60 protein-coding genes and 1 other RNA gene (1 of these 61 running past the window's edge) are annotated in these 56,624 nt (G+C 61.0%); 28 read left to right on the top strand and 33 right to left on the bottom strand.

Annotated features, from left to right (window positions below; genetic code table 11):
- The 12 genes in view from murB to mraZ are tightly spaced (at most 8 nt apart) and all read right to left on the bottom strand, a layout consistent with a single transcriptional unit that may run on beyond the window.
- Nucleotides 1–396 carry the beginning of a UDP-N-acetylmuramate dehydrogenase gene (gene murB, locus HKN06_14275; GenBank protein ID NNF62478.1) on the bottom strand. The gene continues 495 nt to the left of window position 1, outside the view, so the window shows 396 of its 891 coding nt (coding positions 1–396); the start codon lies at nucleotides 394–396; the stop codon falls past the left edge of the window.
- A gap of 2 nt (nucleotides 397–398) precedes the next feature.
- Nucleotides 399–1,805 carry a UDP-N-acetylmuramate--L-alanine ligase gene (gene murC / locus HKN06_14270; protein NNF62477.1) on the bottom strand — a complete coding sequence of 469 codons (1,407 nt, stop codon included), beginning with the start codon at nucleotides 1,803–1,805 and terminating at the stop codon, nucleotides 399–401.
- 8 nt (nucleotides 1,806–1,813) lie between these two features.
- Nucleotides 1,814–2,899 (bottom strand): undecaprenyldiphospho-muramoylpentapeptide beta-N-acetylglucosaminyltransferase, encoded by a 1,086-nt coding sequence (gene murG / locus HKN06_14265; protein NNF62476.1) that lies wholly within the window; start codon nucleotides 2,897–2,899, stop codon nucleotides 1,814–1,816.
- The gene (gene ftsW / locus HKN06_14260) at nucleotides 2,896–4,080 is read right to left on the bottom strand and encodes a putative lipid II flippase FtsW (GenBank protein NNF62475.1); all 1,185 of its coding nucleotides are present in this window, start codon (nucleotides 4,078–4,080) and stop codon (nucleotides 2,896–2,898) included. Before ftsW ends, murG begins: the two co-directional genes overlap by 4 nt.
- Nucleotides 4,077–5,429: a UDP-N-acetylmuramoyl-L-alanine--D-glutamate ligase gene (locus tag HKN06_14255; GenBank protein ID NNF62474.1), complete on the bottom strand. Its 1,353-nt coding sequence runs from the start codon at nucleotides 5,427–5,429 to the stop codon at nucleotides 4,077–4,079. The genes ftsW and HKN06_14255 overlap by 4 nt, the downstream gene beginning before the upstream one ends.
- Entirely contained in the window at nucleotides 5,426–6,508 is a 1,083-nt protein-coding gene (locus HKN06_14250) for a phospho-N-acetylmuramoyl-pentapeptide-transferase (protein ID NNF62473.1), read from the bottom strand. Before HKN06_14250 ends, HKN06_14255 begins: the two co-directional genes overlap by 4 nt.
- A gap of 3 nt (nucleotides 6,509–6,511) precedes the next feature.
- Nucleotides 6,512–7,879 carry a UDP-N-acetylmuramoyl-tripeptide--D-alanyl-D-alanine ligase gene (locus HKN06_14245; GenBank protein ID NNF62472.1) on the bottom strand — a complete coding sequence of 456 codons (1,368 nt, stop codon included), beginning with the start codon at nucleotides 7,877–7,879 and terminating at the stop codon, nucleotides 6,512–6,514.
- Entirely contained in the window at nucleotides 7,876–9,372 is a 1,497-nt protein-coding gene (locus tag HKN06_14240) for a UDP-N-acetylmuramoyl-L-alanyl-D-glutamate--2,6-diaminopimelate ligase (protein NNF62471.1), read from the bottom strand. The genes HKN06_14245 and HKN06_14240 overlap by 4 nt, the downstream gene beginning before the upstream one ends.
- Nucleotides 9,369–11,102 carry a penicillin-binding protein 2 gene (locus HKN06_14235; protein NNF62470.1) on the bottom strand — a complete coding sequence of 578 codons (1,734 nt, stop codon included), beginning with the start codon at nucleotides 11,100–11,102 and terminating at the stop codon, nucleotides 9,369–9,371. Before HKN06_14235 ends, HKN06_14240 begins: the two co-directional genes overlap by 4 nt.
- A complete protein-coding gene (gene ftsL / locus HKN06_14230; protein ID NNF62469.1) occupies nucleotides 11,099–11,374 on the bottom strand; it encodes a cell division protein FtsL in 276 nt (91 codons plus the stop codon). The genes HKN06_14235 and ftsL overlap by 4 nt, the downstream gene beginning before the upstream one ends.
- 5 nt (nucleotides 11,375–11,379) lie before the next feature.
- Nucleotides 11,380–12,303 (bottom strand): 16S rRNA (cytosine(1402)-N(4))-methyltransferase RsmH, encoded by a 924-nt coding sequence (rsmH, locus tag HKN06_14225; protein ID NNF62468.1) that lies wholly within the window; start codon nucleotides 12,301–12,303, stop codon nucleotides 11,380–11,382.
- 8 nt (nucleotides 12,304–12,311) lie between these two features.
- Complete coding sequence (mraZ, locus tag HKN06_14220) at nucleotides 12,312–12,767, bottom strand: division/cell wall cluster transcriptional repressor MraZ (protein NNF62467.1); 456 nt, start codon at nucleotides 12,765–12,767, stop codon at nucleotides 12,312–12,314.
- 418 nt (nucleotides 12,768–13,185) lie between these two features.
- Between mraZ and HKN06_14215 the strand changes: the two genes are divergently transcribed.
- Nucleotides 13,186–13,635 (top strand): hypothetical protein, encoded by a 450-nt coding sequence (locus HKN06_14215; protein ID NNF62466.1) that lies wholly within the window; start codon nucleotides 13,186–13,188, stop codon nucleotides 13,633–13,635.
- Between the two features lie 86 nt (nucleotides 13,636–13,721).
- Nucleotides 13,722–14,066: RNase P RNA component class A (gene rnpB / locus HKN06_14210), an RNA gene on the top strand.
- A gap of 90 nt (nucleotides 14,067–14,156) precedes the next feature.
- Here rnpB and rsmI read toward each other — a convergent pair.
- Entirely contained in the window at nucleotides 14,157–14,954 is a 798-nt protein-coding gene (gene rsmI / locus HKN06_14205; GenBank protein NNF62465.1) for a 16S rRNA (cytidine(1402)-2'-O)-methyltransferase, read from the bottom strand.
- A gap of 89 nt (nucleotides 14,955–15,043) precedes the next feature.
- Between rsmI and HKN06_14200 the strand changes: the two genes are divergently transcribed.
- The 3 genes from HKN06_14200 to HKN06_14190 are packed head-to-tail and all read left to right on the top strand — an operon-like array spanning nucleotide 15,044 to nucleotide 17,902.
- On the top strand, nucleotides 15,044–16,954 hold the full coding sequence (locus HKN06_14200) for a penicillin-binding protein activator (protein ID NNF62464.1): 1,911 nt from the start codon (nucleotides 15,044–15,046) through the stop codon (nucleotides 16,952–16,954).
- Nucleotides 16,915–17,319, top strand: coding sequence for a YraN family protein (locus tag HKN06_14195; protein ID NNF62463.1), 405 nt, complete (start codon nucleotides 16,915–16,917; stop codon nucleotides 17,317–17,319). Before HKN06_14200 ends, HKN06_14195 begins: the two co-directional genes overlap by 40 nt.
- Nucleotides 17,306–17,902, top strand: a complete 597-nt coding sequence (locus tag HKN06_14190) for a phosphoheptose isomerase (GenBank protein NNF62462.1) — start codon at nucleotides 17,306–17,308, stop codon at nucleotides 17,900–17,902. The genes HKN06_14195 and HKN06_14190 overlap by 14 nt, the downstream gene beginning before the upstream one ends.
- A gap of 1 nt (nucleotide 17,903) precedes the next feature.
- On the opposite strand, the gene HKN06_14185 is transcribed toward HKN06_14190, so the two are convergent.
- The 7 genes from HKN06_14185 to HKN06_14155 form a co-directional block, all read right to left on the bottom strand.
- Entirely contained in the window at nucleotides 17,904–18,317 is a 414-nt protein-coding gene (locus HKN06_14185) for a ClpXP protease specificity-enhancing factor (GenBank protein ID NNF62461.1), read from the bottom strand.
- Nucleotides 18,317–18,952 (bottom strand): stringent starvation protein A, encoded by a 636-nt coding sequence (locus HKN06_14180; protein NNF62460.1) that lies wholly within the window; start codon nucleotides 18,950–18,952, stop codon nucleotides 18,317–18,319. The genes HKN06_14185 and HKN06_14180 overlap by 1 nt, the downstream gene beginning before the upstream one ends.
- A gap of 47 nt (nucleotides 18,953–18,999) precedes the next feature.
- The gene (locus HKN06_14175; protein NNF62459.1) at nucleotides 19,000–19,743 is read right to left on the bottom strand and encodes a cytochrome c1; all 744 of its coding nucleotides are present in this window, start codon (nucleotides 19,741–19,743) and stop codon (nucleotides 19,000–19,002) included.
- Complete coding sequence (locus HKN06_14170; GenBank protein ID NNF62458.1) at nucleotides 19,736–21,001, bottom strand: cytochrome bc complex cytochrome b subunit; 1,266 nt, start codon at nucleotides 20,999–21,001, stop codon at nucleotides 19,736–19,738. Before HKN06_14170 ends, HKN06_14175 begins: the two co-directional genes overlap by 8 nt.
- On the bottom strand, nucleotides 21,001–21,600 hold the full coding sequence (petA, locus tag HKN06_14165) for a ubiquinol-cytochrome c reductase iron-sulfur subunit (protein NNF62457.1): 600 nt from the start codon (nucleotides 21,598–21,600) through the stop codon (nucleotides 21,001–21,003). The genes HKN06_14170 and petA overlap by 1 nt, the downstream gene beginning before the upstream one ends.
- A 67-nt stretch (nucleotides 21,601–21,667) precedes the next feature.
- Nucleotides 21,668–22,927 carry a UDP-N-acetylglucosamine 1-carboxyvinyltransferase gene (murA, locus tag HKN06_14160; GenBank protein ID NNF62456.1) on the bottom strand — a complete coding sequence of 420 codons (1,260 nt, stop codon included), beginning with the start codon at nucleotides 22,925–22,927 and terminating at the stop codon, nucleotides 21,668–21,670.
- 1 nt (nucleotide 22,928) lies between these two features.
- A complete protein-coding gene (locus HKN06_14155; GenBank protein ID NNF62455.1) occupies nucleotides 22,929–23,156 on the bottom strand; it encodes a BolA/IbaG family iron-sulfur metabolism protein in 228 nt (75 codons plus the stop codon).
- 118 nt (nucleotides 23,157–23,274) lie between these two features.
- On the opposite strand from HKN06_14155, the gene HKN06_14150 reads away from it, so the two are divergent.
- From HKN06_14150 to mgtE, 13 genes are all read left to right on the top strand, one after another.
- Entirely contained in the window at nucleotides 23,275–24,243 is a 969-nt protein-coding gene (locus tag HKN06_14150; protein NNF62454.1) for a calcium/sodium antiporter, read from the top strand.
- 23 nt (nucleotides 24,244–24,266) lie between these two features.
- Nucleotides 24,267–25,241, top strand: coding sequence for a KpsF/GutQ family sugar-phosphate isomerase (locus HKN06_14145; GenBank protein ID NNF62453.1), 975 nt, complete (start codon nucleotides 24,267–24,269; stop codon nucleotides 25,239–25,241).
- A 10-nt stretch (nucleotides 25,242–25,251) separates the two neighbouring features.
- Entirely contained in the window at nucleotides 25,252–25,761 is a 510-nt protein-coding gene (locus tag HKN06_14140) for an HAD-IIIA family hydrolase (GenBank protein NNF62452.1), read from the top strand.
- Complete coding sequence (gene lptC / locus HKN06_14135) at nucleotides 25,758–26,312, top strand: LPS export ABC transporter periplasmic protein LptC (GenBank protein NNF62451.1); 555 nt, start codon at nucleotides 25,758–25,760, stop codon at nucleotides 26,310–26,312. The genes HKN06_14140 and lptC overlap by 4 nt, the downstream gene beginning before the upstream one ends.
- Nucleotides 26,293–27,030, top strand: coding sequence for a hypothetical protein (locus tag HKN06_14130; GenBank protein NNF62450.1), 738 nt, complete (start codon nucleotides 26,293–26,295; stop codon nucleotides 27,028–27,030). The genes lptC and HKN06_14130 overlap by 20 nt, the downstream gene beginning before the upstream one ends.
- Nucleotides 27,027–27,752, top strand: a complete 726-nt coding sequence (gene lptB / locus HKN06_14125) for an LPS export ABC transporter ATP-binding protein (protein NNF62449.1) — start codon at nucleotides 27,027–27,029, stop codon at nucleotides 27,750–27,752. Before HKN06_14130 ends, lptB begins: the two co-directional genes overlap by 4 nt.
- Before the next feature lie 49 nt (nucleotides 27,753–27,801).
- Nucleotides 27,802–29,217 carry an RNA polymerase factor sigma-54 gene (locus tag HKN06_14120; protein ID NNF62448.1) on the top strand — a complete coding sequence of 472 codons (1,416 nt, stop codon included), beginning with the start codon at nucleotides 27,802–27,804 and terminating at the stop codon, nucleotides 29,215–29,217.
- Between the two features lie 12 nt (nucleotides 29,218–29,229).
- Complete coding sequence (raiA, locus tag HKN06_14115) at nucleotides 29,230–29,550, top strand: ribosome-associated translation inhibitor RaiA (GenBank protein ID NNF62447.1); 321 nt, start codon at nucleotides 29,230–29,232, stop codon at nucleotides 29,548–29,550.
- Nucleotides 29,525–30,064 (top strand): PTS transporter subunit EIIA, encoded by a 540-nt coding sequence (locus HKN06_14110; protein NNF62446.1) that lies wholly within the window; start codon nucleotides 29,525–29,527, stop codon nucleotides 30,062–30,064. Before raiA ends, HKN06_14110 begins: the two co-directional genes overlap by 26 nt.
- Nucleotides 30,045–30,905, top strand: coding sequence for an RNase adapter RapZ (rapZ, locus tag HKN06_14105; protein ID NNF62445.1), 861 nt, complete (start codon nucleotides 30,045–30,047; stop codon nucleotides 30,903–30,905). Before HKN06_14110 ends, rapZ begins: the two co-directional genes overlap by 20 nt.
- 93 nt (nucleotides 30,906–30,998) lie before the next feature.
- Entirely contained in the window at nucleotides 30,999–31,286 is a 288-nt protein-coding gene (locus HKN06_14100) for an HPr family phosphocarrier protein (protein ID NNF62444.1), read from the top strand.
- Nucleotides 31,287–31,290: 4 nt separating this feature from the next.
- Nucleotides 31,291–33,018, top strand: coding sequence for a phosphoenolpyruvate--protein phosphotransferase (gene ptsP, locus HKN06_14095; GenBank protein NNF62443.1), 1,728 nt, complete (start codon nucleotides 31,291–31,293; stop codon nucleotides 33,016–33,018).
- Nucleotides 33,019–33,115: 97 nt separating this feature from the next.
- Nucleotides 33,116–34,471, top strand: coding sequence for a magnesium transporter (gene mgtE / locus HKN06_14090; protein NNF62442.1), 1,356 nt, complete (start codon nucleotides 33,116–33,118; stop codon nucleotides 34,469–34,471).
- Here the strand turns inward: mgtE and HKN06_14085 are convergent.
- On the bottom strand, nucleotides 34,433–35,662 hold the full coding sequence (locus HKN06_14085; GenBank protein NNF62441.1) for a patatin-like phospholipase family protein: 1,230 nt from the start codon (nucleotides 35,660–35,662) through the stop codon (nucleotides 34,433–34,435). The two genes, mgtE and HKN06_14085, sit on opposite strands and share 39 nt — an antisense overlap.
- 129 nt (nucleotides 35,663–35,791) lie before the next feature.
- On the opposite strand from HKN06_14085, the gene HKN06_14080 reads away from it, so the two are divergent.
- The 3 genes from HKN06_14080 to HKN06_14070 are packed head-to-tail and all read left to right on the top strand — an operon-like array spanning nucleotide 35,792 to nucleotide 37,125.
- Nucleotides 35,792–36,337 (top strand): peroxiredoxin, encoded by a 546-nt coding sequence (locus HKN06_14080; protein NNF62440.1) that lies wholly within the window; start codon nucleotides 35,792–35,794, stop codon nucleotides 36,335–36,337.
- Nucleotides 36,337–36,831 (top strand): transcription elongation factor GreB, encoded by a 495-nt coding sequence (locus HKN06_14075; GenBank protein NNF62439.1) that lies wholly within the window; start codon nucleotides 36,337–36,339, stop codon nucleotides 36,829–36,831. Before HKN06_14080 ends, HKN06_14075 begins: the two co-directional genes overlap by 1 nt.
- A gap of 33 nt (nucleotides 36,832–36,864) precedes the next feature.
- Nucleotides 36,865–37,125 (top strand): DUF5062 family protein, encoded by a 261-nt coding sequence (locus tag HKN06_14070; GenBank protein NNF62438.1) that lies wholly within the window; start codon nucleotides 36,865–36,867, stop codon nucleotides 37,123–37,125.
- Nucleotides 37,126–37,204: 79 nt separating this feature from the next.
- Here the strand turns inward: HKN06_14070 and HKN06_14065 are convergent, their stop codons facing one another.
- The 10 genes from HKN06_14065 to HKN06_14020 all read right to left on the bottom strand — a co-directional run bounded on the left by HKN06_14065 (nucleotide 37,205) and on the right by HKN06_14020 (nucleotide 48,953).
- Nucleotides 37,205–38,425, bottom strand: coding sequence for a VWA domain-containing protein (locus tag HKN06_14065; GenBank protein ID NNF62437.1), 1,221 nt, complete (start codon nucleotides 38,423–38,425; stop codon nucleotides 37,205–37,207).
- Nucleotides 38,415–39,266: a MoxR family ATPase gene (locus HKN06_14060; GenBank protein ID NNF62436.1), complete on the bottom strand. Its 852-nt coding sequence runs from the start codon at nucleotides 39,264–39,266 to the stop codon at nucleotides 38,415–38,417. Before HKN06_14060 ends, HKN06_14065 begins: the two co-directional genes overlap by 11 nt.
- 152 nt (nucleotides 39,267–39,418) lie before the next feature.
- Entirely contained in the window at nucleotides 39,419–39,661 is a 243-nt protein-coding gene (locus HKN06_14055; GenBank protein NNF62435.1) for a hypothetical protein, read from the bottom strand.
- Nucleotides 39,662–39,769: 108 nt separating this feature from the next.
- The gene (locus tag HKN06_14050; protein NNF62434.1) at nucleotides 39,770–39,952 is read right to left on the bottom strand and encodes a hypothetical protein; all 183 of its coding nucleotides are present in this window, start codon (nucleotides 39,950–39,952) and stop codon (nucleotides 39,770–39,772) included.
- A gap of 2 nt (nucleotides 39,953–39,954) precedes the next feature.
- Complete coding sequence (locus tag HKN06_14045; GenBank protein ID NNF62433.1) at nucleotides 39,955–42,336, bottom strand: penicillin acylase family protein; 2,382 nt, start codon at nucleotides 42,334–42,336, stop codon at nucleotides 39,955–39,957.
- A 25-nt stretch (nucleotides 42,337–42,361) separates the two neighbouring features.
- Nucleotides 42,362–43,795, bottom strand: coding sequence for a pyruvate kinase (gene pyk / locus HKN06_14040; protein ID NNF62432.1), 1,434 nt, complete (start codon nucleotides 43,793–43,795; stop codon nucleotides 42,362–42,364).
- A 225-nt stretch (nucleotides 43,796–44,020) separates the two neighbouring features.
- Complete coding sequence (locus HKN06_14035) at nucleotides 44,021–45,184, bottom strand: phosphoglycerate kinase (protein ID NNF62431.1); 1,164 nt, start codon at nucleotides 45,182–45,184, stop codon at nucleotides 44,021–44,023.
- A gap of 19 nt (nucleotides 45,185–45,203) precedes the next feature.
- Nucleotides 45,204–46,211: a type I glyceraldehyde-3-phosphate dehydrogenase gene (gene gap, locus HKN06_14030; GenBank protein NNF62430.1), complete on the bottom strand. Its 1,008-nt coding sequence runs from the start codon at nucleotides 46,209–46,211 to the stop codon at nucleotides 45,204–45,206.
- Nucleotides 46,212–46,221: 10 nt separating this feature from the next.
- A complete protein-coding gene (gene tkt / locus HKN06_14025; protein ID NNF62429.1) occupies nucleotides 46,222–48,240 on the bottom strand; it encodes a transketolase in 2,019 nt (672 codons plus the stop codon).
- A gap of 158 nt (nucleotides 48,241–48,398) precedes the next feature.
- Nucleotides 48,399–48,953, bottom strand: coding sequence for a thioredoxin family protein (locus HKN06_14020; protein ID NNF62428.1), 555 nt, complete (start codon nucleotides 48,951–48,953; stop codon nucleotides 48,399–48,401).
- Between the two features lie 71 nt (nucleotides 48,954–49,024).
- Here HKN06_14020 and HKN06_14015 point away from each other — a divergent pair, with 71 nt between their 5' ends.
- From HKN06_14015 to HKN06_14000, 4 genes are all read left to right on the top strand, one after another.
- A complete protein-coding gene (locus HKN06_14015; GenBank protein NNF62427.1) occupies nucleotides 49,025–50,209 on the top strand; it encodes a methionine adenosyltransferase in 1,185 nt (394 codons plus the stop codon).
- A gap of 43 nt (nucleotides 50,210–50,252) precedes the next feature.
- Entirely contained in the window at nucleotides 50,253–51,668 is a 1,416-nt protein-coding gene (locus tag HKN06_14010) for an adenosylhomocysteinase (GenBank protein NNF62426.1), read from the top strand.
- 149 nt (nucleotides 51,669–51,817) lie between these two features.
- A complete protein-coding gene (locus HKN06_14005; protein ID NNF62425.1) occupies nucleotides 51,818–52,573 on the top strand; it encodes a 3',5'-cyclic-AMP phosphodiesterase in 756 nt (251 codons plus the stop codon).
- A complete protein-coding gene (locus HKN06_14000; GenBank protein NNF62424.1) occupies nucleotides 52,566–53,468 on the top strand; it encodes a TraB/GumN family protein in 903 nt (300 codons plus the stop codon). The genes HKN06_14005 and HKN06_14000 overlap by 8 nt, the downstream gene beginning before the upstream one ends.
- Nucleotides 53,469–53,475: 7 nt before the next feature.
- Here the strand turns inward: HKN06_14000 and HKN06_13995 are convergent, their stop codons facing one another.
- Nucleotides 53,476–53,640, bottom strand: coding sequence for a rubredoxin (locus HKN06_13995; GenBank protein ID NNF62423.1), 165 nt, complete (start codon nucleotides 53,638–53,640; stop codon nucleotides 53,476–53,478).
- Between the two features lie 71 nt (nucleotides 53,641–53,711).
- Here HKN06_13995 and HKN06_13990 point away from each other — a divergent pair, with 71 nt between their 5' ends.
- The 3 genes from HKN06_13990 to hemL are packed head-to-tail and all read left to right on the top strand — an operon-like array spanning nucleotide 53,712 to nucleotide 56,449.
- Nucleotides 53,712–54,512 carry a hydroxymethylpyrimidine/phosphomethylpyrimidine kinase gene (locus tag HKN06_13990; protein ID NNF62422.1) on the top strand — a complete coding sequence of 267 codons (801 nt, stop codon included), beginning with the start codon at nucleotides 53,712–53,714 and terminating at the stop codon, nucleotides 54,510–54,512.
- Nucleotides 54,509–55,156 (top strand): thiamine phosphate synthase, encoded by a 648-nt coding sequence (locus HKN06_13985; protein NNF62421.1) that lies wholly within the window; start codon nucleotides 54,509–54,511, stop codon nucleotides 55,154–55,156. Before HKN06_13990 ends, HKN06_13985 begins: the two co-directional genes overlap by 4 nt.
- 9 nt (nucleotides 55,157–55,165) lie before the next feature.
- Entirely contained in the window at nucleotides 55,166–56,449 is a 1,284-nt protein-coding gene (hemL, locus tag HKN06_13980) for a glutamate-1-semialdehyde 2,1-aminomutase (GenBank protein NNF62420.1), read from the top strand.
- Here hemL and HKN06_13975 read toward each other — a convergent pair.
- The coding region (locus tag HKN06_13975) for a hypothetical protein (GenBank protein NNF62419.1) at nucleotides 56,446–56,624 on the bottom strand (179 nt) is incomplete at its 5' end. The two genes, hemL and HKN06_13975, sit on opposite strands and share 4 nt — an antisense overlap.

Genomic DNA, 56,624 nt, shown 5'->3' with positions numbered 1-56,624 from the left:
CATTGCCAGCGCGCCGCCGATGGTGCCGGGAATGCCGGCGAAAAATTCAGCCGGACCCAGCCCCCAGCGTGCACAGCGACGCGCCAGCTTGGCGCAGGCGACACCGGACTCGGCATAAACAATGCTGTCGCCAAGCCGCGTGATGCTGTCGATCACTCCATGAGTACTGATTACAGCGCCGCGTAAACCGCCGTCGCGTACCAGCAGGTTGCTGCCCAGCCCGACCCAGTAAACATCGATACCGGGCGGCAGCGTGGCCATGAAAGTCTGCAGGTCCTCGAGATCGGCGGGTCGGTACCACAGATCAGCAGGGCCACCGACGCGCCATGACGTATGTTTCGCCATCGGCTCATCGTGGCGCCTGTCGCCGCGTAGTTCGGAATGGGTGCGCGGCATGTTCATCCGTCCGACCCCGCCGCCTTTATTCCGAGCTGATCGGGCAGCGACGCTGCCACTGCGCCTATATTGCCGGCGCCGAGCATCAACAGCAGATCACCATCGCGCAGTACCCGCTGCAACACCTGCGGCAGCCGCTGCACATCTTCGACAAAGACCGGCTCGACTCGACCGCGTGAGCGCACCGCACGTGCCATTGCCCGCCCGTCAGCACCGCTAATCGGTTCTTCGCCGGCGGCATAGACTTCGGTCAGCAACAACGCATCCGCGGTACACAGCACCTGGGCGAAGTCGTCGAGCAAATCGCGCGTCCGGCTGTAGCGGTGCGGCTGGAATGCCACTACCAGACGGCGTTCCGGCCAGCCCTGGCGCGCCGCCTCGATGGTCGCGGCAATCTCTGTCGGATGGTGGCCATAGTCGTCGACTACCAGCACCTTGCCGGCAGCCGTTCGCGGTTCGCCGATTACCTGGAAACGACGACCGATACCGGCAAAACGTGCCAGCGCCCGCTGCACGGCGCCGTCATCCACACCCAGCTCACGCGCCACCGCCACGGCAGCGAGTGCATTGAGCGCATTGTGACGGCCGGGCAGGTTAAGTGTGATCTCGAGCGGCTGGTAACCGACGCTCGACACCTCGAAGCTGGTGGTAATACGATCGCGGCGAAGCCCGGTGCCACGCACATCGGCGCCCTCTTCGAAGCCATAGCTGACTATGGGCCGCGAAATTGAGCCGAGTATGTCGTGGACACCGGGATCGTCCGCACACACAACCGCCAGGCCGTAGAAGGGAAGATTGTGCAGAAAATCAACAAATGCCGTACGCAGCCGCTGCACGTCACCACGATAGCTTTCCAGGTGATCGGCATCGACATTGGTCACAACCGCAATCATGGGCTGCAGATGCAGGAACGACGCGTCGCTCTCGTCTGCTTCGGCAACGAGATAGCGGCCGCTGCCCAGCCGCGCATTGCTGCCGGCGCTTTCCAGCCGCCCGCCAATGACAAAAGTCGGGTCCTCGCCACCTTCGGCGAGCACGGATGCGATGAGACTCGTCGTGGTTGTCTTGCCATGGGTACCGGCCACCGCAATGCCGTACCTGAAGCGCATCAGCTCCGCCAGCATCTCTGCGCGCGGCACTACCGGGATACGTGCATCATGCGCGGCGACAACTTCTGCGTTGTCGGCGGCGACGGCGCTGGAGACAACCACAACATCCGCACCACTGACGTTTGACTTGTCGTGGCCGGTAAAGATTCGCGCACCCAGATCAGCCAGGTGCCGGGTTACCGCGCCGTCGCGCAGGTCGGATCCCTGCACGGCATAGCCAAGATTCAGCAGCACTTCGGCAATCCCGCCCATGCCGACGCCGCCGATACCGACAAAGTGAATGGTGTGGATTCGACGCATCCGGTCGGTCATGACCGCGCCCTCCCGGCGACCTGCAGGCAGGCCTGCACCACGCTTTCAGTGGCATCTGGCTGCGCCACCCGGCGCGCCGCCTCGGCCATATCGAGCAGCCGCTGGCGATCGCTGAGCAATTTTTCCAGCGCGGTAGCCAGCAGCTCCGGAGTCAACTCCGACTGCGCGACGATCATGCCGGCCCCGGCTGCCTCCAGGTAACGCGCGTTGAGCGTCTGGTGATCGTCGATCGACAGCGGGTACGGCACCAGCAGGGCACCAACACCGGCAGCGGCCAGTTCGGCAATCGTCAGTGCGCCGGCGCGGCAAACCACCAGATCAGCCCAGCCATAGGCGGCAGGCATGTCCTCGATGAACTCACTCAGCCGAACGTCAATGCCGTACTGGGCATAAGCCTTTTCGGCAACGTTGTGGGTTCGCGCACCACATTGATGCCATACCTGCGGCCGGTCCACCGATTCAATCAGCGCGATCGCCCGCGGGACTATTTCGTTCAACGCCAGTGCGCCCTGGCTGCCACCGAGTACCAGCAGGTTCGGGCGACCACTGCGCACGGCAAAGCGTTCGCGCGGAGTCGGCATCCCGACAATCTCGCGGCGCACAGGATTTCCCACCGCTTGCGCCCCACGGCGCTCATCGAAGCTGCCCGGAAATGCTTCGATGACAGTTTTCGCAAACGGTGCCAGCAGACGATTTGTCAGACCGGCAACGGCGTTTTGTTCGTGTATAACCAGCGGACGGCGCAACAACCATGCGGCAATGCCACCAGGCCCCGCGACAAAGCCGCCCATCCCCAACACAACGGCCGGACGACGTCGCCGAATAGCGCGAGCCGCCTGCCATACGGCGCGCACCAGCACAAACGGCGCCAGCAACCACGACATCAGGCCGCGGCCGCGCAGCCCGCTGACCTTGAGCCAGTCGATGGCGATGCCGGCCTCCGGCACGACACGCGCCTCGAGTCCGGTGCGGGTACCCAGCCAGCTCACTTCGCATGACTGTTCCGCCATGCGCCGGGCAACGGCCAGCGCGGGATAGACATGCCCACCGGTGCCACCGGCCATGATCATCACGCTCGTCATCGCCGCCCCTTCCGGCGAGTCGCCGGCCGTCGCGGCGAAGCCGCGCGGGTCGCAATTACGGTTTCATGATGAACACGCAATACCAGTGCCAGAGCAATACAACAGATCGCCAGGCTGCTGCCGCCATAGCTGATCAATGGCAGGGTCAGACCCTTTGTCGGCAGGGCGCCCAGTGATACGCCGATGTTTATGAATGCCTGACTGCCGAGCCAGATGCTGATGCCGTAAACCAGGTATGACTGGAACGCCAGCCCTGCCTCGCCCGCAGCCCGGGCAATTGCAAAACAGCGCCACACCAGCAACACGAACAGCAGTATTACGCCGACCGCCCCTATCAGGCCGAGCTCTTCAGCCAGCACGGCAAAAACGAAGTCTGTGTGTGCTTCGGGAAGGTAGAAAAGCTTCTGCACGCTGCCACCCAGGCCGACACCAAACAATCCGCCGCGCCCAACCGCAATCAACGACTGCGTGAGCTGAAAGCCGGAGTTGAATGGATCGGCCCACGGATCGAGAAACGTCGTCAGCCGTTGCAGCCGGTATGGCGAAGTCAGTGCCAGCGCGGCCAGTGAGACGCCTGCAGCGGTAACCAGCAAAAACAGGTCGCGCCAGCGCACGCCACCGATAAACATTACCGCCAGCACTGTGCCCAGCAAAACCGCGGCCGCACCAAAATCAGGTTCGGCAAGCAGCAGCGTGCAGGCCACGGTGATCAGCAACATCGGCTTGACGAAACCGCCCAGCGTCTCGCGCACATGCTGATGCCGCCGGACGATGTATCCGGCGATATACATCAGCAACAACAGCCGTACCGGTTCAGAAACCTGCAGCCTGACCGGCCCCAGCGGCAGCCAGCGCGTGCTGCCATTAACCGTGTGACCAACACCGGGCAGCAATACGATTACCAACAGCAGCAAGGCAATCAGCGGCAGCACGACGCTGGACTTTTCGTACAAGCGGGTTGGTGCCACAAGTGCAACACCGCCGGCACCCAGGCCAATCAACAACAGCAGTAGCTGCCGGTTCAGGTAATAAAATGGTGCGGCCAGGTCGCGGTCGGCAATAGCGACAGAAGAACTGGCCACCATCACCAGGCCAATAAGCAACAATGCCGCGACGACACTACCCAGCACCGGGTCGACCGCCACCCGCCACGGCTGGCTGTATGTCCGCGCCGCACTCATCGCAACCGCCTTATGGCGCTGACGAAGGCATCGCCACGAGCTTCGTAATTGACGTACATATCCAGGCTCGAACACGCCGGCGACAACAGCACGGTATCGCCACGACTGCCGGCCTCGGCTGCTGCCTTGACTGCAGCCGGCATGTCATCAACGACAGTCGCCTGGCAATGCGGCGCCAACAGCTCGCGCAGCCGCTCTGCGTCTTTACCCAGTAAAATGGCTGCACGGCCACGCCGGTGCATCACCCGCACCAGCGGCGAAAAGTCGGCGTCTTTGCCATCGCCGCCGGCAATCAGGACTATCTTCCCGCGACGAATACTTTCCAGCGCCGCCACCGAAGCACCGACGTTGGTACCTTTGGAATCATTGATCCAGGTCATGCCTGCCGCGTCGGCAACCACCTGCGTGCGGTGCGGCAGTCCACGGAATTCCTGCGCCGCCTGGAGCATCGGGTCACGTGGCAGACCGGCTGCCTCCCCGATTGCCATTGCCGCCAGCACATTCGCCAGATTATGAGCGCCAACAACTTTCAGCGAACTGACCGGCGCAAGCAGGCGCGGGCCACGGGCAATCCAGTCGGTGCCGCGCCGGCTGATTACGCCATACTGGCCTACCGCCGGCATATTGATACCAAAACTCAGCGTGGCCAGGCGGTCAGCAACCATTGCAGCGACGCGCTCGTCATCGCGGTTGTAGACAGCGATGCCGCAGGAATCGTAGACCCGGGTCTTGGCTTCGATGTAGGCATCAACGCCGCCATGCCGGTCAATGTGATCAGGAGAGATGTTAAGCACGGCCGCAACTGCCGCTGACAAATTGCCGGTGCGTTCCAGCTGGAAACTGGATAACTCGAGCACATAAAAGTCCGGCACCGGCTGCTTCAGCAGATCCAGCGCAGGCACACCCAGATTCCCGCCGGCCAGCACCTTGCGGCCGGACTTGCGCATCATCGCGGCGACCAGCGTCGTTACGGTTGTCTTTCCGTTGGAACCGGTGACGCCAATGATCGGCGCCTCCGCAACCTCAGCGAATAATTCGATGTCGCCGATTATCGAAACATTGCGGCGCGCCGCAGACTGGATGAATGGCTCCTGCAGTGACACGCCGGGAGAAACCACGAGGCGATCAGCCAGTGACAACATTGCCTCGTCAAAACCGCCGAGCCGCAGCTCGATGTCAGGTCGCAGACGTCGCAGGTCAGACAGCCCGGGCGGGCGCTCGCGTGTGTCGGTCACAATGACCCGGTCGCCCAGACCCGCCAGGTAGCGGGCGCAGGACACGCCGGTCTTGCCCAGCCCGACAACGATGCTGGTACGTTTGACCGCTACGCTGTCGACTTCAATCTTCATCGCAGTTTCAGTGTTGCCAGTCCGACAAGCACAAGGATGAAAGTGATGATCCAGAACCGCACGATGACCTTTGGTTCCGCCCACCCCTTGAGTTCGTAATGATGGTGCAGAGGCGCCATCAGGAAGACGCGTCGCCCGGTCATTTTGAACAACGCCACCTGGATGATTACGGACACCGTCTCGACAACAAACACGCCACCCATGATTGCCAGCACCAGCTCCTGGCGCACAATGACGGCAACAACGCCCAGCGCCGCGCCCAGTGCCAGCGCGCCGATATCTCCCATGAATACCTGCGCGGGATAAGTGTTGAACCACAGGAATCCGAGACCGGCGCCGGTCAGTGCCGCGCAGATAACAAGCATTTCCCCAACGCCGTTAATGAACGGGATGCCAAGGTATTCGGCAAAGTTGAAGTTGCCCGTGGCATAAGCGAATACGCCCAGTGCCGCCCCTACCAGCACCGTCGGCATGATGGCCAGCCCATCGAGCCCATCGGTCAGGTTGACGGCGTTGCTGGTACCAACAATCACGAACGCAGCGAAGATGATGTAGAACGACCCCATCTGCAGGGCGAAGTTCTTGAAAAACGGCAGCAGCAGCGAAGTTTCGGCCGGGTCACGAGCGGTCCAGAACAACACCGCTGCAGCAGCCAGCGCGACCAGGCTTTGCCAGAAAATCTTGGAACGGGCGCTCAGCCCTTTGCTGTCCTTCAGCACCAGCTTCTTGTAGTCATCAATCAGGCCGATGAGTCCGAAGGCGATCAGCACCGCCAGCACCACCCAAACGAAACGATTACCCAGGTCTGCCCACAACAACGTGCTGAAAGAAATCGCCACGAGTATCAGCGCCCCGCCCATGGTCGGCGTGCCGGCCTTTGGCAGGTGCGACTCGGGCCCATCGTCGCGCACGGTCTGGCCGATCTGGTAGGCGCTGAGCCGGCGTATCATCGCCGGGCCCACGATGAATGACATCAGCAGCGCCGTGAGTGCGCTGAGAATCGCGCGCATCGTGATATAGCCGAATACATTAAATCCGGAATGGAAGCGCTCCAGGTATTCTGCCAGGTACATCAGCATTGCTCAGCCCCGCGCCTCTTCTTCACTGAGCGCATCGGCAACCTGCTCCAGCTGCATTGCGCGCGAAGCCTTGACCAGCAGGTTGACGCCATCGTGCAGCTCGGCGCGCAAAGTAGCGATAAGCTGTTCCGCGCTGGCGAAACGCTCGGCGCCCGGACCAAAACTTTCGGCAGCTGCGGCACTGAGGGGACCGATCGCAAACAATCGCTCGACGCCGGACTTGCGGGCCCGCTCACCAAAGTGGGCATGCAGCGCCCGGGCGTTATCGCCAAGCTCACCCATATCGCCCAGCACCAGCCACGCCTTGCCCGGCTGCGCCGCGAGAAAGTCCAGCGCCACCTGCAGCGAACCCGGGTTGGCGTTATACGTGTCGTCAATTACACGTGCGCCGCAGCCTGTCCGCTTGATTGCCAGTCTGCCGGCGGCGGGCTTGACGCCTTGCAAACCCGCGACGATCGTCTCCAGCTCAGCGCCGGCCGACCAGGCTGCGGCGGCGGCCGCGGCCGCGTTGACACCGTTATGGCGTCCCGGCAACGGCAGCTTGATGACGCAATCACCCTCGGGTGTTTCGAGCAACACGCGCAGCCCGTTACCATGACCATTAGTGTGCTGGATCACTTCACGGGCACAGAAATCAGCGCCACTGGCAGAACCAAAAGTTACGATGCGGCGATCACCCGCCATGCTGGCCCACAACCCGTAGTATTCATCGTCGCGATTGATTACAGCGATCGCATCGGCGGCCAGCCCTTCGTAAAGCTCGCCTTTTGCCCTGGCCACGCCCTCAACGCTGCCGAACCCCTCGAGATGAGCCGGGCCGGCATTGGTAATCAGCCCTATCTGCGGTGCAGTCATCGCCGTGAGACGGGCGATTTCGCCTGGATGATTCGCACCCAACTCGATTACGGCGTGCTGATGGCGATCTTCGAGTTCGAGCAGCGTGAGCGGAACGCCAATCTCATTGTTCAGGTTGCCGCGCGTAGCAAGAGTGTGGCCAACCCGGCGCATTATCGCGGCGATCATTTCCTTGACAGTGGTCTTGCCGTTGCTGCCGGTTACCGCAATGACCCGTGCTTCGCGTGCGGCGCGCCAGAAGTGCGCGTAACGACCGAGCGCCGCCTGGGTATCGTCGACCAGAACCTGTGGAATATCGATGTCAGAGAGGCGTGACACAAGTGCCGCGGTTGCGCCCTGCTGCATGGCGCTGGCAGCGTAATCATTGCCATCGAAATTTGGCCCCTGCAGGGCAACAAACAGCTCGCCCTCTCTCAGCTTGCGTGTATCGGTACACACCGCAAGAAACAGCGTGTCTGTGCCGTGCAACTCGCCGCCGACAATGCGTGCCAATTGCTTTACTGAACCATGACTCATACCGGATCCCCCACCAGGCGACGCGCCTCATCCCGGTCGCTCAACGACAGGCGCTGCTCACCAACCAGCTGATAGTCCTCGTGGCCCTTCCCGGCCAACAGGACGATGTCACCGGCACTTGCCTGCGCCACCGTCCACTCAATAGCTTCGCGCCTGCCGCGTACCACGTTGACGTGTTCGCCGGCAGCCCCGTCCTCAATTTCGGCAATAATCCGGTGCGGATCTTCGCGGCGCGGATTGTCATCGGTAATGACTACACGATCGGCAAGGCGTGCTGCGATCTCGCCCATCATGGATCGCTTGCCACGGTCACGATCGCCGCCGCAACCAAACATCACCCACAGGTCACGTGCGCAGTGACGCCGTAATGCCCGCAATGCGTTGTCCAGCGCATCGGGTGTGTGGGCGTAGTCGACCACGACCAGCGGCCGGTCACCGCCGCCAAAAGACTCCATCCTGCCGGCAACCGGTCGCACCCTGGCCAGGGCAGCGGCGGCCGCGTCGGCCTCCAGCCCCCAGCCGACCAGCACACCAAGCGCCAACGCCAGGTTGAAAGCGTTGAAATCACCCAGCAAGGGGCTGTCGATCGCGACATCGCCGCCGGCAGCTGTAATCACCAGACGCAGACCCGTACCGGTGGTCTCAACTTTACTGATCTGCAGGCTGTCAAAACCGAGTATTGCCTTACCACTGCCAACGGCCGTTACGCGCAATGTGTCTGCCATGTCTCTCGCCAGCTGTGCACCAGCGACGTCATTAACGTTGATGACCGCGTGACGCAGCCCGGGCCAGGCAAACAGCTGGCGCTTGGCCTCGAAGTAGGCCTGCATGTCGCCGTGATAATCGAGATGGTCGCGGGACAGGTTGGTAAACACGGCGGTATCGAAATTCACACCGTTAACCCGATACTGGTCGAGGGCGTGTGATGAAACTTCCATCGCAACATGGGTAACGCCGTTGTCGGCAAGCAGGCTCAACCGCTGCTGCACGGTCACTGCATCCGGTGTGGTCAGCTCGGAAGGCATAAGGTCGGCCGGGCGGCCATAACCGAGCGTGCCGCAAATGCCCGCGACGTGCCCCGTGTTTTCAGCTGCGCGAGCAACAAGATGTGAAACAGTGGTCTTGCCGTTTGTTCCGGTCAGCCCGGCCACACGCATGCGTGCCGACGGCCGGGCGTAAAAGATGCCGGCGATTTCGCCGGCACGCTGACTCAACCGTGGCACCGGGATACACGGTACGCGCACTGGCAATAACTCGGCATCACTGCCGCGTGGTTCGTACAGGATGACCGCCGCACCGGCGGCAGCAGCGGCCGGTGCGAAATCGAGGCCGTGGCGACCCCGTCCAGGACAGGCGAGAAAGGCAAAGCCGGGCTGCACACCGTGGCTCGACATGCTCAGGCCGGTTACCGTCAGTTCGCTGACTCCCGGTGGCGCTTCTGCACCGAGCAACTCGGCCAGTGTCAGGTGCAATGTCCTGGCAGCCGCCATCATTGCTCCTGCCCCGCCGCACCGGTTGCCACCTGCAGCATTGGTGGTTCGGCCACCAGTCCGTCCGGTGGTACTGCCAGCAGACGCAGGCCACCAGCCATGATTGCGGAGAACACCGGCGCTGCAACATCGCCGCCGTAATAAAGGCCGGCGCTTGGCTCATCGACTACGACGACCACCGCAAGCCTGGGCTGACTGACCGGCGCGACACCGGCAAAGACAGAGGTGTAACGCTCCGACGAATAACCGCCGGCTTCGGTCTTGCGTGCTGTCCCGGTTTTTCCTGCCACACGATAACCGGGTACCACGGCACGTGCGCCGGTACCGTCCGGCCGGGTGACAGTTTCCAGCATTGTCAGCAACTGCTGCGCGACCGTGCTGCTGATTACCCGCTCACCGCTTGCCGGTCGTGACAACTGCTGAAATGTTACCGGGTAACGCGTGCCACCGGCTGCAATCGTGGCGAATGCCTGCGCCAGCTGCAGCGGGGTTACTGACAGGCCATAGCCGTAGGCTATCGTCGCCTGGGTAATTGGCCGCCAGTGCTTGGGATCATTGAGCAGTCCGGCCGACTCACCCGGGAACCCGCTGGCGGTCAGGCTGCCCAGACCCAGCCCTGCCAGGGTGGACCACAATCTCGCCGAATCGAGCGACATCGCAATCTTTGTTGCGCCGACGTTGCTCGAAAAAGTAATGACGCTGGTTACGTCGAGTGCGCCGAAGTCACGCACGTCCTCGATCATCCAGCCACCGACGCGCAGAAAACCCGGTGACGTCTCCACGACCGTATCAGGGCGGTAATCGCCGGTTTCCAGTGCCGCCGCAATGACCAGCGGTTTCATGGCTGAGCCGGGCTCGAAAATATCCGTGACCGCACGATTGCGGTAACGCGGAGCTTCGTACTCGGCACGATTATTCGGGTTGAATGAGGGCTGATTGGCCATGGCCAGCACCTCACCAGTGGTAACGTCGAGTACGACAGCCGAACCCGACCGCGCACGCTGGTCGCGAATAGCACGCTTGAGCTCGCGATAAGCCAGGTACTGAACCCGCAGGTCTATGCTGGTCTGCAGCGCCTGACCTGGACGCGGTGCACGGATACTTTCGACATCCTCGATGCTGCGACCGAGACGGTCGCGCAGCACCCGCTTGGCCCCCGGCTCACCGCGCAGCCATTCGTCATAGGCCAGTTCCAGTCCTTCCTGGCCAACATCATCGATGTTGGTAAAGCCGACAACGTGGCCCACCACTTCACCAGCCGGGTAGTAACGGTGATATTCGCGTTGGGTATACACGCCCGGGAAACCCGTCTGCAGAACCCTGGCGGCCTCGTCAGGGCGCATGTGCCGGCGCAGGTAGACAAACTCGCGCTCGACATTGCTGCTCAGGCGGCGCGCCAGCCACGCCTCTTTCAGCCCCGCGAGCCGGGCCAGCTCAGGGATCCGCTCGGTAACTGCGCCGAACTCGCGTGGATTGACCCAAAGTGAATCCACCGGTGTACTGACAGCCAGCGGATCACCATTGCGGTCGAGAATCGGACCACGATGGGCCGACAGCTGCGCCACGCGCAGGTGCCGCGCATCACCCTGGCCTGACAGGAACCCGTCATCGAGCAGCTGCAGGTCAACCGCACGCCAGGTCAGCAACCCGGCTGCAGTAGTCAGCAGGCCAAGCACCACCCAGCTACGCCAGCGCATCGGCGCCGCAGCACTGTTTTTCTGTTTGCGACTCATTGGCGCCTGAGAATGTGTATGTCGGCGGGCTGCGGCACAGACATTTTCATTTTTTCGTGCGCAACCTGCTCGATCAGCCCGTGCGTTGCATACGCACTCTGCTCCAGCCGCAGCCGGCCCCAGTCGATGTCCAGCTCATCGCGCTCCTGCTGCAACTGCTGCAGCTCGACAAACAGTTTTCTTGCTTCATGCCGCGCATTGATAGTGGCCAGCCCGGCCAGCAGCACGGCTACCCATAACGCCACAAACGTCAGTGCCAGAATTTTTCCCATGCCGGTTACAGCCGCCGCGTTACACGCAGCACGGCAGAGCGGCTGCGGGGATTGATTTCAACTTCTGCCGAGCCGGCACGGACGGCCTTTGCCGGCCGGGCGAGCACCGGCTGCGCGTGCGCGGGTACTTCGGGCAAGCCACGCCAGAGCGGATCGGGTTGTGCATGGCGCCGCATGAATCGCTTGACGATACGGTCTTCCAGCGAGTGGAAACTTATGACGCAAAGCACGCCACCGGCCGTCAACATGTCGAGGCTCTGCTGCAGGGCTGCCTCGAGCTGTTGCAGTTCATCGTTGATATAAATACGCAGCGCCTGGAACACCCGTGTCGCAGGGTGCCGCCCGGGCTCCCGTACCCGAATCACGTCGCTTACAATTTCGGCAAGGCGGGCTGTAGTTTCGATCGGACTTTGCTGCCGCGCGGCAACTATCGCGCGGGAAATCTTTTTGTATGCCCGCTCTTCCCCCAGCTCCTTGAGCACCGTCCCGATTTCACGCTCGCTGGCATGTGCCAGCCATTCAGCAGCGCTTTCGCCGGCTGCCGGATCCATGCGCATGTCGAGCGGGCCGTCATGGCGGAAACTGAATCCGCGCTGCGGCTCATCCAGCTGCGGCGACGAAACGCCGATATCGAGCAGCAGCCCGTCAACCGAGCCAGCCCAGCCAAGCGCCGCAACTGCGTTACCCAGCTCGGCAAATGGCCGGTGCTGAATGATCACGCGCTCATCGCCGGTGTGCGCTGCTGCAGCGCTGGCAATGGCCGCCGGGTCCCGGTCGAGCACCAGCAGCCGTCCTTCGTCGCCCAGCTGCTGCAGAATTCCTTTTGCATGGCCGCCGCGGCCGTAAGTCGCATCGACGTAGCGGCCCGCCGGCTGCACCGCCAGCGCCACAAGAGTTTCATGCAGGAGCACCGGCCGGTGTTCCGACATCACGACACCTACAGCGAAAGAGTTTCCAGATCGGCGGGCAGGCTGCCGGTCTCCGACTCTTCGTCGGCCAGCCAGGTATCCCGTCGCTCGTTCCAGCGCTCCTGGTCCCACAGTTCGAACTTGTTGCCTTGCCCGATCAGGATTGCGTGCCGGTCCAGTTGCGCAAAATCGCGCAGCTCGCGCGGCAGGAGCACCCTGCCCTGGCCGTCCATCTCCAGCTCGCTCGCATAACCGATCATCAGCCTTTGCAAGCGACGCGCCTGGCGATTGAGACTTGGCAAGCGAATGAGCTTGCGTTCGATCTCTTCCCATGCCGGCAGCGGGTAAAGCAGCAGGCAGTAGTCCCGGTCCACGGTCGCAACGAGTTGCCCGTCTGACCTTTCGGTCAGTCGCTCCCGATACCGGGTCGGTATCGCGATACGCCCCTTGGAGTCGAGCGTGATGCTGTTGGCGCCTCGAAACATGGTGATCCGTCAGGTTGCTACACCGACCCATATTTTTCCACTTTTTCCCACTTCCCGACACTATATACGCGTAAAGCACACTGTCAACAGGAAATCAGGAAAAACTACCTTTTAGCACAATCACTTAGGCTGTCCCTGGGTAGATTGCAACGCATCTCTGCTCAGAAATCATGGGGTTGCTGTTACTTCTTCTATTTAGCCTGAGAAATCATCGAATTACGGCTCCACGAGCAATTTGCGCAAGTGGCTTGCCCGCCCTCTCCATTACCAGCCCGATCTGTTTACATTTTGCGCCAATTCAGGGCCGATATTATGGAAACAAGGCGCGCGCAGGGCGGCGATCAATGTATACTTCGATGCACATAACGAAGCAGCCTGAAGCTGCATAAAAACAGACTAAAAAAGGACGGGATTCAAAATGAAGCGACTAGCGACGGCCGTTGCCGTATTGGCTTTCTCATTTTCGACAGCTGCAAACGCTGAAATGATGCGGGCTTTCTGGGCCGGCGACATTCTCGACGCTGTTGAAGGTAATGCAATGGATCTCGCCGTAGGCGATTCACTGTTCGTCGAGATGGACTTCGATACCGAGTGGCTGACGGACGCACCGCGCGGCCTGACTGCTGCTGCGGAATTTCACTACGACATGCCGGCCGAGCTGGCGAGCCGCGAAGCGGTTCTGCTTGGCGACGTCCGCTTTTTCGGCAACCAGCGCTGGGAAGCCATGGTTGGTGGCGAAGTATTCGCAAGCGGTCGTTGGGATCCCAACGCTGCCGAAATTGCGCCACGTGTAATTCCGATACCGGCCGCCCTGCCGCTGATGATCGGTGCACTGGGTCTGCTGGCGGGAATCCGTCGCCGCGCCTGATAAACGCATCAAATCGTTTCGAAAAAAGCCCTCCTCGTGAGGGCTTTTTTGATTCCCCTTCTTTCGTGTCTGCTACAGTAGTTCGCGGAGTTGGCCAGACAGTCGCAGCGTGCAAGCGCTGAGGAAAGTCCGGGCTCCACAGGGCAAGGTGCCAGGTAACGCCTGGGGGGCGTGAGCCCACGGAAAGTGCCACAGAGATCAGACCGCCAAAGCGCTTCGGCGCCGGCAAGGGTGAAAAGGTGCGGTAAGAGCGCACCGCGCGGGTGGCAACACACCGCGGCACGGTAAACCCCACCTGGAGCAAGACCAAATAGGAGAGCATTGGCGTGGCCCGCGTTGCTCTCGGGTAGGTCGCACGAGGTGCGCGGCGACGCGCATCCCAGATGAATGGCTGTCCGCGACAGAACCCGGCTTATCGGCCGTCTCCATATGGGGCCGGGCCTGCCTGCAGGCCCGGCCCCGCCACTTTCGGAAAAAGCCGGCGGGCGGCGAATATGACGGCCCTGGCCGACGATTTCAGTTTATGCGTCGTCTGGGGGCTTTTTGTGCTGGAACTCCAGCGCGCGCTGATACAAGGTATTACGCGCCACGCCAGTAGCTTGAGCAGCGACGCTGACAGCGGTTTTCAGCGGCAGCTCAGCAAGCAGTGCCGCGAGCAACCGGTCCGTAGCAGCGGTGTCATCAACAGCTTGCGCACCACCGAGCAACAACACCATTTCGCCCTTTTGCATATCCGCATCGACCCGCACCAGCTGTAACAGCTCGCCAATTGTGCTGCCATACGACGATTCAAATGCTTTTGTCAGCTCGCGCAGCAGCACGGCGGGACGGTCTTCCCCCATGACATCGGCCACGGCCTGCAGCTCCGCCTGAAGTCGCCGTGGCGAAGCGTAAATCACAATAGTGCGTGCTTCGCTCGCCAGTTCTTCCAGCCGCGCCCTCCGGGCGCCGGCCTTGTTGTCCAGAAAACCCTCGAATACGAAGCGGTCGGTCGGCAGGCCCGCAATACTCAATGCCGCAGTGACTGCGCACGGCCCCGGTACTGCCTTCACGGGCACACCGGCTGCACGTGCGCTGCGTACCAGTCGAAACCCCGGGTCGCTGATTAGTGGCGTCCCGGCATCGGAAATCAGTGCGACTGTTTGGCCCTGCAGCAGCCTTGCCACCACGTTCTCGCACTGCTTCCGTTCGTTGTGGTCGTGCAGCGAAAGCATGGGCGTGGCAATACCAAAGTGCTGCAGCAGGCGGCGGCTGTGGCGGGTGTCTTCCGCAGCAATAACGTCAGCGTCGCGCAACACCTCGATTGCCCGCGCGGTCATATCGCCCAGATTGCCGATAGGCGTCGCAACTACATACAGAACGGCGGACTCATTTGACACGCTGCGGCTCACCCCAGAGACTTTCACAAATGACTGCTGAACAAACCATCCTGCCCCGCTCGCGGCGTGCGCTTCAAGCTCTGGTCTGCCTGGCCACTCTGATCATTGCAGCGTGTGAGACGCCCGGCCTGCGGGACGACCCCACAGCCCTGGAAAATCGCGCTCGCCAGCAAACCGAGGCCGGCAACTACCGTTCAGCCGCACAGATTTACGAACGACTTGCCGCGCGGGTCGTACCCGAGCGCCGCGACCAGGTATTGCTCAGTGCCGCCGAAGCCTGGTACCTGGCGGGCGAACGCAATCGCGCCATGCACAACATGCGCTCGGTCCGGCCGCCGCTGCCGCAGGAGCTGAGCCTGGCGCTGCAGGTAATGGCAGCAGCACTGCTGGTGGAGCGTGGTACACCGCAGCAGGCGCTGGCGCGGCTGCGCACACTTCCGGCTGACTCACCGCGGATTATCTCGGCAGACGCGCTGGCGGTTGGTGCACGGGCATGGTTCGCGCTCGAACGCCCGGACCGCGCGATTACCGCCCTGGTTGAACGGGAAGTCTGGCTTAACAGCGAAAGTGAAATCCTGGCAAACCAGCAGATGATCTGGCAGGGCCTGCGCAGCGCGGGGGAGTCGACCATCCCGGCAACTGCCGACCCGGTGCTGGCAGGCTGGCTCGAACTGGGTAACGCTGTCGTCGGTACTGTCGGCGATCCCTTCGCTGAGCGTGCCGCGCTGCTACGCTGGAGCGAGGTCTGGCCGTCGCATCCGGCACAGGGCGCATTGCTGCCGAACCTGCTGGGGCAAACCGATGAATTTCGCATCCCGCAGCGCGTTGCCTTGTTGCTACCGCAAACCGGGACGCTGGAAAGTGCAGGCGCAGCCATACGCGACGGCTTTATCGGCGCCTATTTCGAATATGGCGACTCCGTCGCCGGTGCCGAGATCGTGGTGTATGACACGGCCGCACTGGGCGCCGGCCAGGCCTATCGCCTTGCCGTCGAAGAAGGCGCGGAGTTCATCGTCGGGCCATTGGTGAAGAGCGAAGTTGCAGAAGTGGCACAGCTGGCCGCGGCTGGCCCCCCTACGCTGGCACTGAACTACCTGCCCGACGCCGAGCCGGCCCCACGAAACTTCTACCAGTTTGCACTTGCGCCTGAGCACGAGGCGCGGCGCGTCGCGCAACGCGCTGGCGCTGAAGGCCTGCAACGTGCGGTTGCGCTCCTGCCGGAAGGCGACTGGGGCGAACGGATCCTCGAGGCTTTCAAGGCAGAACTGGAGCAGCTTGGCGGGCAGGTACTGGCGTACGAGTTTTACCAGAGCGAAGCTACTGACTTCTCGTCTGTGATCCAGCCGGTACTGCATCTCGATCGCAGTCACGCGCGACGCCGCGCAATCGCCGCAGAAGTCGGTCAACGGCTGGAATTTGAGCCACGCAGACGCCGTGACGTCGACTTTATTTTTATCGCGGCACAGCCGCAGCAGGCACGACTGATCCGGCCACAGCTGCGATTTCATTACGCAACGAACTTGCCGGTGTACGCGACCGCCGCGGCATTCAGCCCCGATCCGGACCTGAATCGTGATGTAAACGGGCTTATTTTCGCTGCCACACCCTGGGAGATAAAACCTGACTCACGGACGCAGCAGATGCAGACAGCAATTGATCAGCACTGGCCGCGACGGGCACAGCATGGCGCGCTTTATGCCATGGGCTATGACGCATGGCGCCTGGTGCCGTTGCTGTCAGCAAAACGCGACGAGCCACTGAATCTGCGTGGCTTGACCGGAGAACTCACGCTGACCGCAAACGGCCGCATCGAGCGCTTCCCGGTGCTGGCGCAAATTGAGCAGGGGCTGGCGGTCCCGCTGGACCGACTTGCAGTCGAGGAAAGCGAGGACGAGCAGTCATCGGGCAACGTCCCCGACGACAGCAACAGCTCGCTGTGAGGCTTGCAGCGCGGCGCGGCCAGACCGCAGAGCGCGCCGCCCGGTCCTGGCTGGAACAACGCGGTCTGCAGCTGCTGGCACAGAATTTTTCCTGCCGCTACGGTGAACTCGACCTGGTAATGGCGGACGGCGACACGCTGGTGGTGGTAGAAGTACGCTCGCGACAATCGCCCCGTTTTATGACGCCCGAATGCAGTATCGACAGCGCCAAGCAACAACGCATCATCAATGCTGCGGAGGTGTTTCTGCAGCAGCACCCACGCTTTGCGGACAACGCGGTAAGATTCGACGTAGTCGCACTGGTCGGTAACGAAGTGCGCTGGATTCGCGACGCATTTATGGTGGAGTCAGATGGAAGCAACTGAAATTGTCCGGGCCCTGTTTGCCGCCAGCATTGCCACCAAGCAGGACTCGGTGCCGGTGCTGGCTGAACCGGTCGCGGCAGCTGGCGCAGCGATGGTGCGCTGCCTGCTGGCGGACGGCATGATACTCAGCTGCGGCAACGGCGGGTCGGCCGCCGATGCCCAGCACTTTTCATCTGAGCTCCTGAATCGCTTCGATCGTGACCGTGAGGGTCTGCCTGGGATTGCGCTGACCACCGACAGCTCCGCACTGACCTCAATCGGCAATGACTACAGCTACGACGACGTGTTTGCCAAACAGGTCAGGGCGATCGGCCGGCGTGGCGACATGTTGCTGGCGATATCCACATCAGGAAGCTCAGGCAACGTCAATCGTGCCATAGCAGCCGCACACGACCGGGAAATGAACGTGGTAGCCCTGAGCGGGCGCGATGGCGGCGAAATGACGGCCCTGCTCGCACCGGGCGACTTCGAAATTCGCGTGCCGAGCGACACAACGGCCCGTATCCAGGAAGTGCACCTGCTTGTCATTCACTGCCTGTGCGAACTGATAGACCAGACGCTGATCGGGCCGCGGGAAGTCTGAGCTACTTGATCACCTTCAGCGTCGGCCGGCCAGGTCCGGCCGGTGGCTGGTCATCGTCCGGGCCAGGCTCATCGTCCGGCGGGTCACTGGTGAAAATCATGCCTTCGCCAGTCTCTCGCGCATAAATCCCCAGCACGGCTTTGCATGGCAGCCGCACCGAGTGGACCGACCCACTGAAGCGGGTAGCAAAGCTGATCGTCTCGTTGCCCAGGTGCAGCGCCTCGGTGGCGCGGTCGCTGATATTGAGGATGATCTTCCCCTCGGAGACGTGATCGTCCGGCACGGTGACGCCGTCCGCGGTGGCATCGATCACGAGATGCGGCGTGAACTGGTTGTCACAAATCCACTCGTGCATCGCACGTATCAGGTAAGGCCTTCTTGAAGTCGACGTGGCAGCCGCGGGTGGCGACGCCATTACTGAAGCTCGCGCTCCAGCTCCGTCAGGCTGGCCTGAAACGACGGCCGCTCGAATACCCGCTGGCCGTATTTGTCGATGTCTTTCGCCTGTGCGCCGGACAACTCGATGCCATAGTGCGGCAGGCGCCACAGTATCGGCGCGATTGTCGCGTCGACCAGTGAAAACTCGTCACTGAGGAAGTAATTTTTGGCGCCGAAAACCTCAGCGCTCGCCAGGATGCTGTCATGCAGGATCCGGCGCGCTTTTGACGCCCGCTTCGTGCCCTTGTCTGAGGCACCCTCCAGGTCATCAACCAGCCCGTACCAGTCGCGCTCGATACGATAGAGTGCCAGCCTGAACTGGGCCCGGGTAACCGGGTCGACCGGCATCAATGGCGGATGCGGGAAGCGCTCGTCGAGGTACTCCACAACGACACGCGAGTCATAAAGCACCAGATCACGATCAACGAGTGTCGGCACGCTGTTGTACGGATTAAGATCTATCAGGTCTTCAGGCAATGTCGGCCCGTCGATGTCGACAATCTCGACATTGATATTTTTTTCCGCCAGCACGATGCGAACCCGGTGACTGTAAGGACACGTCGGTCGCGAGAACAGCGTCATCACTGACCGCCTATTGGCCACCATTGCCATTGCCTCTCCTAAACAAACTAATTGAACCGGCGTAAAGCCGGCTACGCTCAGCGCACGTCTTTCCAGTATTCCTTTTTCAGCGCCAGAGCCAGAAGGAAGAATACCAGCAGATATGCTATCACCCGAATACCAAGGCTTTGTCGCTTGAGCTGCATGGGCTCGCCCATGTAATCGAGAAAATTGACCAGATCTGTGACAAACAGGTCGAATTCCCCGGGACTCAGGGTGCCGGGCTCAATCAGCCTGAATTCGACGAACTCACGATGCTTGTTGCCCAGCTCGTCGACTGTTTCGGCGAACACCGCTTCCTTGCGGCCCTCCAGCTCCCACAGCACGTTGGGCATACTCAGACCCGGCATATGCAGGTTGTTGACGCCAAAGATCGCATCGTCGTCGACGTAGTACGCTTTGAGATAAGTGTAAAGCCAGTCCACACCGCGACTGCGACCGATCAGCGACAGGTCCGGCGGAGTGCGTCCAAACCAGCGCGCCGCATCACTGGCGGGCATTGCTACTTCCATCGTCTGGTGCGGTTTTTCCGCGGTCCACATCAGGAATTCAGTCAGGTCTGACTCGTCAATTCCCAGGTCCTTCGCCACACGGCTGTAACGCACAAATTTGGCCGAGTGACAGCCAAGGCAGTAATTGACGAAATTACGCGCGCCGCGCTGCAGCGAAGCGATGTTACCCACATCATTGGACGAATGAAGCTGGAAGCCACTGCTTCCGCCAGCCGCCTGTGCCAGCGGTGACAGCAGCACCAACAGCAGAAACACCGGCAGCTTATTCATGATGGTAAGTCACCCTTTCAGGCGGCGGCCTGGTCTTGTCCCAGCGGGAATAAAACGGCATGGCCAGGAAGAATGCGAAATACAAGACGGTGAATATGCGCGCCAGCAATACATATGTCGGGCTGGCTTCCTGCAGCCCCAGATAACCCAGCGCCACAAAACTCACAGCGAAAATCGTCAGTGCAGCCTTGAAGATCCAGCCTTTGTAACGAATCGAGCGAACCGGGCTGCGATCGAGCCACGGCAACAGGAACAGCACGACGATTGCCGCACCCATGAGGATCACCCCGCCGATCTTGCTGGGGATGGCGCGCAGAATCGCGTAAAACGGCGTGAAATACCAAACCGGCGCAATGTGCTCGGGTGTCTTCAGCGGGTCAGCCGGCTCGAAATTGGCATGCTCGAGGAACAGACCGAAAAATTCCGGCGCGAAAAACACCACGGCGCAAAACAGCAGCGCGAAAACCGCCACACCGACCAGGTCTTTGACAGTGTAGTACGGATGAAACCGAATGCCGTCGAGCGGCACACCGGCCTCGTCTTTCTGTTTCTTGATCTCGATTCCGTCAGGGTTGTTTGAACCAACCTCATGGAGCGCAAGGATGTGCATCACCACCAGTCCCAGCAATACCAGCGGGACGGCAATTACATGGAATGAGAAAAACCGGTTCAGGGTGATGTCAGAAATATAGTAGTCACCGCGAATCCACTCTGACAGGCCGTCACCGATCACCGGAATGGCGCCAAACAGCGACACGATAACCTGCGCCCCCCAGTACGACATCTGGCCCCACGGCAGCAGGTAGCCCATGAATGCCTCGGCCATCAGCGCGAGGTAAATGAACATACCCAGAATCCAGATCAGTTCGCGCGGCTTGCGATAGGACCCGTACATCATGCCGCGAAACATGTGCAGGTACACCACGATGAAAAAGAACGAGGCACCGGCGGCATGCATGTAACGGATAAGCCAGCCCCACGGGACATCACGCATGATGTACTCGACCGACGCGAAGGCCTCGTCTGCCGATGGCTTGTAGTTCATCGTCAGGAAAATGCCGGTAACTATCTGCATTACCAGCACCAGCAGTGCGAGCGAGCCGAAGTAGTACCAGAAGTTGAAGTTTTTCGGCGCGTAGTACTCGCCCATGTGGTCGCGCCACATTTGCTGGATCGGAAAGCGCGCGCTTATCCAGTCCCCGACGGTACGGACGCCCTGCCCCAGCCGATCGAGCGCTCCGGCCTGACCGTTTGCCATCAGCCTATTCCCCTGTCGTCACCAATGAGCAGCGTGGTGTCGCTCAGGAAGCGATGCGGCGGCACCACCAGGTTCAGGGGTGCTGGCACCCCCGCATAAACCCGTCCGGCAATATCAAATTTCGATCCGTGGCAGGGGCAGAAAAAACCACCCACCCAGTCCGGCCCGAGATCAGCAGGCGCAACATCCGGGCGATACTCGGGCGCACAGCCGAGGTGCGTGCAGACGCCAATCATCACAAAAACTTCCGGTCGCACCGAGCGATGCGGATTGCGTGCGTAGTCGGGTTGCTGCTGTTGCTCCGATTCCGGATCGCGCACTACGCTGTCGAGGTCCGGCAGTGTCGCCAGCACTTCCTCGCTGCGATTCAGAATGTAAACCGGCTTGCCACGCCACTCGACCTTGATCAGCGCGCCCGGTTCGAGCTTGCTGATATCGACTTCCACGGGAGCGCCGAGCGCCTGCGCCCGGGCACTGGGCCGAAACGACGAAACAAACGGTATTGCGGCACCGATCACTCCGACCCCGCCGGCAACGCCGGTTGCGAGGGTCAGGAAGTGACGTCTGCCTTGGTCTAGATCATCCGAGCTTGCTGACATTCAGGGGTGTCCGTTCTGGTTATTTACTGGCAGTGCCAAAACGCCCGGGATTATACACATAGTAGCTTCAGCCCGGCACCCGCCTGATGCCTGCACCGAGCTGGCCCAGCTTTTCCTCGATGCACTCATAGCCACGATCGATATGGTACACACGGTCGACCAGGGTCTCACCGTCAGCCGCCAGGCCAGCGAGCACCAGCGCTGCTGAGGCGCGCAGGTCAGTCGCCATGACGGGGGCGGCGGCCAGCCGCTCGACGCCTTCACTGACGGCGGTATTGCCCTCCAGGCGGATGCGGGCGCCCATGCGCTGCATTTCCAGCACATGCTGGAAGCGATTCTCGAAGACCGTCTCGGTAATGACACCGGCGCCTGCAGCAATGGCATTGAGGGCAGTGAACTGGGCCTGCATGTCGGTGGGAAAAGCCGGGTAAGGGGCAGTACGCACGTTGACGGCGCGCGGGCGCTCGCCGGACATATCCAGCTCGATCCAGTCGGCACCCGTCTCGATAGCGGCGCCGGCCTCCGCAAATTTCAGCAGCACCGCATCCAGATGCTCCGGACTGGCCCGCTTGACGCGCACCCGCCCACCGGTCACCGCACCTGCCGCCAGATACGTGCCGGCCTCGATACGATCAGGCATCACGCTATAGCTGCCACCGGCCAGCCGCTCGACCCCTTCGATTTCCAGCCGTGAGGAGCCGGCCCCGGAAATCCTGGCGCCCAGCGTGTTGAGAAAGTTGGCAAGATCCACTACTTCCGGTTCACGTGCTGCGTTTTCGATAACCGTCAGGCCGTCGGCCAGCGTTGCTGCCATCAGGAGGTTTTCGGTGCCGGTGACTGTAACCTTGTCCAGGTAGATATGCGCACCGTGCAGGCGGCTGGCCTGCGCGCGGATATAGCCGCCGGACAGATCGATTTCCGCGCCCATCGCGCGCAGTCCCTGCACATGCAGGTTTACCGGACGGGCGCCGATGGCACAGCCTCCCGGTAACGACACTTCGGCCGAGCCATGACGGGCAACCAGCGGCCCGAGCACAAGTATCGAGGCACGCATGGTTCTGACCAGGTCATAGGGCGCGCAAAAGCTGTTTATCGTCGATGGGTCCACCTCCAGTTTCATGGACTCGTCTACCGTCACCGTCACGCCCATCCGACCGAGTAACTCGATGGTGGTGGTGATGTCACGCAGGTGCGGCACATTGCTGACAAATACGGGCTCGTCGGCCAGCAGCGTTGCGGCCAGGATCGGCAGCGCCGCATTCTTCGCCCCGGACACGACGACGGTGCCATCGAGCCGGCGCCCCCCGGTGATCAGCAGTTTGTCCAACTCAGGCCTCGTCCGGCGTCAGGGTTCGCAGGGACAGGGCGTGAATTTCGTTGCCCATCTTGTTGCCGAGCGCGTCATAGACCAGGCGATGACGAGCCAGCCGGGGCTGATCGAGGAAGCTCTCGCTGACGACCAGTGCCTCGAAGTGCCGGCCGTCAGCGCTTTGCACCGTTACCCGGGCGTCGGGAATTGCAGTCTCGATCAGTGTGGCGATTTCCTGGGGGTTCATCGGGCAGTCCGCAGCTGTTTGAATGCCTGATAATAAAGGAGAATTGTCTTCCCGGCGAAATACCTGTGCTATCGTAAGTTGCTTCGCTGCGGGTAACGTGGCGAAAGCCTCCCCGAAAATGCTGATCTATCTAGCCTCAATACTGTCCGGATTTGTGCTCCTGGTGTGGGGCGCCGATCGCTTTGTGATTGGCGCGGCCGCTACGGCACATAACCTTGGTGTTTCGAGCCTGCTGATCGGGCTGACCGTGGTTGGCTTTGGCACCTCAGCCCCCGAGATTCTCGTATCGATCAATGCAGCGATGGCCGACAACCCGCACCTGGCCGTCGGTAATGCGCTCGGCTCCAATATCGCCAACATCGCTCTTATCCTTGGCATCACGGCACTGGTACGACCACTGCGGGTGCGATCGCTGACATTGCGCCGCGAAATGCCGGTGCTGCTCGCGGTTACCTTGCTTACCTTGCTGCCGTTTCTGGACCTCAATCTCAGTCGCGCCGAGGGCTTCGCCCTGCTGAGTGGGCTCGGCCTGATGATGTACTGGCTGGTCCGCGTCGAACTGGAGTCAACGCCCGGTGACCCGATGGTGGCGGAAGTCGAAGCCGAAATACGCTCCGACCTGAGCATGCGCCAGGCTTTGGGCATGCTGCTGCTCGGCCTGGTCGTGCTGCTGGCAGCCTCGCGTCTGCTGGTATGGGCGGCAACAAACGTTGCCACCGAGCTTGGTGTTAGTGACCTGGTGATCGGCCTGACTATCGTTGCAATCGGCACTTCGCTGCCTGAACTGGCCGCATCGATCACGGCTGCCGTGAAGGACGAGCATGATCTGGCGATCGGCAACGTCATCGGCTCCAACATGTACAACCTGCTCGCGGTGCTGGGCTTTGCCGCGGCCATTGCCCCGACCGACCTCGAGCGTGCCGTGCTGACGCGCGATTTTCTGGTGCTCATCGGGCTGACGATCGCGCTGTTCGCGATGGCATACAATGTTGGCGGCGACGAGGGCAACATCAAGCGTTCCGAGGGCGCTGCCCTGCTGCTTGCGTATACCGGTTACATGGGTTTCTTGCTGGTGGATCAACTATGAATCATGCGGCTGGCAGGCAGGCATTGCCTGGTGCAGCAAAACTCATCGAGCTGGCACGGCGGGTTCTGGCGGTGGAAGCCGAGGCGGTCAATGCCCTGCAACAGCGTATCGGCGAGGAGTTCATCGAAGCCTGCCGACTCTGTCTTGCCTGCCGCGGACGCATCGTAGTAACCGGTATCGGCAAATCGGGCCATATCGCCGGCAAAATAGCCGCCACGCTCGCCAGCACCGGCAGCCCGGCGTTCTTTATGCACCCCGGTGAAGCCAGCCATGGAGACATGGGCATGATCACCGGTGAAGATGTCGTCATCGCGGTGTCCAATTCCGGTGAAACCTCGGAACTGGTGATACTGCTGCCAATGCTGCGTCGGCTGGAAGCGCCATTGATCACCCTGACAGGCAAAGCAGACTCGACGCTGGCGACAGCGGCTACGGTCAACCTGGATGTCAGCGTTGCCGAGGAAGCCTGCCCGCTGAACCTGGCACCGACTGCGAGCACTACCGCGACGCTGGCGGCCGGTGATGCGCTGGCGCTGGCGCTGCTTGAGGCGCGTGGCTTTACCGCCGAGGATTTCGCCCGCTCGCATCCCGGTGGCCGCCTCGGCCGACGCCTGCTGGTCCGGGTCGAAGACATCATGCACAGTGGCGACGCGGTTCCGCGCGTAACAACAGACACGTTGATGAAGGATGCCCTGCTGGAAATGACGGCCAAGGGCCTTGGCATGACGGCGGTAGTCGATAAAGACGGCCGCGTTGCCGGTGTTTTTACCGACGGCGACCTGCGGCGTACGCTGGACGGGCACATCGACATCCATAACACTCCGATTTCGCAGCTGATGACGACCAGCTGCAAAACCGTTACGCAGGGCATCCTCGCCTCCGAGGCCGTAACGGAAATCGAAACCAACAAGATTACCGGGCTGCTGGTAGTGGATGAGAACGACAGGCTGGTCGGGGCGCTCAACATCCACGACCTGTTCCGCGCCGGAGTGATGTGAGACACCGCCATTGACTGAACCCGACCAAGCCACAAAGCAGCGGGCCAGCGCCATTCGCCTGGTTGCAATCGATGTTGACGGCGTGCTGACCGACGGCCGGCTGTACTACTGCGAAGACGGCGAACATCTCAAGGTATTTCACGTGCATGACGGCCTCGGGCTGCGCCGTCTGATGAGTGCCGGAATAAAACCGGTGATCATCTCGGCGCGCAAGTCAAAGGCTGTCAAACGGCGCATGAAAGAACTTGGTGTGGCGGATGTTTATATGCATTGTGCCGACAAGGGCGAACGGATCGAAGCGGTAATGCGCGAAGCCGGCGTGACCGCCGAGCAGGTGGCGGCAATAGGCGACGACCTCGCCGACCTGCCAATGCTGCAGCGTGCCGGGCTGGCCGTTACCGTGGCCAACGGCCATCCGCGGCTCAAGGAAATTGCGCACTGGGTCACCAGCCTCGGCGGTGGCGAGGGAGCCGTGCGTGAACTGTGCGACCTGATACTCGCCGCCCAGAATTACCAATGAACTGGCGCAATTTTGCGATTGCAGTCGCGCTGCTGGCCGCGACCGTCACGACATGGATCGTTGTGCAGCAGCGCCAGCCAACACAACCACAGCGTGAGGCCGCACCGCCGGGTGGTTACTACCTGCGCGATGCCGTAGTCGAGGGCATGAGCCCGGCCGGAGAGCGTCTGTACACGCTGCGTGCTGTACAGATAACCCAGCAGCCAGCCAGCGGTGCAGTTTCGATGCAGACGGTAGACCTGGAATACAGCAGCGGCGGCCCGCAGCCCTGGCACCTGCAGGCTGACGCCGGCTCCATCAACGAAGCCGGCGACCTGATCGAGCTGTTTGGCAACGTACGCATCGAGGAAATGCTGTTTGTCGGACCACAGACGACGGTGGTGACGACCCCCGAACTGGACGTCGATGTGCGCGCACATTTGGCAACATCCGAGCAGGACGTGCGGATCGAGCGTGGTAACTACGTGATTACAGCGGTTGGCCTGCGGGCAGATTTGAAGGACCAGAAACTGAAGTTACAATCTGAGGTACATGGCCGTTTTCTCCCCTGACTGGCGCGCACTGACTGCAGCGCTGCTTCTGCTCAACGCTCAGACTGCGGCCCAGGAAATCCCGATTCTGCTCGACGCGGCTACCACGGACTTCGATCGTGGCAACCAGCGGCTGATTTTTGAGGAAGTTTCCATCCGCCGCGGCAACCTCGGTATTGCCGCCGACAATGCCAACACCTCGCAACTGGATTTTGCCAACAGCACCTGGGTGTTCAGCGGCGATGTGAAAATATTTGGCCAGGGCGCCGAAGTCACGGCCGAACGGGCCGAGATGAAATTTGCCGATCATCGATTGCAGCGCGCTACTATCACCGGAACACCGGCGGTGCTGAGTCTCGACAATGAAGCCACCGTGCGCGTTGATGCATCCGAAGCTGTCGTCACCTTTGCCGACGATGACCTCAGTAGCGTAACGCTTAGCGGCACGCCGGCCCGTTTCGAACACAGCATCGTCAACCCGGCTACCACCATTACCCGCGGCAGCGCAGGCCGGCTGATCTACAACCTCGACGCCGCTACGATTACGCTGGCAAACGACGCCTGGGTATCGCAGGGCGAGAACGAAATCCGCGGCGAGGAAATTACCTACGACATTGTCGCCCAGCGCATTGTTGCCGGTGGCGAAGACCAGGGCGACAGAGTGCGGATAACAATTACCCCGCCGGCCGATGCCTCGCTGCCCGAGGCCGAGGTCGAAGCCATTGAAATCGACAAATGACCACGCTGCGCGCTGACGGCATCAGCAAGAGTTTCCGCTCGCGCCAGGTTGTCGATGACATGTCGCTGCAGGTGAGCAGCGGCGAGGTCATCGGGCTCCTGGGCCCGAACGGCGCCGGCAAGACCACGGCTTTTTATATGATCGTCGGCCTGATCCCGTGCGATGCCGGCCGTATTGTGCTCGACGGTCGTGATGTCACGCGGCTGCCGATGCACCGTCGGGCGCGGCTGGGGGTCGGCTACCTGCCGCAGGAAGCATCGGTGTTCCGCAAGCTCAGCGTGGCCGACAACATCCTGGCCATCCTGGAAACGCGCGACGACCTCGATGGCGCTGCCCGCGAAAGGATGCTTGAGGAGCTGCTGGAGGACCTGCACATCGGTCACATCCGCAACAGCGCGGGGATGAGCCTGTCAGGCGGTGAGCGGCGCCGTGCCGAGATTGCCCGGGCCCTGGCCGCTGAGCCGTCGTTCGTTCTTCTCGATGAGCCCTTCGCCGGGGTCGACCCTATTTCGGTGCTGGATATCCAGCGAATCATCGCCCAGCTCACGGATCGGGGCATCGGGGTGCTGATTACCGACCACAATGTGCGCGAGACACTTGGCATTTGCGAGCGGGCGTATATCCTGAGTGAAGGAAAGGTCATTCTGGAAGGTCGACCCGAAGATGTATTGGCCAACAAACGGGTACGTGAAGTCTACCTCGGTGAGGATTTTCAACTATAAATCAACAGCTTCCAACGACTCAACGGATGAGCCGGCAACTTAAGGAATTATGTTAAAACCATCACTGCAACTGCGCATCGGTCAGAGTCTGACCATGACGCCCCAGCTGCAGCAGGCCATTCGCCTGCTCCAGCTGCCCGTGATGGACCTGCAGGCCACCATCCAGGAGGCGCTGGAGAGCAACGTCATGCTGGAGAACGTCGAGGAATTCGTCGACGTCACGCCAAAGGAAAAGAACGAGGCCGAGCAGAAAAAGGCCAGCGAAGAGCCGGTCATCGATGACGCCTGGCGCGAACCACGCATCACGGCCTCGGCGGACCGCGAGTACAAATCCGCCCAGCCACCCATCAGCCAGGACATCGAAGATACATCCGGTCAGACGCTGCAGGAGTACCTGGAATGGCAGGCCGACCTGGAAGACTTCTCGCCGCGTGAGCGGGTGATTGCCAGCGCGATCATCGATGCCATCAACGAAGAAGGCTACGTTACCGATGACTTCGCCACGATTTCAGCGACTCTGGGTGACGAGTTTGAAGTGCCGGAAGAGGAAATCGAAGCGGTGCTCATGCGCATCCAGCGTTTCGACCCGGCCGGCGTCGGCTCGCGCACGCTGTGCGAGTGCCTGAAGCTGCAGCTGCACCAGCTCGATGAGGACACGACCGGCCTGCTGATTGCCTACGGCATTACCGAGGATAACGAGCTGTTACAGCTTATCGCCGATAACCAGGTTTCAGCTTTGCGCCGCCGTCTTAACGCCAGCGATGAAGAGGTCGCCGAGGCCGTCGCGCTGGTACGCAGTCTGCATCCCAAGCCGGGCAATGCCATTGCCCCGCGCACAACAGACTATGTAGTTCCGGATGTGTTTGTGCGCAAGATCGACGGCCGGTGGGTGGTCGAGGTCAACAGCAGCCTGCTGCCGGATTTGCGCATCAACAAGAACTACGCCGGTGCTATCCGTAACGACGGCGACCACAGCGTCCTGCGTACCCAGCTGCAGGAGGCGCGCTGGCTGGTCCGCAGCCTTGAAATACGCAACGAGACGCTGCTAAAGGTTGCTCGCTGTATAGTCGCGCGCCAGGGAGATTTCCTCGATCGTGGCGAGGAAGCAATGACCCCGATGGTCCTGCGTGATGTCGCCGAAGAAATTGAAATGCACGAGTCCACCGTCTCGCGCGTTACCACCAACAAATACATGCACACCCCCAGAGGGGTCATAGAACTGCGTTATTTCTTTTCCAGCCACGTTGGCACCGTGGATGGTCAGGAGCGGTCATCGACCGCAATCCGGGCAATGATCAAAAAGATTATTGCGAATGAAAACCCGGAAAAACCATTGAGCGATAACAAGATTGCGCAAATGCTGCTCGAGAAAGGGGTAACGGTTGCACGGCGAACCATCGCCAAATACCGTGAAGCACTCAACATACCTTCTTCGAGTCTGCGCAAGAGACGCACTGTCAAATAAAAGGAGGCATTTATGCACCCAACGATCACAGGTCATCACGTCGACGTAACTCCCGCACTGCGTGACCGTGTCGCCACCAAGATGGAGCGGCTGAAACGCCACTTTGACCACGTCAACGATATCCACGTTACGTTGTCGGTCGAAAAGCAGCGCCATCAGGCCGAAGCCACGGTAAATGTAAGCGGCGCCAAGCTGCACGCAAGCTCCGTCGAATCAGATATGTATGCTGCGATCGACAGCCTTACCGACAAACTCGACCGCCAGATCAGAAAACACAAAGAGAAGATGACAGACCACCATGCGCGTGATGCGGACAAAAGCAAGTTCGCCTGAGCCCGAGGCCCGGGAAGATGCTGCCGTCAGTCTGGACGGCATCCTCGACCCTGACCGGGTTTTGTGCGACGTACATGCCAGCAGCAAGAAACATGCGCTGGACATGCTCAGTGAAGTGCTGGCCAGCGGCGAGCAGCCACTGCAAAAGCTGGAGGTGTTCAACTGCCTGGTAAGCCGCGAACGACTTGGCAGCACCGCAATCGGCTCGGCAGTGGCGATCCCGCATGCGCGTATCGATCAGGTTTCCGACCTGCGAGCCGCCTTCGTGCGCTTCGACAAACCCGTTGCATTCGATGCAGCCGATGGCCAGCCGGTCCGCTTCCTGTTCGGGCTGCTGGTACCGCCCGGTGACGAGCAAATGCACCTGCGCATGCTGTCGACAATCGCCCGCATGCTTTCTCGTGACCTGTTTCGCGACTCGCTGCTCGAGGCACCCGATGCCGATGCGTTGTACGAGATACTGGTAAATTTCGACCCCAGCGATACCGGAGACGATGCGCCTGATCATAGTTAGCGGGCTATCAGGCTCCGGCAAATCCGTCGCGCTCCATATGCTGGAGGACCTCGGGTACTACTGTATCGACAACATCCCCATTGCCCTGCTCAAATCCTTTGTCGATGCCACGGTAAAAACTGAACTCGACACCTACCAGCGCACCGCGGTAGGCGTTGACGCACGCAACCGCCCGGCTAACCTGGATCAGCTGCCCGAGCTGATCAACCAGCTCAAGAATGACGGCATCCAGTGCGAGGTGCTGTTTCTCCATTCCGACCCGGCAACACTGATGCGCCGTTATCGCGAAACCCGGCGGCGTCATCCGCTGAGCCGGACCGGTATGGGGCTGCAGCAGGCTATCGATGAGGAAACCCGGCTGCTCGAGCCGGTGGCGACCGAAGCAGACCTGGTTATCGACACCAGCAACACCAGTATTCACGAATTACGTGAGCTGATTCGTGAACGGGTCGCGGCACGACGCGAGTCGCAGATGTCATTGCAGTTCCAGTCATTTGGTTACAAGAACGGGCTGCCCGCTGATGCCGATATTGTGTTTGACGTGCGCTGCCTGCCGAACCCTTACTGGGTCGCCGCGTTGCGCGACCTGACCGGCCGTGACCAGCCGGTTGCCGAGTGGCTGGCCGGCCAGTCCGAGGTAACCGACATGCTTGAATCGATCAGCACGTACCTGCGTCGCTGGATACCCGAGTTTCTGCGCAGCAACCGCAGCTATCTGACCGTTGCCGTCGGCTGCACCGGCGGCCAGCACCGCTCGGTTTACCTCGCCGAGCGCCTGGCCGAGGAGTTTCGCAATGCCAGCGGCCAGGTCCAGGTCCGACACAGTAGCTTAAGTGACTGATTCATAGATTTTATTCCACGTTATGCAAATTGTTGCATTGCGTTAAGCGGCGGCCGCACGGTAAGGTCATAAGCTGTGTCCGGGGAGGCAGCCTTGCTCGAATTCGACGTCACGGTTCGGAACCAACGAGGATTGCACGCCCGGCCGGCTGCCCGGGTCGTTGCTATGACCAGCGAATTCGACAGCAATGTGCGGCTGATCTACGAGGATCGCAATGTCGACGGCAAGAGCATCCTTGGCCTGCTGGTGCTCGCAGCACCTCAGGGGGCGCGATTGCGGGTTCAACTGGACGGTCCGGACGAGCAACGGGCTGAACGCCGCCTGCAGGCGCTGTTCGATTCCCTGAACAAGGCGGGCATCCAGCACCAGACTGCCGAGTAAGCCGATGTCGCTGATGCTTAGCGGCACCGGGGTTTCGCGCGGCATTGCTATTGGCAAAGTTCGCCTGCTGCACGAAATCCAGCCACGCGCCGTGGCCAGTCACATCCCGCCCGGAACCGAAAAGCAGGAAGTCGAGCGGGTCACTGCTGCCATGCATGCCGCCATAGCCGAATTGCGCCAACTGCAGGCGCGGCTGCGTGACAAGGTGCCGGCACAGATCATGACCTTTCTCGACAGCCACCTGCTGATGCTGGAAGACGAGACCTTGTCCCAGCCGGTAATCCAGCTGATCGAGGAAAAGAAATACACCTCGGAATGGGCGCTGGCACGGCATCGCGACCGCCTGGTTGCAATGTTCGAAAAAATCGACGACGCCTACCTGCGCCAGCGCGCCGAAGATGTCGAAAACGTAATTTCGAAAGTGCTGCGCAAGCTGGATGATACGCCGGCAGCGGAAAAAGAATCCGGGCGCGGCTACATTGTCGTCACCAGCAACCTGGCCGCCGCCGACGTGCTCGAACATCAGCACGATGGAATGCGGGGCTTGATATGCAGTCATGGCGGCACGATGAGTCACGCCGCCATCGTGGCACGCAGCCTGCGCATACCCGCCGTTACTGCCGTACATCCGGCACTCGATCTGCTGCATGAAGCCGACGAGGTAATCGTCGATGGCTCGTCCGGCATGGTGGTGGCGGCACCGGACAAGCGCTCGCTACAGCACTATCGCAAGATGCGCCGGTCCGAAAACCAGCGTCAGCGCGACCTGAAGGCGCTGGCCGCGAAGCCGGCACGCACCCGAGACCGGATAACCATCAACCTGCAGGCCAATGTGGATTCACCGGCCGACGCAGGCATGGCGCGGCGACTCGGGGCCGAAGGCATCGGCCTGTACCGGTCCGATTCCCTGTTTGCCAATCGTGATGACCTGCCCGATGAGCGTGAGCAACTGGCCATGTACCGCCGCATTGTCCGCGCCATGCAGGGCCGCCCGGTCACGCTGCGTACACTGGACGCCCCGCCGGCTGCGTTTACGGCTGACCAGCCGCATCATGCCGGCGAAGCCGAGCCGGCGCTGGGTTTGCGCGGCATCCGGCTGAGCCTCGCCCATCCGGAACTGTTCGAGCCACAGGTACGTGCCATGCTGCGCGCGTCGTCTGCCGGCCCGGTGCGCATCCTGCTGCCGATGGTCAGCAACGTAACGGAAGTACAGCTGGCACTCACTATCATCGAGCGCATCCGCCTCGAGCTGCTGCACAAGAAACGCACCATTGCCGCGGATATCCCGATCGGCATACTGATCGAGGTGCCCGGGGCAGCCCTGGCTGCCCGACAGCTCGCCGGGCATGCGGATTTTTTTGCTATCGGCAGCAATGACCTGACCCAGTACACGCTGGCCGCGGCGCGCGAAGACGATGACGTTCAGCACCTGTACGACCCGCTACACCCGGCGGTCCTCCGCCTTATCAGCGAAGTCATTACTGTCGGCGAGAAAGCAGGCAAGCCCGTGGTCCTGTGTGGCGAGCTCGGCTCCGATCCGCGCGTGTGCCGCCTGTTGCTGGGGCTGGGGTTGCGTCACTTCAGCGTGCAGCCGGCTACGCTGCTGGAGGTCAAGGATTCGATCAGACGCTCTGACGTCGGCAGCATAAAGACTCGTGCCCGCCGCATGCTGAGCAGTGACAGCCGCGCCCGCACCGAGCGGATGCTGAACCGCCTGATCGAAGACGACTGATCAGCACCGCCACGTAATGCCGCAATTGCGGCGGTAATGTCCTGCCCTGTCTATTTCCGCTACACTGCGCGGCGACCGGCGAGCACGAGCGGACACGATGAGCACCGAAGCCGAAAAGCCTGCAACTCATCTGCAGAAGATCCGTGCGGCCATGGACGCCGGCAGGATGCGTCCTGCCCGTCGCATGATGCTGTCGCTGGCGCCAGCCGAAATCGCCAACCTGCTCGAATCGCTGCCGCCGCGTGAACGCGACTACGTGTGGGAACTGGTCGATCCGGACGACGAAGGCGAAGTGCTGGTCGAAGTTAACGACGAGGTACGCGCCGGCCTGATTGGCAGCATGGAAGCCGACGAGCTGGTTGCCGCAACGGGCGGGCTGGAGGTCGATGACCTTGCCGACCTGATCGCCGATTTACCGGAAACCGTCAACAATCGGGTCCTGCGCTCGATGGAGAGACTGGATCGCGAGCGGCTGGAATCGGTGCTGGCGTTCCACGAAGACAGCGCCGGCGGCCTGATGAACACCGACACCATCACCGTCCGGCCCGACGTTACGGCGGATGTGGTGTTGCGCTACCTGCGCATGCACGGCGACATTCCGGAACGCACCGACATGCTGTTCGTGGTCAACCGCTACGGCAAATACCTCGGCACGGTGTTCCTGACGCGGCTGCTCACCCACGATGAAGAAAGCACTGTAGGCGAAATCATGGATACCGGGCTGGAAGGCATAAACGCCAATACGCCAGCCAATGAAGTGGCCAGTATTTTCGAAACTCTGGACCTTTATTCTGCTCCGGTCGTAGACGATGAGGGCCGCCTGCTGGGCCGCATAACGGTTGATGACGTCGTCGACGTGATTCGCGAGGAAGCCGAGCACTCGCTGATGAGCATGGCCGGCCTCGACGAAGAAGACGACATGTTCGCGCCGGTAATCGCCAGCGCTCGACGGCGCACCATCTGGCTGGGTGTGAACCTCGCTACCGCGTTTATTGCGGCTTATGTGGTGGGGATGTTCGAGGCAACCATCCAAGAAGTGGTGGCTCTGGCCGTGCTAATGCCAGTTGTAGCCAGCATGGGTGGCATCGCCGGCAGCCAGACGCTGACGCTGATGATCCGTGGTCTGGCCCTGGGTCACGTGGAACGCTCCAACGCACGCTGGCTGATGTTCAAGGAAACCGCGGTCGGGCTGCTTAACGGGCTGATCTGGTCGTCGGTTGTTGCCGTCGTGTCCCTGTTCTGGTTCAACTCCTGGCGCCTTGGTGGCGTGATTGCGGCAGCCCTGGTCATAAATCTGCTGATCGCTGCGATTTCGGGCGTGACCATTCCGCTGCTGCTCAAGCGAATGAATATCGACCCGGCGCTGGCCGGCTCAGTCGTATTGACGACCGTCACCGACGTGGTCGGCTTCATGTCATTCCTCGGTCTTGGCGCGCTCTTTTTGACCGGATAACGCCGACAGCAAATGCTCTGGCGCCTCCAGTGCATGAACAGGATCGCCTGTCAGGAACGGTTCCAGCTTGCGCCGCCGCTTGATGCAATCGCTGTAGCCAAGCTGGATCAGTTCGCGGCAAAAGCCCTGCTGGAACAGCAGGTAACTCATCAGCTGCCGGCCACCGGCATTGAGCGCACCAATACCGCGTAACAGCATCCGTACCGAGCGCGGGAATTCACGTGCGTGTTTCTCGGCGATCGAACGGATATCGACGCTGGGCACGATGATATGGGTGTCGATGCGTTTCAATGGCGCCCACGGTGTTTTTCTCAACGTGCCTGCCGGGACCTGGCCAACCACCTGGTTGATACGCGTCAGCCGCTCCAGGTCGGCGTACAGGCCATCAAGAAAAATCGTATCCAGCATGTAGCCGGCGATATGGCCGAAACTCGGCATCTGCAGCCCTTCGCCTGCAGGACTGCGCGTATGTTCATCGCGTGCGCCAATAACCAGCAGACGATCCGCTCCCAGGTGGACTGCAGAGCTCAACGGTGCTGCCTCGCGGATGGCGCCATCGCCATAGTGCTCTTCGCCGATGTGCTCGGGCGGAAAAATAAACGGCATAGCCGTAGACGCCATCAGGTGCCCGGGACCGAGCTGCTCGCGCCGGCCCTCTCGTCGCGGCCGTAACCACGGTCGCAGCCGCTGCGCACCCTGGAAAAAAGTTACCGCCCGTGCCGATGAATAACCCGAAGCGGTCACGCCGACCGCATCGAGTGCGCCGGTCGCTATACCTTCGGCAATGCGGTCAAAGCGTATATGACCCGAGAGCAACTCACGCAACGGCTCGTTATCGAGCAGCGAATCAGGGTTACCGGTACGCAGGCCGCCAAATACGAAAGCGCTCAGCCAGTGCAGACTTGTACGCAGGACCGTGCTCCAGTCGCTGCGAAACACCTGGTCGGTGGTGAAGTTGGCCCAGACGTTGTGCATGCGGCGCACACCGAGCTGGAAATGCACCGCATGACTGGCCAGCACGACAGCATTGATAGCACCGGCCGAGGTGCCGGTAATGACGCGAAACGGGCTGGGGGCGCCATGCGGCAGCATCTCGCCGATCGCCTTGAGCACGCCGACCTGGTAGGCCGCACGGGCGCCTCCGCCCGGCAGAACCAGTCCGATTACAGGTTTGCGGTCTTTCTCATCCATCGCCAAAACCAATTTACGATCAATGATTTATCACGTCGCTCCGCAGCCCTGCAAGGAACTGTTACCGATAATTGCAGTCACAGCGCCGGGTAGGGACAATTACCGGTATCCCATACACCGAGGTGATCCATGCGTCTGTTTTTCTCCGCAATCGCGCTATGTCTTTTTTCCGTTCCGGCGCTGGCCGGCCCGCCCGCGGTCGGCGAGATGGCTCCGTCGTTCGAGCTGCTCGATCAGAAAGGCAAGACGCACGCTGTCGATGACTATCGCGGCAAATGGGTGGTGATGTATTTCTACCCGAAAGACGACACGCCCGGCTGCACCACAGAAGCCTGCGCTTTTCGCGATGACATTTTCAAGTTTCGCAAGATGGGCGTGTCGATACTCGGTGTCAGTGTCGATGACGTGAAATCCCACGCAGAATTCGCTGAGAAATACAGCCTGCCATTTCCGCTGCTGGCCGATACCGACATGACGACAACCAGGGCCTATGGCGTGTTGAGAAACTACGGTCTGCTTAAATTGTCGAGCCGGCAGACTTTCGTTATCGATCCCGACGGCCGCATTGCAAAACACTATGCAAAGGTTGATCCGGATACGCACTCGTCGCAGCTGCAGGCGGACATCGCGGCGCTTGTTGCTGGCGCAGCCAAAGAGGAACAGACGGCGCTGTAATGGGACGCTGGCGCCCGCCACCGCCGAAATCGTCGCCCTATATAACCGAACCCGGCTATACGACGATGCAGCAGGAGGTACGTGAGTTATGGCTGAAACGGCGCGCGGTCGTCGACGCGTTGTCCGCAGCCGCTGCCGAGGGCGATCGCTCCGAAAATGCCGAATATATATACCGCAAGAAACAGCTGGGCGGCATCGACCGGCGTATCCGCTACCTGCAGAAACGCATGCCCTCGCTGAAAGTGATCACTGAATTTGCAGAGGACGACACCGTGCGCTTCGGCGCCTGGATCCGGGTCGGGCGCGACGACGGAACGAGCAACCAGTACCGCATCGTCGGTCCCGATGAGATCGATCACGACCAGGCCTATATCAGCGTGGACTCACCGGTCGCCCGCGCCCTGCTCGGTAAAGCCGTCGACGATGAAGTAACTATCGTGATCGATGGTGCCGAGCACAGCCTGATCGTGCTGGAAGTCCACTATCACAACTGAACCCCAACCTGGTTCCGGTCTGGAATTGAAAGTATGAAAAAACTCAAAAACGAGAATGCATTGGTTAAAGAGGCCATGCGCGTCGTGATGCAGGACGCCGTGCGGCGCCAGATTGTCGAGTTCGAACCGACCGACTCAGCCAGCGAGAAGCTGCAATACGTCTACCGCTTGCTGGTGCACGACAAGAAGATCATTCCCCTGCCCAACGACCAGCTCTCACTGCCGGCGATACGACACCGGCTGGCAACCTGGATCCGACACGAACTGCCGGATGATCACCCGCTGAAAAAATAAGAAAATAAGGGGTCAGACCGAGATTATTTGTGACAATTCTTGCGCGAAGACCCTGCTGCGACAAGACCAACTGCAATTGTCACAAATAATCTCGGTCTGACCCCAATATCATTGGTGGCGCGGTGCGCTTCAGTTCACGAATTCCGGCATCGAGTCCTTCAAGCGTCAGCGGGTACATGCGGTCCTGCAGCAGTTCACGGGTAATACGAACCGACGGGATGTGACGCCAGGCGCCGGCCGGCTCGGGATTGAGCCAGATAGCGTGAGGAAAATGCTGCAGCAACCGCTGCATCCACACCACACCGGATTCTTCATTCCAGTGCTCGATGCTGCCACCAGCCACGGTAATCTCGTACGGGCTCATCATGGCATCGCCGACAAAAACAACGCGATACTCCTTGTTGAACCTGCGCATGACCTCGAAAGTCGGAGTGCGTTCTGCATGACGGCGATAGTTGTCTTTCCACAGGTTTTCATAAACGAAATTGTGAAAGTAAAAATACTCCATGTGCTTGAACTCGCTGCGCGCGGCTGAGAACAGCTCTTCGCAGACGCGCACATGCGGGTCCATGGAACCGCCAACATCGAGAAACAGCAGCAGCTTCATCGCATTGTGCCGCTCGGGCACCATGCGGATATCAAGCCAGCCGGCGTTGCGGGCTGTTGCGGTAATGGTGTCGTCAAGGTCAAGCTCCTCGGCGGCACCTTCGCGGGCGAAACGGCGCAACCGGCGTAGCGCCAGCTTGATATTACGGGTGCCCAGCTCGATGCTGTCATCGAGATTGCGGTACATCCGCTTGTCCCACACCTTTACGGCACTACGCTGGCCGGCGCCCTCCTGGCCGATACGCACGCCTTCCGGGTTGTAACCATAGGCGCCGAATGGCGAGGTGCCGGCGGTGCCGATCCACTTGTTGCCGCCCTGGTGCCGGCCTTCCTGCTCTGCAAGTCGTTCGGCCAGCGTTTTCATCAGCTGTTCCCAGCCACCGAGCGACTCGATGCGCTGTTTTTCCTCTTCGCTCAGCAGCAGTTCGGCCTGTTTGCGCAGCCAATCCAGCGGCACCTCACCGGTAACGGCGGCAAATTTCGCCTCGGCACCTTTGAAATGCGCAGCAAAGACCTGGTCGAAGCGGTCGTAATGACGCTCATCTTTTACCAGGCAGGCGCGCGCCAGGTAATAGAAGTCATCAATAGTGGCAGCGGCGACACGCTTGTCGAGCGCGCCGAGCAGCGCCAGGAACTCGGTAATCGAGACCGGCAGCCCGGCTTTTTTCAGCAGGAAGAAAAATTCAACGAGCATTCTGCTTGTCGAGAAATACAAGCCGCTCAAACAGGTGTACGTCCTGTTCATTCTTCAGCAGCGCACCGTGCATGATTGGAATCGCCTTGCGCGCATCCTCGCCGCGTAACACTTCGGCCGGTATGTCCTCGGCCAGCAGCAGCTTGATCCAGTCCAGCAATTCCGATGTCGACGGGCGTTTCTTCAGGCCCGGTACGTCGCGCACGGTGAAAAATGTTTCCAGCGCTTCGTGCAGCAGGTCTTTTTTCAGATCCGGGAAATGCACATCGATGATTTTCGCCATAGTGTCGCGATCGGGAAAAGCGATGTAGTGAAAGAAGCACCGCCGCAGGAAGGCGTCCGGCAGCTCTTTCTCGTTATTGCTGGTGATAATAACCACGGGACGGTGTCGCGCTTTGACCAGCTTACGTGTTTCGTAGACGTAGAACTCCATGCGATCGAGTTCCTGCAGCAGGTCATTGGGGAACTCGATGTCGGCCTTGTCGATTTCGTCGATCAGCAACACCGGCTGTTCGTCGCTGGCAAACGCTTCCCACAGCTTGCCGCGCACGATGTAGTTGGCAATGTCCTTCACCTTGTCATCACCGAGCTGCGAGTCGCGCAATCGGGCGACGGCGTCGTATTCGTACAGCCCCTGGCGTGCCTTTGTGGTGGACTTGATATGCCACTCGAGCAGCGGCATGCCCAGCGAGCGGGCAATTTCCTGTGCCAGCTGGGTTTTGCCGGTGCCCGGCTCGCCTTTCACCAGCAGCGGCCGCTGCAGGGTGACGGCGGCGTTTACCGCCATGCTCAAATCGTCGTCAGCGACGTAGGTGTCGGTACCGGAGAATCTCTTGCTCATCCGGTCATTGTACCTGCCCGTGCTGCAGCGCGGAAAACCCTGTTATTCGGAACTTACCGCCAGCCGGGCCAATCGTTTCCTGCGGATGCCGGGACGCCTCTGCAACTACAAGACACTAATCGCCCGGGGCGCCAACCCGGATACTGCCTGAACTACTGCCCGGGGGAGGGGGAGCGCGCACCGTCGCGGTCCTCTTTTCCGCGCCGCTTTTCCTCTTTCGCCGCTTTTTCTTTGTCGGTTTCCACCGCCATATCCACCACCGCGCCACCGACGGCGACCGGCACCTTGATGGCGGTCTTCACGGCACCCACTGCAACGGCTGCGCAGCCTTGCAGCGTTGCCAGCACCGCAACCAGCGTCAGTAGCCAGCCGATTCTCAAGCAGGTCGTCGTCATGTTGTTCCCTCGGTGTTGCGCTCCTGGTCTGCCGGACTCTGCCCGGAGCCAGATGTCAGGCTGCCAGCGTACCGCAGCCGGCGCTGCATCCCAATCCCCACCGACTTGCTATCTGAGCTCGCGAAATAACAGGATCGCAACGACTACCGGCACAACGACACCGAACGCGCTGACCCACATCGGGACGACCCAGTCGTCGATGGTTACCCGCAGCTGCCACACCAGCCGGGCTGCGTGCGCCAGGCTGACCAGGACGAACAACGCAATAGCCAGAAAGGTTCCGGTTCGCAATGCTACTGTCCTTTTTGGTTGGCGACAGGCGCCAGCGTCAGGTGATGCTGCGCCGGTCCGGGCAGGAACGGGGTTGGCTGACCTTCTGCCCAGTCGTCATGGCCGGACCCATAAAAGGGCGACAGCGGATGACCACTCTGGCCACCGGGCATGTGAAAATAACCCTCTTCCTCGTTTCCCGGCGACACCGCCATACGCTGCGAAGCACCGAAAGCCGGTCCCTGCACCCGCGGCATGTTCGCATCTCCGGGCAGGCGGTTTGGCGGCATGTTGAGCCAGCGTGACAACAGCGGCACGCCACGCGTCAGCGGATGGGCGATGCGCATGGTGTTGAACTCACCCCAGGTGCGATCGGCCAGACCACCTTCAAAATCACCAAAGTAATCAATCGTTGTATCGACTACAGCCAGCAGAAAATCGTCCCAGCTCGCATACTGTGGCCCGAGCAGGTGCACTGGCTGCTGTGAAATAACCTGCCACACGGGACGCTCGAGCTGGCTATGCGCGGTCAGCCTGAAATCGGGAATCTGCTCACGCACCGGCGCCAGCAACGCATCGCTAATCGCACGCATGGCATCCAGGCGAAAGGCCCGCACCAGCCGGTAACCGGCCGAGTCAACCGCAGCACGCCCGCCCCACTGCTGTACCAGCTGGCGCAGCTCGCCACGTACCGGACGTTCGGCAACGGCTTCAGGCGTCAGCAGCGAAACCAGCAGTTGCTGCCAGCGCTGCAGGAAGACTGCCCGGTTATCCAGCTGGATTGCCAGCATGTCATCGATGGTGAGGCGATCTCGCGCCAGCAGGCCGTCGCGAATTTGCCCTGCCCGTGCGCCTGTCGGGTGATTGCCCTGCCCCAGCAATGCCAGCCAGTCGCCATCCACGGTGCGCGCATTGGCTGTCCACAACACGCCAGCCGGCGGATCGACGATACGCGGATAGTCGCCCGGCTCCACCCAGCCCTGCCAGCCATCACCGTCGGCCCACGAGATGGGGGTGGCCGGATCGAAACCGCTACGGCGCGGGATACGACCCATGATGGTCCAGCCGATATGGCCATCCCTGTCTGCAACCACATAGTTTTGCGGCGGCGCGCCGACCCTGTTGGCCACGGCGATCGCCTGCTCAATGGAATGCGCGGTTTCGAAATCAGTAATGGCGGCGTTCATTGCAGCCGGCAGATGGGCAATCCAGCGTAATGCACGCTCGCGATCCTGGTGATCGGTATCGATGACCGGGCCCCACTGGGTTTGACGGATCAGCAGCTCTTCTGTCGGTCCGCCTTTTACCGAAATGTGCTCGACCACCTCGTCGAAGGCCAGCCAGTCGTCGCCTGCCCGGTAATATTGCGGGCGCTGCGGGTCGGTCTCGAGGACTACCAGGTCCTGCCAGTCGCCATACGAGTTGGTAAACGCCCAGGCCACATGACGATTGCTGCCGGCGACGACCAGCGGCGTACCGGGCAGGGTCACACCGGTGATGTCGAGGTCAACCGCCGGCACCCGGATACGGGCACGGAACCAGATGTTTGGCACCGCGTGGCCCAGGTGCATGTCGCCGGCAACCATGGCGCGACCGTCTGCCGAACGGTCGCCGCTCACCGACCAGTTGTTACTGCCATGCACCACCCGGGTTTGCTCCCGCGCGCTGGCCGCCTCGAACAACGGTTCGGGTAGCTCGCGCAGGTCGACAACTTCCGGACCCGGCAGCGGTGCTGCCACCGCCGGCCCGCCACGCAGCGGGGCATCCCATTCCGTACCGGGCTGCACCAGCCACTGGTACAACGGGGCAGGCAGCACGTCGCGCAGCAGGCCCAGCTGTGAGTCGCGCCGCGCCGACTCGTCATTGAGCTCGAAGTACATGCTGTAGACCGTCAGCAGGCTGTCTTCGATACGCCACGGCTCGGGGGCGACCCCAAGCAGCAGGTATTCGAATGGCCGCACTGCCAGGGCAGCAAGACCGGCATTGACGCCATTGGTATACGCCTCGTACAGCGCGCGATCACGCGGAACGAGTTGCTCTGTCAGCTTATCTGCACGCCAGCGAAACCGATGCAGGCGGTTGGCCTTGTCCAGTGACAGAGCAGCAGCGCCAAACAGTGCTGCCAGCTCGCCGGCACCAACACGACGCTGCAGATCCATCTGGAAAAAACGCTCCTGCGCGTGCACGAAGCCGGTCGCGTAGGCCGCATCCAGCCGGTTTGCCGCAGTAATCGTCGCGATGCCCAGCTCGTCCCGCTCCACGGTGACCGTGGCGGCAAGTCCGGCGGTTTCGATTTGCCCGTCGAGCGACGGCAGGCTGGCTTGCAGCAACCAGTAGCCGACAATGGCCAGCACTGCTGCCAGCAGCAGCAATCCCGTCAACACTCGCCGAATCAGCACCAGCACGCTTCTAACCACCTGGGCGAGGCGGCTAGCTGACTACCGCAATCTTCATGGTATTGGTGCCACCGGAAATGCCCGACAGGTCGCCGCGGGTGAAAATAACCCGGTCGCCTTTACTGACCACGCCAGACTTGAGCATCTGACTAAGCACGTACTCGCCCACCCTGCCGGGTTGAGCCTGCAGAACATCAAAATCGACCGGATAAACACCGCGATACAAGGTGGCGCGACGGCGTGTTGCTTCGTGCCGTGTCAGCGCAAATATCGGGATACCGGAGCGAATACGCGACATCCACAATGCCGTCGAGCCCGATTCAGTCAGGGCAAAAATTGCCTCGACATCGAAGTGATTGGCGATGTACATCGTCGCCATGGCAATTGCTTCGTCGGTGGTTTCGAAAAGCGCGTCGATACGGTGCCCGGAAATCTGTGTTTCGCGCCGACGCTCGGCGCCAAGACACACCCGCTCGACCGTCTCGATCACCTTTACCGGGTATTTGCCGATTGCGGTTTCCTGCGACAGCATGACTGCATCGGTACCGTCGATGACCGCGTTGGCAACGTCCAGCACTTCGGCACGGGTCGGAATCTGGCTGGTCACCATAGACTCCATCATCTGAGTCGCGGTAATGACCGTTCGATTCGCGTCGCGCGCCTTGTTGATAAGGTCTTTCTGCACCCCCGGCAATTCTGCATCGCCAATCTCAACGCCGAGATCACCCCGGGCCACCATGACGGCATCGCTGACCTGCAGAATGGAATCGATATTCTCGACTGCCTCGGCGCGCTCGATCTTGGCGACGATAAAACCGTCGCCGCCGGCAGCGCGCAACAGGCGGCGCGCGTCCTGTACGTCCTCGGCACCACGCGGAAAAGAGATAGCAACGTAGTCGAGATTCTGCTCGGCTGCGGTGACGATGTCTTTTTTGTCCTTTTCAGTGAGCGCTGTCGCTGACAGACCGCCACCCTTGCGGTTGATTCCCTTGTTGTCCGACAGCTCACCGCCAATGACTACCCTGCCAACAACCCGGGTACCCTCGGTCGCGACAACTTCGATTTCGATATGACCATCGTTGATCATCAGGGTATCGCCGGGCTCGAGGTCGTGAGCCAGCTGCGGATACGTCGTGCCGACGATTTCTTCATTGCCGGCGTCCGGGTCGTGCTGCGAGTCGATAACAAAGGTAGCGTCCTCGGTCAGCATCACAGGACCGTCACTGAAGCGCTGGATGCGGATCTTTGGTCCCTGCAGGTCGCCCAGCAGGCCGACATCCCGCCCCAGGTCGGCCGCAACGCGACGGGCGGCCGCAATCCGCCTCAGCTGATCTTCGCGGCTGCCGTGGGAAAAATTGAGGCGCAGCACGTTCGAGCCGGCACGAATAAGCTCACGCAGCACTGCTTCGTCATCCGTGGCCGGGCCCAGGGTTGCGACGATTTTCGTCCGCCGCCGAACATTTTCCATTGTCATAGACCCGGATTGTAGCCGTTCGCGGCTGAAGCCGCTCCCTCAGGAACCGCTTCCACAAGAGGCGCTCCTGCAGCGGTTACAAGTTCGTCCTGCTCCATCAACAATCGTCGAACCAACCGGGCCGGTTCGACTCCTTTTACCCTGCCTGTCCACCATCAGTCGCTACCCAAATCAGAACATCGCGACGTCGCAGTCGCGGCTGGAAGCCGCTCCCACAGGTTACAAGCAGTCTGCCTCTTCGAGCGCAGTAACGGCGGGCAAGGTCTTGCCCTCGAGAAACTCCAGGAAGGCGCCGCCGCCGGTGGAAAGATAGGACATGCGATCGGCGAGCCCGTATTTGTCGAGCGCGGCGAGACTGTCCCCACCACCGACCACTGAAAAGGCATCGCTTGCGGCTATCGCCTCAGCCAGCACGCGGGTACCGGCGCCGAACTGGTCGAATTCGAATACACCGACCGGACCGTTCCACACCACGGTCCCGGCGCTGCCCATGTAGGCGGCATAGTTTTTCGCTGTCTGCGGGCCGATATCCAGGATCAGTTCGTCGTCACGCACATCGTCGATATCGCGGGTAATGGCTGCGGCATCTGCCGAGAATTCGCGGGCAACGACTACATCGACCGGCAGCGGTATTTTTGCATCGCGCTCGCGAGCCAGGGCAACCAGGCGTTTAGCATCATCGACCAGGTCCTCCTCGTAAAGCGAGTTACCGACCGAGTGACCGGCCGCCGCGATGAATGTGTTGGCGATGCCGCCACCCACGATGAGCTGGTCAACTCTTTGCAGCAGCGTTTCGAGCACCGTCAGCTTTGTCGAAACCTTGGAGCCGCCGACAATTGCCACCAGCGGGCGTCGCGGTTCATCCAGAGCCTGGTGGAGCATTTGCAGCTCGCGCACCAGCAGCGGGCCGGCGCACGCGACATCAGCGTATCGCGCAACGCCCTCGGTGCTGGCCTGCGCACGGTGCGCAGTGCCGAAGGCGTCCATGACGAAAATGTCGCAAAGCGCAGCCATGCGCCGCGCCAGCTCCGGGTCATTGCCCTTTTCGCCCCTGTTGAAACGGACGTTTTCGCACAGCACGATTTCCCGCGGCTCGATGTCGAAACCATCGAGCCAGTCGCGCTGCAGCCGCACCTGGCGCTCGAGCAACTCGCCCAACCGCCTGGCGACCGGCGCCAGCGAAAACTTCTCTTCGTACTCGCCCTCGGCGGGACGCCCCAGATGGGACATCACCATTACCGCGGCACCGGCGTCCAGCGCGGCCTCGAGCGTTGGGATGGCCGCACGAATGCGGGCATCGCTGGCCACTGTGCCTTCGTCAACCGGCACGTTGAGATCCTCGCGGATAAGCAGCCGCTTACCCGCGAGATCGAGTTCCGTCATTTTCAGCATGCGTTGCCCGTCAGGCGTTCATCATCGCCAGCATGGTGTCGAGCATGCGGTTGGAGAAACCCCACTCGTTGTCATACCAGGAACAAACCTTCACCAGGTTACCGGACACCTTGGTCATCGAAGAATCGAATGACGATGAGTACGGCACGTGATTGAAGTCGATCGACACCAGCGGTTCATCGACGTACTGGACGATGCCGCGCATTTCGCCATCGGCTGCGTCGCGCATGATGGCATTGATCTCGTCCACCGAAGTGTCACGCGAGGCAACAAAACTCAGGTCGACCAATGAGACGTTGATAGTCGGCACGCGCACGGCAAAACCGTCCAGCCTGCCGTCGAGTTCCGGCAGCACCAGGCCAACCGCTGCTGCGGCACCGGTCTTTGTCGGGATCATCGACATTGTCGCCGAGCGCGCCCGGCGCAGATCCTTGTGATACACGTCGGTCAGTACCTGGTCGTTGGTATAGGCATGAATGGTGGTCATCAGCCCACGCTCCAGCCCGACTTTTTCATGCAGTGGCTTGACCATCGGTGCCAGGCAGTTCGTTGTGCATGAGGCATTCGATACGATGGTGTCACTGGCTTTCAACACACCGTGATTAACGCCATAGACCACGGTCGCATCAGCATCCTTACCCGCCGGCGCGGATATCAGCACCTTCTTGGCGCCCGCCTGCAGGTGCAGACCGGCCTTTTCCCGCGTGCGGAACACGCCGGTGCACTCCAGCACCACGTCGACGCCCAGCTCTTCCCACGGCAGCTTGGTCGGGTCAGGCTGAGAAAACACCCGCAGCCGGTCGCCGTTGATGATCAGGTCATCACCGTCTTTTTCGACGCTGCCAGGAAACGGCCCGTGCGCCGTATCGTGCTTCATAAGGTATGCGTTGGTATCCACATCACCCAGGTCGTTGATCGCGACGAAATCGATTTCGCCGGTGCGCTGCGTTTCGAAAACAGCGCGTAAGGTAAGCCGGCCGATACGGCCAAATCCATTGATTGCTACTTTGATAGCCATTGTGTTGCTCCTATCCTGCGAACGCCTGGGCCGGTGCCTGCAGCAGACTCTCTGCCTCAGCAACGATGCGCTCTGCGGTTACTCCAAGATGCTCAAAAACCTGCGCGCCCGGCGCTGATTCGCCAAAACGCTCTATACCTATTACCCGGCCGGTGCTGCCCACGTAGCGATACCAGTAATCCGGCACCCCGGCCTCAATTGCAATGCGACGCCCTTCCGGCGGTAAAACACTATCGCGATAAGTCGCGTCCTGCTGGTTAAAAATGTCCGCGCACGGCATCGAAACCACACGCACACGACGGCCACTATCAGCCAGTGCTGCCGACGCCTGCATGGCAAGCGCAACTTCCGAGCCGGTTGCTATAAGCACCAGCTCGGGTGCGCCCTCGCAGTCGGCGAGCACATACCCGCCGCGTGCGATGTTGGCAATCTGCTCTTTGCTGCGCGGCTGGTACGGTACTCCCTGGCGGGTAAACACCAGCGAGGCCGGCCCCCTGCGCTGCTCGAGCGTCTGGCGCCACGCAACTGCGGATTCGACTGTATCGCACGGCCGCCAGACCGACATATCAGGAATAATACGCAGGCTCGCGAGGTGCTCGACCGGCTGGTGTGTCGGGCCATCTTCGCCCAGCCCGACCGAGTCGTGGGTGTAGACAAAAATACTGGGGATTTTCATCAGCGCCGCGAGCCGCACCGCGTTACGCGCGTAATCGGAGAACACCAGGAATGTGGCGCCATACGGGATAAAGCCGCCGTGCAGCGCCAGCCCGTTGAGAATGCCGGACATGCCAAACTCGCGCACGCCGAAATAGATGTAATTACCCTGCGGGTTGGCCGCACTCATCACCTCGGACCCCGACCAGTAAGTGCCGTTGGACCCGGTCAGGTCGGCTGAACCACCAATAAGCTCAGGCAGCATGGGCCCGAAGCCGTTGAGCGCCGCCTGCGATGACTTGCGCGTCGCCTTGTCGGCCGCCTCTTTGTCGACCTGCTCGATAAATTCCCCGGCACGCCCTTCCCAGTCAGGCGGCAGGTCACCGGTCATGCGGCGCTGATACTCCGCGGCCAGCTCCGGGTATTTCTTTTCGTACTCGGCGAACAGCTCCTGCCAGTGAGCCTCGACGGCAGCGCCGCGCTCGCGTGCATCCCAGTGCGCGCGAATCTCACTCGGTATTTCGAACGGCGGGTGTTCCCAGCCAATGGTTTTGCGTACTTCGGCAATCTCATCGTCGCCCAGAGGAGCACCATGCGTGTCGGCCGTGCCCTGCTTGTTCGGCGAACCCCAGCCGATGACCGTGCGGCAGCAGATCAGCGTCGGTTTGTCATGCACTGAACGCGCCACATCAATCGCCCGGCGCACGGCGTCAGCCTCGTGGCCGTCGACTGCGTCAATCACGTGCCAGCCGTAAGCCTCAAAGCGCTGCGCGGTCTTTTCGGTAAACCAGCCGTCTACTTCGCCATCGATAGAAATACCGTTGTCATCGTACAAAACGATCAGTTTGCCCAGCCCGAGGGTGCCGGCCAGAGAACAAACCTCGTGGGAAATGCCCTCCATCAGGCAGCCATCACCGGCAAACACGTAGGTCTCGTGATTGACGATGTCGAATCCCGGTCGGTTGTAGCGTGCTGCCAGGTTTTTTTCGGCGATTGCCATGCCGACTGCGTTTGCCAGGCCCTGGCCGAGCGGCCCGGTGGTCGTTTCGACCCCGGGTGTCATGCCGTACTCCGGGTGGCCCGGAGTTTTCGAACCAAGCTGACGAAAGTTCTTCAGCTCATCGAGCGACAGGTCGTAACCGGAAAGATGCAACGCCGAGTACAACAACATGCTGCCATGCCCGTTCGACAACACGAAACGGTCACGGTTGTGCCAACCGGGGTTGGCAGGATTGAACCTGAGGAAATCGTTCCACAAAACTTCTGTGATATCGGCCATGCCCATCGGCATGCCAGGGTGGCCGGAATTGGCTTTTTGCACTGCGTCCATGCTCAGTGCACGGATCGCATTGGCCAGGTCTCTGCGCGTAGGCATTTATTACTCTCGCGGGTGTTAAGGCGCGCGCATTGTCACCCAGACCACACCTTTCATCAATCGTCTGCAGCGCCGCCGGCGGCACAGGCCGGGGGACTATCCGAGACTCGGCAGCAAGAATGCTGCGGATGGTTTTGTTGGGCTTGTAGAAAGCCGACCTAGTCGGCCCACTTGATGCTGCAGCCGATGCTGGCTGTCTGCTCCTGGGGTCCCTTGCCGGTAGCGGCAACCATCGCCATGGCCTGGTACAGATCGCGCGGCGCACCGGCCGGCGGCGGCCCGGTCCGACCGGCGTCGAGGCGGCCACGGTACTGCAGCTCGAGGTCGGCGTTGTAGCCGAAAAAATCCGGCGTGCACACGGCCCCGTAGGCGCGCGCAACATCCTGGGTTTCATCGATCAGGTAGGGGAACGGGAAGTCCAGCTCTTTCGCCCAATGCCTCATGTTGTCAAAGGAATCAGCCGGGTAGGTCGCCGTATCGTTCGACATAATGGCCACGCTGCCAACCCCCTGCCCGGCCAGCTCACGCGCGTCACGGATGATGCGGTCGATAGCAGATTTCACGAAAGGACAATGGTTACAAATGAACATCACCAGCGTGCCGTTCTCGCCGCGTACGTCCGCCAGGCTCCAGCGCCGGCCATCGACGCCGGCCAGCTCGAAGTCGGGGGCCGGGGCGCCAAAATCGCAAACCGGTGTTTCCAGGGCGGCCATGAGATCTCCAGATGTCGTCGGGGGGCGTTGCAGAGTATACTAGCCGGCTGTTATCGCCAAAGATCACCCCGATGCAAAAAAATTACCTGTTCACTTCCGAGTCGGTCTCGGAAGGTCATCCCGACAAAATGGCTGATCAGATTTCTGATGCCGTGCTCGACGCAATCATCGCCGAAGACCCGAGCGCACGTGTTGCCTGCGAGACTATGGTCAAGACCGGCATGGCGATCATCGCCGGCGAAATCACCACGTCGGCATGGGTCGACCTGGAGAAACTGACTCGCGAGACAATTCTCGAAATAGGTTACGACAGCTCCGACCTCGGCTTTGACGGAAAATCCTGCGCCGTGCTCAACGCAATCGGCAAGCAGTCCGGCGATATTGCCCAGGGCGTTGACCGCGACGTGAAAGAAAACCAGGGCGCCGGCGACCAGGGCCTGATGTTCGGCTACGCCACAAACGAGACTGACGTGCTGATGCCCGCCGCCATTACCTACGCCCACCGGCTGGTACGGCGCCAGGCCGAAGTCCGCAAGAGCGGCAAGCTCGGGTGGCTGCGGCCGGACGCAAAAAGCCAGGTTACGCTGAAGTATGTCGACAACCAGCCAGCTGGACTGGACGCGGTGGTGTTGTCTACGCAGCACGATGATGACATCAGCCAGAAAGATATTTACGACGGCGTGCGTGCCGAAATCCTCGAACCGGTCCTGCCGCGCGAATGGCTGGATGACTGCCCGCAGGAAAACGTGCACATCAACCCGACCGGGCGTTTCGTCGTCGGCGGCCCGATGGGTGACTGTGGCCTGACCGGCCGCAAGATCATCGTCGACACCTATGGCGGCATGGCGCGCCATGGTGGTGGCGCGTTCTCCGGCAAGGATCCGTCCAAGGTCGATCGTTCCGCCGCCTATGCCGCGCGCTATGTGGCGAAAAACATAGTCGCCGCCGGACTGGCCGACCGCTGTGAGATCCAGGTGTCGTATGCAATTGGCGTGGCGAAGCCGACCTCGATCAGCATCGAGACTTTTGGTACCGGCCGGCTCGACTCGGCGCGCCTGGCTGACCTGGTGCGCGAGCACTTTGATCTCACGCCATACGGCATCCGCAAGATGCTGGACCTGGTGCGGCCGATCTACAAGGCAACCGCCAGCTACGGGCATTTTGGCCGTAGCGAGCAGCAATTCACCTGGGAGCGACTGGACAAGGTCGAAGCCCTGCGCGACTCCGCCAAGGTGCGGCTGACGGGCACTGATTAACGGGGTACGGCAGCGCCGCGCCCGCAGAAAACTGGAGAAACAAATGAGCACACCGCTGGAAAAAGTTGCGCCTGATTACAAGGTAGCCGACATCGGCCTGGCCGAGTTTGGCCGCAAGGAAATCGCCATTGCCGAAACGGAAATGCCGGGGCTGATGGCAGTACGCGAGGAATATGCGGGCAAGAAACCGCTGGAAGGGTCACGTATCGCCGGTTCACTGCACATGACGATCCAGACAGCGGTGCTGATCGAGACGCTGATCGAGCTGGGTGCCGAGGTGCGCTGGGCATCGTGCAACATCTACTCAACACAGGATCATGCCGCCGCAGCCATTGCAGCAGGCGGCACGCCGGTGTTTGCTTTCAAGGGCGAGACGCTGGACGAATACTGGGAGTACACCCACCGCATCATGGAATGGCATGACGGCGGCGTACCCAACCGTATTCTTGATGACGGTGGTGACGCCACCTTGCTGGTAACGCTGGGAGCCCGCGCAGAACAGGACCCGAGTGTTCTGGACAACCCCGGCAGCGAGGAAGAACGTGCATTGTTCGCCTCGATTCGCAAGCGCCTGGACAGCAATCCGGGCTGGTACGGCAAGCTGTTCAAGGCCATCGACGGCGTAACCGAAGAAACCACGACAGGTGTTGCCCGCCTGTACCAGCTGGCCGCAGCCGGCGAGCTGCCGTTTCCGGCCATCAACGTCAACGACTCCGTTACCAAGAGCAAGTTCGACAACCTGTATGGCTGCCGCGAATCGCTGGTCGACGGCATCAAGCGCGCTACGGACGTGATGATCGCCGGTAAAGTCGCACTGGTGTGCGGTTACGGCGATGTCGGCAAAGGCTCGGCGCAATCATTGCGCGCACTCAGCGCCAAGGTTCTGGTCACCGAAGTCGACCCGATCTGCGCCCTGCAGGCCGCCATGGAAGGCTACGAGGTCGTCACGGTGGAAGATGTAATCGGCCAGGTCGACATCGTGGTTACCGCCACCGGCAACTATCACGTAATCACCCATGACCATGTCCTGCGTATGAAAGACCAGGCCATCCTGTGCAACATCGGTCACTTCGACAACGAAATCGATGTCGCCGCGCTGGAAAAATATGAGTGGGAAAACATCAAGCCGCAGGTTGACCACGTTATCCTGCCCAACGGCAACCGCATCATCCTGCTGGCCCAGGGGCGCCTGATCAATCTCGGTTGTGGCACCGGTCACCCCAGCTTTGTCATGTCCAACTCGTTTACCAACCAGGTCATTGCACAGATCGAGCTGTGGCAAAACCGTGACAACTACGAAAACGACGTCTACGTGCTGCCAAAGCACCTCGACGAGCGCGTGGCGCGGCTGCATCTGGATCGGGTAGGCGCCAAGCTGACGCGGCTGCGCCCGGAACAGGCCAAGTACATCAACGTGTCGGAAGACGGTCCGTACAAGCCCGAGCATTATCGCTATTGACGCTCGCGGCTGAAGCCGCTCCGACAACGAAGTTCGCGGGCTGGTCACATCAGCGCGGTTCCGGGTTCGCGGCTGAGGCCGCTCCTGCGGGCGTGCTTTTCCTATATGCTGCGGAATAGCAAGAGTAGGTACACCAGCCTGGGGCCAGCATGAGCGATTTCCGGCGCATCCTGCATTTTACTGACCCGCACCTGTTTGCCGGGCGCGACGGTGAGATGCGTGGTGTACGAACTCTCGACAGCCTGTGCGCCACCCTGGCGACGGCGCAGGCCAACAACTATCCGGCCGACGCCGTGCTTGTCACCGGTGATATCGCACAGGATGAAAGCCGCGGCGCTTACCGGTTGTTCCGCGACAGTCTCGCCGCAATGGGTCTGCCGGTTTACTGCCTGCCAGGCAACCACGATGCGCCACAATACATGCAGGAAATGCTGACGCAGGCGCCGTTCCAGTACTGCGGCACCGCACGCTTCGGAGACTGGCTGCTGGTGCTGCTTGATACCCATACGGCCGGCGATGCCGGGGGCCGCATCAGCGATGCCGGTCTGGTCGCCCTGGACGAGCAGCTGGCCGCCAATCCGGACAGCCACGCGCTGCTGGCGCTGCATCACCATCCGGTGTCAGCCGGCAGCCGCTGGCTCGATACTGTGCCTTTACGCAATGCGGCTGATCTGTGGGATATCGTCGACAAGCACGACAATGTCCGCTGCCTGCTGTGGGGACATGTGCATCAGGCTTACGACAACCGCCGTGACGACATCATGCTGCTGTCTACTCCTTCCACCTGCCGTCAGTTCGCTGCCAACCAGGATGAATTTGGCCTCAGCGACGAGCCGCCGGCTTTTCGCTGTGTCGATCTGTACGACGACGGCACCATCGCTACTGCGGTGATCTGGTGTGACTGAGTATTACCGCACGATATCTGTCGCGGTAGTCGCGCTGCTGGTGCTGGCGGGAGGTTGCAGTCCGGACAATAGCGATGATGTGCCGAACGACGCCGGCGAACATATCGTCTGGGAAGTCCAGGGCGAATCGAACAGCGTGTTCCTGCTGGGCTCCATACACCTGCTGCGCCCCCAGGACTACCCGTTACCAGAGGTTTACGACGAGGTATATGCGGAAGCCGAGCAGCTGGTAATGGAACTGGACATGGATGACCTCGACGTGTCGACCATGCAGCGGGAGATGATGACCGCTGCAATGATCGACAATGGCAGCCTGCGCGACTTGCTGGGTGAAGAGGCATGGAATACCGCTGCCCGGACTGCTGCCGGCATGGATATCGAACTGGAGATGCTGGGCGCCGTCGAACCGTGGTTCGCTGCGCTGACTGTCGTGGAACTGCAGATGGTGAAAATGGGCTTCAATCCTGCGCTCGGGGTCGAGTTCTATTTTCTCGAACGCGCCCGCAATGATGACAAGCCAATCACCGGGCTGGAAACAATCGGCGAGCAAATTGCATTCTTTGACGAGATGCCCATCGATACCCAGCGCCGTTTCCTGCTCAAGACACTGGATGACGCCAGCAAGATCGGAACCGATATCGACGCCCTGGTCGGGGCATGGCGTAGCGGCGACCTGGCAGCCATGCGTGGCGAACTGACACGCGGGTTCGATGGTTTCCCGCAGGTATACAATTCGCTCGTCGCTGCGCGGAACGCCGGCTGGCTGGAAGACATAACCGACCTGCTCGACGACGAAGACGACTACCTTGTAATCGTCGGCGCACTCCACCTTGTGGGCGAAGACAGCCTGGTAAAGTTACTGGATGAGCAGGGTTTTCAACTGAATCGCCGGTGACGGGCGATTACACCTCGACCATGTCGAAGTCTTCCTTGCCAGCCCCGCAATCAGGGCAGCGCCATGCCAACGGAACGTCGTCCCAGCGGGTGCCGGGCTCGATGCCCGCCTCCGGATCGCCTTTTTCTTCGTCGTAAATGTAGCCACAAATGAGGCACATGTATGTCTTCATTCGGCTGCAGTCCTATACTGTGCTTAGCGGCCGCAATCTTCCTACAACAGGGATGGAGATACAATCTGCAAATGAACAACACTTTACCTAACGTTCTGGTGATCAGTGGCAATGACCCGTCCGGCGGCGCCGGTGCGGCAGCCGACATCCAGGCCATCACGGCGCTGGCTGCACATCCGGCCCCGGTAATTACCACGCTGACCGTACAGGACACTCATAACGCCACCTCGGTTGTCGCAGTGAACCCGCAATTGGTTGCGGATCAGGCTGCAGCCGTGCTCGGCGACCTCGACATCGCCGCGATTAAAATAGGGCTGTTAGGAAACGCCGAAATCGGGCTGGCGGTTGCCGACCTGCTGGAAGCAAACCGCGACATTCCGGTGGTACTCGATCCGGTGCTGGTCGCTGCCGGGGGCGCGCAGCTGGCCGAGGACTCGTTGCTGGACGTCCTGCTCACCCGCCTGCTGCCCCTGGCGACTGTTCTGACACCCAACGATTCCGAGCTGCGCGCGCTGGCGCCCGACAAGGGGACAGACGAAGACCGTGCCGCACAGCTGGTTGGACTGGGCGCGCAATGGGTGCTGGCCAAAGGCGCCGACGCCGATACACCAGAAGTACACAACAAGCTGTACAACAAAGGTGGCGAAGTCGAAGTGTTTACCTGGTCACGCCTGCCCCATACCTATCACGGGTCCGGCTGCACACTGGCCGCCGCCATCGCCGCGCTGCTGGCCCACGGCGAGGACATCATTGATGCCGTAACAGCGGCACAACGCTACACCTGGGAAGCCCTGCGTCTCGGTTTCCAACCGGGCACCGGCCAGTTTGTCCCGCACCGGTTTTTCCACTTGCCCGAGGGCCCGCTGAAGTGAGCAAGCCAGCGCTCCCCAGGGGGCTGTATGCCATTACCGACAGCGACTACATCCAGGCCGGTTTGCTGGCAAATGCAGTGCGCCACGCCGTCGTCGGCGGTGCCGTCATGGTGCAGTATCGCGACAAAAGCCGCGATCATGGCCGGCGCAAGCGCGAAGCAGCAACGCTGCGTGATATCTGTCACGAGCACGATGCATTGCTGATTATCAATGACGATATCCGTCTCGCCGAAGAGGTGCATGCGGATGGCGTCCATCTTGGCCGCGATGACCGCACGGTGGAAGCCGCGCGCAAGTTTCTTGGTGACGACGCCATAATTGGCGCCTCCTGTTACAACTCGGTGAGCTTTGCCCGACGCGCCTGCGACGAGGGCGCCGACTACGTCGCGTTTGGCAGCTTCTTCCCGTCGCGTACCAAGAGCGGCGCCAGCCGTGTCCACGTCGAGATACTGGCTGAGGCTCGCGAGCAGCTGGACACACACCTGGTCGCGATCGGCGGCATCACCCCGGACAACGGCGCAACGCTGATCGCGGCGGGCACCGATATGCTGGCGGTTTGCGCCGGTGTATTCGAACATCGTGATCCGGAGGGCGCGGCGCACCACTACGCCACGCTGTTCAGGGATGCCGCCCTGCTGGGTTAAGCTGCACAGATGACCAGAGAACTTTACCAACAGGCTTGTCGCTACATCGCCGGCGGCGTCAACTCACCGGTCCGCGCATTCGGTGCGGTTGGTGGTGACCCGGTCTTCATTGCCCGCGCCGAGGGTGCATACCTCTACTCTGCTGACGGCCGCCGTTTTGTCGACTATGTCGGCTCGTGGGGTCCGATGATCCTCGGGCACGCACATCCCGACATCATTGCCGCAGTACAGGAGACCGCGGCCCGTGGTCTCAGCTTTGGTGCACCGACAGAACTCGAAACAGCTCTGGCGAAGAAAGTCACTGAAGTGATGCCGTCGATCGAGCGGGTGCGGATGGTCAGCTCCGGAACGGAGGCAACGATGAGCGCCATCAGGCTGGCCCGTGGCTACACTGGCCGCGACAAACTGGTCAAGTTTGAGGGCTGTTATCACGGACACGCTGACTCGCTGCTGGTAAAAGCTGGTTCCGGCGCGCTGACTTTTGGTGTCCCCACGTCGCCTGGGGTGCCCGCGGCGACGGCTGCCCTGACGCTTACCCTGCCGTTTAACGACGTCACTGCGCTGGAACAGTTGTTCGACAGGCAGGGCGCGGAGATTGCCTGCATCATCGTCGAGCCGATCGCCGGCAATATGAATATGGTCAAGCCGCTCCCGGAATTTCTTTCGGCATTACGCGAATTGTGCAGCCGGCACGGCACCGTATTGATTTTCGACGAGGTGATGACCGGCTTTCGCGTCGCGGCCGGCGGAGCGCAGGCGCTGTATGACATCAAGCCTGACCTGACCACATTGGGGAAGATTGTTGGCGGCGGCATGCCGGTCGGTGCGTTCGGCGGGCGAGCCGACATCATGGCGCAACTTGCACCGGATGGCCCGGTGTACCAGGCCGGTACGTTGTCCGGTAACCCTTTGGGGATGGCGGCAGGGCTTGCCACCCTGAATGCTGTTTCCGCGCCGGGTTTTTACGAGAATCTCAGCGCTGCAACGGAAAAACTCGCGCGCGGCTTGCACGAAACAGCAGCCGCGGCAGGTGTGGATCTGCACACAACGAGCGCCGGCGGGATGTTTGGCGTGTTTTTCACCCCGCAGAACGGCGTCGACTCGTTTGCCGACGTGATGGCGTGTGATCGCGACCGCTTTACCCGCTTTTTTAACCTGATGCTGGCAGCCGGCATTTATCTTGCGCCGTCGGCCTTCGAAGCCGGGTTTGTCTCAGCAGCCCACACGGATGCCGACATTGACACGACCATTGCGGCCGCTGCTGACGCTTTCGATCAGCTGAAAAAGAACTAAACGCGTTTCGCCAGGAGTCGGTACCGGTCGATGTCGACAAAATCGCCGAGGTCACGCGCTGCCTGGTAAACCCGCGACACCATCAGCAACATCTTCTCGTTGATCGGGGTCTCTTCGCTCGAGTCGAGACGATGCCCCGCCTCTGGACAGAGATACAGCTCGCACATACCACCAA

Source organism: Gammaproteobacteria bacterium, assembly GCA_013003425.1.
Taxonomy (GTDB): domain Bacteria; phylum Pseudomonadota; class Gammaproteobacteria; order Steroidobacterales; family JABDKV01; genus JABDJB01.
This window is presented reverse-complemented; position numbering and strand designations above follow the sequence as displayed.

Coding starts and splice junctions, on each gene's coding strand:
- mgtE (NNF62442.1), top strand. CDS start 33,116: ATGAGCACCGAAGCCGAAAAGCCTGCAACTCATCTGCAGAAGATCCGT.
- HKN06_13995 (NNF62423.1), bottom strand. CDS start 53,640: ATGAAGACATACATGTGCCTCATTTGTGGCTACATTTACGACGAAGAA.
- HKN06_14070 (NNF62438.1), top strand. CDS start 36,865: ATGAAAAAACTCAAAAACGAGAATGCATTGGTTAAAGAGGCCATGCGC.
- HKN06_14250 (NNF62473.1), bottom strand. CDS start 6,508: ATGCTGATGTACCTGGCAGAATACCTGGAGCGCTTCCATTCCGGATTT.
- HKN06_14150 (NNF62454.1), top strand. CDS start 23,275: ATGCTGATCTATCTAGCCTCAATACTGTCCGGATTTGTGCTCCTGGTG.
- petA (NNF62457.1), bottom strand. CDS start 21,600: ATGTCAGCAAGCTCGGATGATCTAGACCAAGGCAGACGTCACTTCCTG.
- pyk (NNF62432.1), bottom strand. CDS start 43,795: ATGGAAAATGTTCGGCGGCGGACGAAAATCGTCGCAACCCTGGGCCCG.
- lptB (NNF62449.1), top strand. CDS start 27,027: ATGACCACGCTGCGCGCTGACGGCATCAGCAAGAGTTTCCGCTCGCGC.
- HKN06_14240 (NNF62471.1), bottom strand. CDS start 9,372: ATGATGGCGGCTGCCAGGACATTGCACCTGACACTGGCCGAGTTGCTC.
- HKN06_13990 (NNF62422.1), top strand. CDS start 53,712: ATGAACAACACTTTACCTAACGTTCTGGTGATCAGTGGCAATGACCCG.
- HKN06_14185 (NNF62461.1), bottom strand. CDS start 18,317: ATGGCGTCGCCACCCGCGGCTGCCACGTCGACTTCAAGAAGGCCTTAC.
- rsmI (NNF62465.1), bottom strand. CDS start 14,954: ATGACCGCGCGGGCAATCGAGGTGTTGCGCGACGCTGACGTTATTGCT.
- lptC (NNF62451.1), top strand. CDS start 25,758: ATGAACTGGCGCAATTTTGCGATTGCAGTCGCGCTGCTGGCCGCGACC.
- HKN06_14075 (NNF62439.1), top strand. CDS start 36,337: ATGGGACGCTGGCGCCCGCCACCGCCGAAATCGTCGCCCTATATAACC.
- HKN06_14180 (NNF62460.1), bottom strand. CDS start 18,952: ATGGCAATGGTGGCCAATAGGCGGTCAGTGATGACGCTGTTCTCGCGA.
- HKN06_14175 (NNF62459.1), bottom strand. CDS start 19,743: ATGAATAAGCTGCCGGTGTTTCTGCTGTTGGTGCTGCTGTCACCGCTG.
- gap (NNF62430.1), bottom strand. CDS start 46,211: ATGGCTATCAAAGTAGCAATCAATGGATTTGGCCGTATCGGCCGGCTT.
- HKN06_14215 (NNF62466.1), top strand. CDS start 13,186: ATGAAGCGACTAGCGACGGCCGTTGCCGTATTGGCTTTCTCATTTTCG.
- HKN06_14110 (NNF62446.1), top strand. CDS start 29,525: ATGCGGACAAAAGCAAGTTCGCCTGAGCCCGAGGCCCGGGAAGATGCT.
- HKN06_14245 (NNF62472.1), bottom strand. CDS start 7,879: ATGAGTCATGGTTCAGTAAAGCAATTGGCACGCATTGTCGGCGGCGAG.
- HKN06_14170 (NNF62458.1), bottom strand. CDS start 21,001: ATGGCAAACGGTCAGGCCGGAGCGCTCGATCGGCTGGGGCAGGGCGTC.
- HKN06_14005 (NNF62425.1), top strand. CDS start 51,818: ATGAGCGATTTCCGGCGCATCCTGCATTTTACTGACCCGCACCTGTTT.
- ftsW (NNF62475.1), bottom strand. CDS start 4,080: ATGAGTGCGGCGCGGACATACAGCCAGCCGTGGCGGGTGGCGGTCGAC.
- mraZ (NNF62467.1), bottom strand. CDS start 12,767: ATGTTTCGAGGCGCCAACAGCATCACGCTCGACTCCAAGGGGCGTATC.
- ftsL (NNF62469.1), bottom strand. CDS start 11,374: ATGGGAAAAATTCTGGCACTGACGTTTGTGGCGTTATGGGTAGCCGTG.
- HKN06_14035 (NNF62431.1), bottom strand. CDS start 45,184: ATGACGGAACTCGATCTCGCGGGTAAGCGGCTGCTTATCCGCGAGGAT.
- HKN06_14120 (NNF62448.1), top strand. CDS start 27,802: ATGTTAAAACCATCACTGCAACTGCGCATCGGTCAGAGTCTGACCATG.
- raiA (NNF62447.1), top strand. CDS start 29,230: ATGCACCCAACGATCACAGGTCATCACGTCGACGTAACTCCCGCACTG.
- murG (NNF62476.1), bottom strand. CDS start 2,899: ATGACGAGCGTGATGATCATGGCCGGTGGCACCGGTGGGCATGTCTAT.
- HKN06_14055 (NNF62435.1), bottom strand. CDS start 39,661: ATGACGACGACCTGCTTGAGAATCGGCTGGCTACTGACGCTGGTTGCG.
- HKN06_14010 (NNF62426.1), top strand. CDS start 50,253: ATGAGCACACCGCTGGAAAAAGTTGCGCCTGATTACAAGGTAGCCGAC.
- tkt (NNF62429.1), bottom strand. CDS start 48,240: ATGCCTACGCGCAGAGACCTGGCCAATGCGATCCGTGCACTGAGCATG.
- HKN06_14200 (NNF62464.1), top strand. CDS start 15,044: ATGACTGCTGAACAAACCATCCTGCCCCGCTCGCGGCGTGCGCTTCAA.
- HKN06_14015 (NNF62427.1), top strand. CDS start 49,025: ATGCAAAAAAATTACCTGTTCACTTCCGAGTCGGTCTCGGAAGGTCAT.
- murC (NNF62477.1), bottom strand. CDS start 1,805: ATGCGTCGAATCCACACCATTCACTTTGTCGGTATCGGCGGCGTCGGC.
- HKN06_14085 (NNF62441.1), bottom strand. CDS start 35,662: ATGGATGAGAAAGACCGCAAACCTGTAATCGGACTGGTTCTGCCGGGC.
- rapZ (NNF62445.1), top strand. CDS start 30,045: ATGCGCCTGATCATAGTTAGCGGGCTATCAGGCTCCGGCAAATCCGTC.
- HKN06_14235 (NNF62470.1), bottom strand. CDS start 11,102: ATGAGTCGCAAACAGAAAAACAGTGCTGCGGCGCCGATGCGCTGGCGT.
- hemL (NNF62420.1), top strand. CDS start 55,166: ATGACCAGAGAACTTTACCAACAGGCTTGTCGCTACATCGCCGGCGGC.
- HKN06_14130 (NNF62450.1), top strand. CDS start 26,293: ATGGCCGTTTTCTCCCCTGACTGGCGCGCACTGACTGCAGCGCTGCTT.
- HKN06_14155 (NNF62455.1), bottom strand. CDS start 23,156: ATGAACCCCCAGGAAATCGCCACACTGATCGAGACTGCAATTCCCGAC.
- HKN06_14020 (NNF62428.1), bottom strand. CDS start 48,953: ATGGCCGCCCTGGAAACACCGGTTTGCGATTTTGGCGCCCCGGCCCCC.
- ptsP (NNF62443.1), top strand. CDS start 31,291: ATGTCGCTGATGCTTAGCGGCACCGGGGTTTCGCGCGGCATTGCTATT.
- HKN06_14080 (NNF62440.1), top strand. CDS start 35,792: ATGCGTCTGTTTTTCTCCGCAATCGCGCTATGTCTTTTTTCCGTTCCG.
- HKN06_14060 (NNF62436.1), bottom strand. CDS start 39,266: ATGAGCAAGAGATTCTCCGGTACCGACACCTACGTCGCTGACGACGAT.
- HKN06_14190 (NNF62462.1), top strand. CDS start 17,306: ATGGAAGCAACTGAAATTGTCCGGGCCCTGTTTGCCGCCAGCATTGCC.
- HKN06_14065 (NNF62437.1), bottom strand. CDS start 38,425: ATGCTCGTTGAATTTTTCTTCCTGCTGAAAAAAGCCGGGCTGCCGGTC.
- rsmH (NNF62468.1), bottom strand. CDS start 12,303: ATGTCGGAACACCGGCCGGTGCTCCTGCATGAAACTCTTGTGGCGCTG.
- HKN06_14255 (NNF62474.1), bottom strand. CDS start 5,429: ATGAAGATTGAAGTCGACAGCGTAGCGGTCAAACGTACCAGCATCGTT.